The following is a 43,748-nucleotide window of genomic DNA, read 5'->3' as shown; positions in this document are numbered from 1 at the left end:
GGGCAGGGTCATGCGTTGGGGCCCTTGCGGGGCGTGGGCTGCGCGGTCTCGGGCATGGGCGGGCGCCAGCCGCGCTTGGGCGCGAGCAGCGTGCCGCGGCAGTTGGCCGCGCCGCAGTAGCAGGGGTACTCGGCCTTGAGCCTGGCCGTATAGCGCTCCTCGAGCATCAGGCCGTAGTCGTAGTTGAGTTCCTCGCCCGCGGCGATGTTGCGCAGCGCGGTGATGAAGATACGGCCTTCGCGCTCATCGGTATAGCAGTTGGGGTTGCAGCTGTGGTTGATCCAGCGCGAGGAATTGCCGCCGAAGTTGGCGTCGATCACGCGGTCTTCGTCGACGTGGAAATAGAACGTGTGGTTGGGCTGCAGCGGGTCGTGCGGGTGACGGTCCTGGGCCTGCTGCCAGGAGATGATTTCACCCGTGTATTCAATGAGGACTTCGCCCTCGGCAATATCCTGCACGGCAAAGACACCCTTGCCGTGGACGCCGGAGCGCCGGGCCTGTATGCGGCGCTGTGCCGGCGTGGACGGAGCGGGGGGCTGGGTGCGGGACATTGGAATCTCTGATACTTTGAATATGCACACATGCGCGTGCGCGTGCACGCGTAGGAATGGATTGTAGAAGCGCTCGCCGACCCTGGAGGGCGGTCGCTTGAAATGACGAGAACACACAATGACAAAAACACTGGTGATTGCCGAGAAGCCTTCCGTGGCGCAGGACATTGTTCGCGCACTGACCCCGGTCGCGGGCAAGTTTGAAAAGCACGATGACCATTTCGAGAGCGACACCTATGTGGTGACCAGCGCCGTGGGTCACCTGGTCGAAATCCAGGCCCCCGAGGAGTTCGACGTCAAGCGCGGAAAGTGGAGCTTCGCCAACCTGCCGGTGATTCCGCCATTTTTCGACCTCAAGCCCGTCGACAAGACCAAGAGCCGCCTCAACGCCGTGGTGCGCCTGGCCAAGCGCAAGGACGTGACCAAACTGATCAACGCCTGTGACGCGGGCCGCGAAGGCGAGCTGATCTTTCGCCTGATCGAGCAGTACGCGGGCGGCGCCAAGCCTTTGGCGAAGCCGGTGCAGCGCCTGTGGCTGCAGTCGATGACGCCCCAGGCGATACGCGCCGGCTTCGAGAGCCTGCGCAGCAACGAGCAGATGCAGGGCCTGGCCGACGCCGCGCGCAGCCGCTCCGAAGCCGACTGGCTGGTGGGCATCAACGGCACGCGCGCCATGACGGCGTTCAATTCGCGCGACGGCGGCTTCTTCCTGACCACCGTGGGCCGGGTGCAGACGCCCACGCTGTCGGTGGTGGTCGAGCGCGAGGAAAAGATCCGCAAGTTCGTCAGCCGCGATTACTGGGAAATCCACGGCACGTTCGGCGCCCAGGCCGGCGCGTACCTGGGCAAGTGGTTCAACCCGCAGTGGAAGAAAAACGAAGACGCTGAAATGCGCGCCGACCGCGTCTGGAGCCTGGCCGAAGCCCAGGCCATCGCGCAGGCCGCACGCGGCAAGCCCGCGGTGGTGACCGAGGAAAGCAAGCCCACGACCCAGGCTTCGCCGCTGCTGTTCGACCTGACCAGCCTGCAGCGCGAAGCCAACGGCAAGTTCGGCTTCTCGGCCAAGACCACGCTGTCGATCGCGCAAAGCCTCTACGAGCGCCACAAGGCACTGACCTACCCGCGTACCGATTCGCGCGCGCTGCCCGAAGACTATCTGCCCGTGGCCCAGCAGACCTTCGAGATGCTCGCCAAGAGCGGCATGCGCCACCTCGAGCCGTTTGCCCAGCAGGCGATCACGAACAATTACGTGCGCCCGACCAAGCGCATTTTCGACAACAGCAAGGTCTCGGATCACTTCGCCATCATTCCGACCACCCAGGCGCCCAGCGGCCTGAGCGAGGCCGAGCAAAAGCTCTATGACCTCGTGGTGCGCCGCTTCATGGCGGTGTTCTTCCCCAGCGCCGAGCACCAGGTCACGACGCGCATCAGCCGCGTCGAAAACAACCACTTCAAGACCGAAGGCAAGGTGCTGGTCAAGCCGGGCTGGCTGGCGATCTACGGCAAGGAAGCCGCGCACGAAGTCGAGGATGCGAAGGAAGGCGACAAGGGCCAGAACCTGGTGCCGGTGCAGCCCGGCGAGCAGCCGCTGGCGCAGGCTGTCGACCCCAAGGGCCTGAAGACCAAGCCGCCGGCGCGCTATTCGGAAGCGACGCTGCTGGGCGCGATGGAAAGCGCGGGCAAGCAGGTCGAGGACGAGGAACTGCGCTCGGCGATGCAGGAAAAAGGCCTGGGCACGCCTGCCACGCGCGCGGCCATCATCGAAGGCCTGCTGACCGAAAAGTACATGCTGCGCGAAGGCCGCGAGCTCATTCCCACGGCCAAGGCCTTCCAGCTGATGACGCTGCTGCGCGGCCTGGGCGTCGAGGAGCTGTCGCGCGCCGATCTGACCGGCGAGTGGGAGTACAAGCTCTCGCAGATGGAAAAGGGCCAGCTCTCGCGCGCAGCCTTCATGCAGGAAATCGCGGTCATGACCGAGCGCCTGGTCAAGAAGGCCAAGGAATACGACCGCGACACCATTCCCGGCGACTACGCGACGCTGGCCACGCCCTGTCCCAACTGTTCGGGCGTGGTCAAGGAAAACTACCGCCGCTACGCCTGCACGGGCGCCGACGGCAAGCAGGCCGGCTGCGGCTTCTCGTTCACCAAGTCGCCGGCCGGGCGCACGTTCGAATCGCACGAGGCCGAAAGCCTGCTGCGCGACCGGCGCATAGGCCCGCTCGACGGCTTTCGCTCCAAGGCCGGCTGGCCGTTCGTTGCCGAAGTCGCCATCGTGCGCGACGAGGACAACAACAACTACAAGCTCGAGTTCGATTTCGGTGACGATGCGAACTCCGAAGACTCGGGCGAGATCGTCGATTTCGCGAGCCAGCAGCCGCTGGGCCCATGCCCCAAGTGCGGCGCGCCGGTGTTCGAGCATGGCAGCAACTATGTCTGCTCGAAGGCCGTGCCCACGCTGGCCCAGGCCGCGCCCAGCTGCGACTTCAAGAGCGGCCAGATCATCCTGCAGCAGCCGATCGAGCGCGAGCAGATGGTCAAGCTGCTGTCCACGGGCAAGACCGATCTGCTCGAGAAATTCGTCTCCAACCGCACGCGCCGCGCGTTCAAGGCCTTTCTGGTCTGGGATGCGACCGAGGGCAAGGTGAATTTCGAGTTCGAGAAGCGCGATTCGAAATACCCGGCGCGCAAGACCGCGGGTGCGCCAGCGAAGAAGGCGCCAGCGGCCAAGAAGGTCGCGGCCGTGAAGAAGGCGCCCGCCGCGAAGAAGGTTGCAGCGGCCAAGACCGCCGCGGTCAAGGCACCGCGCAAGGTGGCGTCCAACCTCACTCCCAGCGCCGAGCTCGCGGCGGTGATTGGCGCCGACATGGTCGCGCGCACCGAAGTCATCAAGAAGGTCTGGGATTACGTCAAGGCCAACAACCTGCAGGACGCGACCAACAAGCGCGCGATCAACGCCGATGCCAGGCTTTTGCCGGTGTTCGGCAAGGACCAGATCACGATGTTCGAGCTTGCCGGCATTGTGGGCAAGCATCTCGCCTGACGGCGCGGGAGTCATCTAAGGTACACACGGTGGCGCGCGCAATGCGCTACGCTGTGGCCTATGGCCCTTACGAATGCTTCCCCGCTTCCGCCCGGCATGCCGGCCCGTGTGCTGCGCCTCGAAGGCAGCAGCAACTTCCGTGACCTCGGCGGCTACACCACGGCCGACGGCCGCAGCCTGCAATGGCGGCGGCTTTTCCGCTCCGACCATCTGGCCGGGCTGTCGGCCGCCGATCTGCAGGCGCTGGCCGGGCTGGGCATAGGCCATAGCGTGGACTTTCGCGGGGTCAACGAGTGCACGGCGCAAAGCTATGCCTGGCCGCAGTTTCAGCGCCACGCCTTCATGGTCGAACCCACCGTGGTGCAGCGCACCCAGGAGCTGCTTGCGGCCGGCCACCGGATGACGGCCGCCGATACCGTGGGGCTGATGAAGGACACCTACCGCAGCTTCGTGCAGCTCAATGCCGACCGCTTCGCGCGCCTGTTCCAACTGCTGCTGCAAAGCGATGCGCCGCTGGTGTTCCACTGCACGGCGGGCAAGGACCGCACGGGCTGGGCCGCGGCGCTGATCCTGCATGCACTGGGCGTTTCGCGCGAGCAGGTGATGGAAGACTATCTGCTGACCAATGCGCACTACCAGCGCCCGCCCGCCACGGTCGCCGGGCGCCTGCCCGAGGAAGTGCTGGAAGTGCTGTGGCGCGTGCAGGAACCGTTTCTCGACGCTGCGATGGACCTGGTCGACCGCGACCATGGCGGCATGGACCGGTATCTGGCCGAAGTGCTGGGCATGGACCGCGCGGCGCGCGCGCAGCTTGCCGAGCGCTACCTTGCATGAGGGGCGCACATCCCGTTACCTGCGTCTGTCGCTTCAGGCCCTAGCATCAAGGCTTGTTACACGGGAGTATTCGTCAATTACCCCGCCCTAAAGGACGGGGCTTGGAACTGAAAGGAATCAAGCCAGATTGACCAGGGAAAGCGGTACCCAACCCGCTGCGTCGATAACAGGTCGTTCAGACGCACCAGCGAATGCTTCCTCAGTTCGCTGCTCTGCAAGGTCCGGATCATGCAGGACAAAGGTAAAGGTCCGAAGGTCTGGATCGCAGCCCGCAAGGGCTGGAGCCGGTTGTCGACATTCCCGAGGGGAGCGGGTTCGTGAGAAATCACGCGCCCCGTCACCAGGCCCGTAAGGGCTGACTGCTGGAAAGACAGCCTGGCTGCACAGATTGCAGGGGTTTTGATCAGGAGTCGATGTGGCGGTTTTTGTGTTGGACATCCATGGCAAGGCTTTGATGCCGTGCACCGAAAAGCGCGCCCGGCTGTTGCTGGACCGCGGCCGGGCGCGCGTGCATCGCCTCCTGCCTATGGTCGTCCGACTGGTCGACCGTCAGGCCGGCGACTGCGAATTCCAGCCTCTGCGTCTGAAAATCGACCCGGGGAGCAAGACTACGGGGCTCGCGCTGGTCCGCGAGGTGGCGGCAGTGGACGCTTTGACTGGCGAAGTCCAGCTGGGCGTAGCCGCGCTGAACCTGTTGGAGTTGGTCCACCGCGGCCGGCAGATTTCCGAGGCCATGACGGCGCGCCGTCAGATGCGCCGTCGGCGTCGCAGCAATCTGCGCTATCGCGCTCCAAGATTTCTGAACCGGGGCGGCGACAAGACTGGCAGGCTCGCCCCATCGCTGCAGCACCGCGTGGACACGACCATGGCCTGGGTTCGGCGCATCCAGCGCTGGGCACCCGTGCGTGCCATCAGCTCGGAGCTTGTGCGCTTCGACATGCAAGCGCTGCAAAATCCTGAGATTGAAGGCATCGAATACCAGCAAGGCACGCTGTTCGGCTACGAACTGCGCGAGTACCTGCTGGAAAAATGGGGCCGCCAGTGCGCCTACTGCGGCGCCAGGAATCTGCCCCTGCAGATCGAACACATCCGGGCCAGGGCCCATGGCGGCAGCAACCGTGCCTCCAACTTGACCCTGGCCTGCGCCTGCTGCAATCAGAAAAAAGCGGCGCGCAGCGTGGAGGATTTTCTGGCCCAGGACCACAAGCGACTAAACGCCATTCTTGCGCAGGCCCAAAAGCCGCTGCGCGATGCGGCAGCCGTCAACGCCACGCGCCGGGCACTGGCAAACGCCTTGCAGGCTACGGGCCTGCCCGTGGAGCTGGCCTCGGGCGGGCGGACCAAATTCAACCGCAGTGCGCTGGGTGTGCCCAAAACCCATGCGCTGGACGCGGCCTGCGTGGGCCAGGTCCACTCCATTGAAAACTGGGATCGCCCGACCCTGGCCTTGAAGGCGATGGGCCGCGGCAGCTACCAACGCACGCGCCTGGATAAATTCGGTTTCCCCAGGGGTTACCTCATGCGCAGCAAGCGCGTCCACGACTTTGCCACGGGCGACATGGTGCGCGCGGATGTACCCAAAGGTCTCAAGGCCGGCGTGCACTGGGGCCGCGTGGCGGTTCGTGCGTCAGGCAATTTCAACATCCAATCGCACCAAGCTGGCGTTTCAGCGGTGGTGCAGGGAATCCACTACAGACACTGCCGTATCGTTCAAAGGAACGACGGGTATGGCTATTTTCTTAACCCGGCCAATCACACAAAACGTGATCAGGTAAGGCCAAAAGCATCGGATGCTTCGCATCCGGCGCTCTACCTCCCCGGCATGAATGCCGAGGTTTCACGCGCACTCTGATGAAGTATCTGTTGGTCCTGCTGGTGATCGTGATCGCCGTGGGCGTCTGGCGCAAGCGCCGCCGCGTCGAGCACCTCAAGGCGCAGCGTCCTGCCCCACGCCGCGAAAACCGGCTGCAACCGCCCCAGGACATGGTGGCCTGTGCCCACTGCGGGCTGCACCTGCCGCGCAGCGATGCCCTCGTACTGGGCGCATCGCCCCGGCCCGAGTACTACTGCAGCGCCGAGCACCGCGCGCAAGGCCCGGCCTGAACCGGCGCTGCGCCCTGGCCATGGCCCCGCCCCGCCCCTTCCTGGCCGAGCCACAGGTGCTGCGCCTGTGGAATGGCTTTCTCAATGGCCGCGTGCTCGTCGCCGTGGTGCTGCTCGCGCTGCAGGGGCTGAGCCTCACGGTGCAAAACCATATAGCACCGCTGCTCTGGGCGGTGTGCGCGGTCTATCTGGCGTTGACGGTGTTCACGCGCATTGCCGGGCGCCGCACGCCGCCGCCGCCCCAGGTCGGCTGGCACTGGCTGCCGCTGATCGGCGTCGACATCGCCGTGGTCTGCGTGCTGCAGCTGCAGCAGACCAGTCCGATGAACTACGCGCCGCTGCTGGCGCTGCCGATTCTCATGGCCTCGGCGCTGGGCACGCTGCTGCTGGCCTTCGCGACCACCGCCAGCGTCACCTTGCTGCTGCTGGGCTGGACCGGCTGGAACGGCCGCCATGGCCTGACGGACCTCACGCAGCAGTATTTCCAGACGGCACTGACCTGTGCCGGCTACTTCCTGATGGCCTACCTCACGCACCAGTTGGCGCAGCGCCTGCAGCGTGAGCAGCAGCTTGCGCTGCAAAGCCGCCAGGCGGCCCATCTGCAGGAGCAGGTCAACCACCTCATCATCCACCACCTCGACGATGGCGTGCTGGCCATCGACCGCCAGGGCCTGGTGCATACCGCCAACCCCGCAGCGCTGCTGCTGCTCGACTGCGCCGCCGGCCTGCAGCCGCCGTTTGCGCTCACGGCCAGTGCCGGCAATGCGCCGCTGGCCACGCTGGTCGAGCAGACTTTCGCCAGCGGCGCCGCGCTGACCGCGGACATGGACCTGGTGCACGCCGACCACAACCCCCTGGGCCTGCATGTGCGCACCTGGCTCACGAGCCCGCTGGACGCTGCGCCGCTGGCCGGCGAAACCCTGCCGGCGCAGTGGTGCGTGGTGTTCCTGCATGACCTGCGCGAGATGCAGGCACGGCTGCGCACCGAGAAACTCGCTGCCATGGGCCGCATGTCGGCCGCGGTCGCGCATGAAATCCGCAACCCACTGGCCGCCATCAGCCAGGCCAATGCGCTGCTCGCCGAAGACCTGAGCGACCCGGGCCAGCAGCGCCTGAGCCAGATGGTCGCCCACAATGCCCAGCGCCTGGCGCGCATCGCCGAGGAAGTGCTCGACATCGCGCGCGTGCAGCAGCAGATCCATGCGGCCGAGGCCAGCGCCCTGCCGCTGGACGACCAGGTCGAAGCCATCTGGCAGGAATGGAGTGCGCAGGGGCCCGCCATCGGGGCCCCCGCCGGCGAGGCCGCCGCGCGCCAGGGGCTGGTAGCGCTGCAGGCGGACCAGGCGCTCGTGGCCTTCGATGCCGAGCACCTGCGGCGTGTGCTCGTCAACCTGCTGGACAACGCCCAGCGTTTTCGCAGCGCCGCCGCCGACGGCCTGCAACTGCACACCGGCCATGCGGGCATGGCCCCTTTGCCTGGCATCGCCCCGCCCGTGGGCACCCAGGTCTGGCTGCAGGTCTGGAGCGACGGCGCTCCGCTCGATGCCTCGGTGCAGCGCCACCTGTTCGAGCCTTTCTTCTCGTCACAGAGCCGGTCCACCGGCCTGGGCCTCTATATATGCCGGGAGTTGTGCGAGCGCTACGGCGCGCGCCTGGGCTACCAGCGGCTGGCGCGCACCACCACGCGCGGCAGCGTCGAAGGCAATGCCTTCACGCTGGTGTTCTATCCCACCGCCGTCCTGGGTACGCCTTCGTACCGCCTTGACACCATCGTCGTCTGACACCTGAGCCCCATGCCTGACATTGCTGCTTCCATCCTGGTCATCGATGACGAGCCCGACCTGCGCACGCTCTATGAGCTGACTTTGCTGCGCGAAGGCTACCGCGTGGAAACCGCCGAGAGCGTGCAGGACGCGCGCGCGCAACTGCAGGCCCGGCGTTTCGACGCCGTGCTCACCGACATGCGCCTGCCCGACGGCCTGGGGCTGGACCTGCTGCACGAGCTGCGCGCCCAGCAGCGCCCCGAGCGCTGCGTGGTCATCACCGCCCACAGCTCGGCCGAGAACGCGGTCGAAGCGCTGCGCGCCGGCGCCTTCGACTACCTGAGCAAGCCCGTGGACCTCAAGCAGTTCCGCGCCGTCGTGGCCTCGGCCGTGCACCGGCCCGCAGCCACCGGCGCCGGCGCGCCGGCGCGCGGCGCGCGCGGCGGGCGCGAATCCGACGCCCGCCTGGCCGACCCGGCAAGCGCGCTCGCGCAGCTGGTCGGCGAGTCGCCCGCGATGCGCGCGGTCAAGCAGAACATCCTCAAGGTCGCCAAAGGCATGGCGCCGGTGCTGGTCCAGGGCGAGTCGGGCACGGGCAAGGAGCTGGTCGCGCGCGCGCTGCACGCCTGCAGCCACCGCGCCGATGGCCCGTTGATCGCGGTCAACTGCGGCGCGATTCCCGACAACCTGCTCGAGGCCGAGTTCTTCGGCGCGCGCAAGGGCTCATATACCGGCGCCACCCACGACCGCAACGGCTACTTCCAGGCCGCGCGCGGCGGCACGCTGTTCCTCGACGAAATCGGCGACCTGCCGCTGGCCATGCAGGCCAAGCTGCTGCGCGCCATCCAGGAGCGGCGCGTGCGCCCGCTGGGCTCGACCCAGGAAGAGCCGGTCGACGTGCGCATCGTCAGCGCCACCCACCGCGACCTCGCGCAGGAAGTGCCCGCGGGGCGCTTTCGCCAGGATCTGTACTACCGGCTCAACGTCATCGAGATCCGGCTGCCGCCGCTGCGCGAGCGCCGCGAAGACCTGCCCGCACTGTGCGAAGTGCTGCTCGCGCGCATCGCGGCCGAGACCGGCTGCGCCGTGCCGCAACTGCCTGCGCAGGTGCTCGAGCAGCTCGCACGGCTGCCGCTGACAGGCAACGTGCGCGAACTCGAAAACCAGCTGCACCGCGCGCTCACGCTCAGCGAAGGCCAGCAGCTGTCGCTCGATACCGCCGCGCCCGACCCGCTGGCGCCCGCGCCCGCAGCAGCGGCCAGCGCCGGCGCCCCTCCCCTGCCCCAGGACCTGCAGGCCTGGCTCGACCAGCAGGAGCGCGACATCCTGGTGCGCGCCCTGCATGAAATGGGCTTCAACCGCACCGCGACCGCGGCCAGGCTGGGCATCAGCCTGCGCCAGATCCGCTACCGCATCGCGCGCCTGAACATTACCGCTCCCCATGACAGTGACGCCACCGACAGCCCCGACGCCCTCCCCCCAGCCGATTGAGGCCGGCGATCGCTGGCAAGGCGGCTGGTACCAGCGCGCGCACCGCCTGCCCTCGCCCAACTTCGGGCCGCGGCCCGCAGGCGCGCGCATTGACCTGGTGGTGCTGCATTCGATCAGCCTGCCACCGGGCGAATACGGCACGGGCGCCGTGCAGCAGCTGTTCACCAACCAGCTCGACTGGGACGCCCACCCCTATTACCAGACCATACGCGGCATCGAGGTCTCGGCGCATTTCTTCATCACGCGCGCGGGCGTTATCTGGCAGTTCGTCGATTGCGGCCAGCGCGCCTGGCACGCGGGCGCGTCGCGCTGGCGCGGGCGCGGCAACTGCAATGACGATTCGATAGGCATAGAGCTCGAAGGCCTCGAAGGGCTAACGTTCGAGGCCGCGCAATACGCCGCGCTGGCCCGGCTGTGCGCCGACCTCGTCGCCCGCTACCCTATCCGCCATGTCGCCGGCCACGAACATATTGCGCCGGGCCGCAAGCTCGATCCCGGGCCGGGCTTCGACTGGCCGCAACTGCGCGGCGCGCTCGCGGGCAACGCGCTCGACTGGCCGCCGGGCAGCGACCAGCCCGGTTGAATCGGCCCCGTCAATCCAGGAATTCGCGATGGGCGGTGATTTCCGCCACGTTGACATTTTTTTTCAAAAAATGATCGTTCGCGCCGGATCCCCTTGCATCGCCTATGCAATGGCGCCGCAGCCCGCATGCGCATTGGTTTTGGCATTTTCCGGACACTATTGACATGGATTCAGGTCCTGGCTTTTCTGCCTTTTTGCCTGGGGATACTGCGTCGATTGGCGCCACGGATGTAGTGCTCCGCGCTACACTAAGACACTACCGGTAGTGGTCAACACCACACACAGGCCCCATATTTAGTGTTAAAAACTTGTGCACAGCATGTGCATCAGCTGTTAACAATTGCGCAGCGACGAGCTTCATGGCGGTCGCTGCGCGTGACTTAAACGCCCAAGAGGAATCCATGCAAGAAGCGTTGAACCCCGTATCCACTGCGTCCGCCGATGCAGCGACCCACTCGGCCACCGAGCAGTACCACGTGATGCGCCGCAGCGGCGATGTCGTGGACTTCACGCCGCAGAAAATCGCCATCGCCGTGACCAAGGCCTTCCTGGCCGTGCGCGGCGCCCAGGGCGCGGCCTCGTCCAGCGTGCGCGAAATGGTGGACGAGCTCACGCAAGGCGTGGTGCGTGCGCTGGTGCGCTCGCGTCCGGGTGGCGGCACGTTCCACATCGAAGATATTCAAGACCAGGTCGAACTCGGCCTGATGCGCGGCGGCCACCATGAAGTCGCCCGCGCCTATGTGCTGTACCGCGAGCGCCGCAACCAGGAACGCGCCGAGCAGAAGAAGGCCGGCCAGGCCACGGCGGCTCCCGCGCCCGTGCTGCACGTGACCGACAACGGCCAGCGCGTGCCGCTCAACCGCGAACGCCTGCTGGCGCTGATCGAAGCCGCCTGCAAGGGCCTGAACGCCGACATCCGCCCCGACCCCATCGTGCAGGAAACGCTGCGCAACCTGTACGACGGCGTGCCGATCGACGAAGTGTTCAAGGCCGCCATCCTGGCCGCGCGCACGCTGATCGAAAAGGACCCCGACTACACCTACGCCACCGCGCGCCTGCTGCTGCACACCATCGTGCGCGAAGTCATGGGCCGCGATGTCGCGCCCGCCGACATGGCCGCGGCCTATGCCGACTACTTCCCCGGCTTCGTGCAAAACGGCGTCGACAACGAACTGCTCAACCCCGAGCTGCTCAACTACGACCTGCCGCGCCTGGCCCAGGCCCTCAAGGCCGAACGCGACCAGCAGTTCGACTATCTGGGCCTGCAGACGCTGTATGACCGCTACTTCCTGCACGTCAAGAAGACGCGCATCGAGCTGCCCCAGTCGTTCTTCATGCGCGTGGCCATGGGCCTGGCGCTGGGCGAAGCCGACCGCAACGCACGCGCCATCGAGTTCTATGAGCTGCTGAGCTCGTTCGACTTCATGAGCAGCACGCCTACGCTGTTCAACAGCGGCACGCTGCGTTCGCAGCTGTCGAGCTGCTACCTGACCACGGTGCCCGACGACCTCGACGGCATCTACGAATCGATCAAGGAAAACGCGCTGCTGTCGAAGTTTGCCGGCGGCCTGGGCAACGACTGGACGCGCGTGCGCGCCCTCGGCTCGCGCATCAAGGGCACGAACGGCGAATCGCAAGGCGTGGTGCCTTTCCTCAAGGTGGTCAACGACACGGCCGTGGCCGTGAACCAGGGCGGCAAGCGCAAGGGCGCGGTCTGCACCTACCTCGAAACCTGGCACCTCGACATCGAGGAGTTCCTGGAACTGCGCAAGAACACCGGCGACGACCGCCGCCGCACGCACGACATGAACACCGCCAACTGGATCCCCGATCTGTTCATGCGCCGCGTGATCGAAAAGGGTTCGTGGACGCTGTTCTCGCCCGCCGACGTGCCCGACCTGCATGACCTGTTCGGCGCCGACTTCGAGAAGGCCTACACCGCCTACGAAACCAAGGCGGCGAGCGGCGAGCTCAAGCTGCACAAGACCCTGCCGGCCACCGACCTGTGGCGCAAGATGCTGTCGATGCTGTTCGAGACCGGCCACCCCTGGATCACGTTCAAGGATCCCTGCAACATCCGTTCGCCGCAGCAGCATGTGGGCGTGGTGCACTCGTCCAACCTGTGCACCGAAATCACGCTCAACACCAGCGACACCGAAACCGCGGTCTGCAACCTCGGCTCGGTCAACCTGGTGCGCCACATCAAGAACGGCCAGCTCGACCACGAGAAGCTGCGCCGGACCATCACCACGGCGATGCGCATGCTCGACAACGTGATCGACATCAACTACTACGCGGTGCAGAAGGCCAAGGATTCGAACCTGCGCCACCGCCCCGTGGGCCTGGGCCTGATGGGCTTCCAGGACGCGCTGTATGAAATGCGCATGCCCTACGCCTCGCTGCCGGCCGTGGAGTTCGCCGACCAGTCGATGGAAGCCATCTGCTACTACGCCTACTGGGCGTCGACCGAGCTGGCCAAGGAACGCGGCGCGTACTCGACCTTCAAGGGCTCGCTGTGGGACCAGGGCATCCTGCCGCTGGACACGCTGAACCTGCTCGAAAAGGCCCGTGGCGGCTACGTCGAAGTCGACCGCTCCATGCGCCTGGACTGGGACGGCCTGCGCGGCAAGATCGCGGCCGACGGCATGCGCAACTCCAACTGCGTGGCCATCGCTCCCACGGCGACCATCTCCAACATCGTTGGCGTGGACGCATCGATCGAGCCTTCGTTCGGCAACCTGTCGGTCAAGTCCAATCTGTCGGGTGAATTCACCATCATCAACGGCTACCTGGTGCGCGACTTGAAGCGCCTGGGCCTGTGGGATGACGTGATGGTCATGGACCTCAAGCATTTCGACGGCTCGCTGCGCCCCATAGACCGCGTGCCCCAGGAAATCAAGGACCAGTACGCGACCGCGTTCGAAGTCTCGCCCGAATGGCTGGTCGAAGCCGCGTCGCGCCGCCAGAAGTGGATAGACCAGGCGCAGAGCCTGAACATCTACATGGCCGGCGCCTCGGGCAAGAAGCTCGACGACACCTACAAGCTGGCCTGGCTGCGCGGTCTGAAGACCACCTACTACCTGCGCACCACCAGCGCCACGCAGGTCGAGAAGTCCACGGTGCAAAGCCGCACGCTCAACGCCGTGTCCTCGTCCGCTGCGCCGGCTGCACCCGTGCCCGCAGCACCCAGCGCGCTTGAAAAAGCCGCTGCCGCCGCCCTGGCCAGCACGCCCGCGACGGACATCAAGTTCTGCGCGATCGACGACCCGGGCTGCGAGGCCTGCCAGTAAGAGCTCACCACTCTGGGCCTTTGTGCCTCCCACCGGCTTCAGCCGGTGGGGTGGCAAAAAGCGCGGCTCCCGGTCGCGCACGCTTTCTGCAAAAATAAGAACGAACGCCGGCCCTCGGGATCCGCTGGCTCGCTCCACGGACCACCGCGCGCAATGCCGGCCACGCCTGGCCGGCAGCGCCTAGCCGGCCGCGCCGCCCATTGCGGCCCATTTCAGGAATACACCATGCTGACCTTCGACGACGACATCTCCCCCAACGCCCCGGCCGGCGACGAACAGGCCGTTGCGCCCACCACCTTCAAGCGCGTGAATGCCGCCGACAAGCGCATCATCAACGCCAAGACCGACGTCAACCAATTGGTGCCGTTCAAGTACAAGTGGGCCTGGGAAAAGTACCTGGCCACCTGTGCCAACCACTGGATGCCCCAGGAAGTGAACATGACGCGCGACATCGCGTTGTGGAAGGACCCCAACGGCCTGACCGAAGACGAGCGCCGCATCGTCAAGCGCAACCTGGGCTTCTTCGTCACGGCCGATTCGCTGGCCGCGAACAACATCGTGCTGGGCACCTACCGCCACATCACGGCGCCCGAATGCCGCCAGTTCCTGCTGCGCCAGGCGTTCGAGGAGGCCATCCACACCCACGCCTACCAGTACATCGTCGAGTCGCTGGGCCTGGAAGAAGGCGAGATCTTCAACGCCTACAACGAGATCAAGTCGATCCGTGACAAGGACGAGTTCCTGATCCCGTACATCGAGGCGATCATGGACCCGAACTTCCACACCGGAACGCCCGAGACCGACCAGACGCTGCTCAAGTCGCTGATCGTCTTCGCCTGCCTGATGGAGGGCCTGTTCTTCTACGTCGGCTTCACGCAGATCCTGGCGCTGGGCCGCCAGAACAAGATGACCGGTGCCGCCGAGCAGTACCAGTACATCCTGCGCGACGAGTCCATGCACTGCAACTTCGGCATCGACCTGATCAACCAGCTCAAGCTCGAAAATCCCCACCTCTGGACCAGCGAGTTCAAGGAAGAAATCAAGGCGCTGTTCACCAAGGCCGTCGAACTCGAATACGCCTATGCAGAAGACACCATGCCGCGCGGCGTGCTGGGCATGAACGCGTCGATGTTCAAGGGCTACCTGCGCTACATCGCCAATCGCCGGGCGACGCAAATTGGCCTGGAAGAGCTGTTCCCCGGTGAAGAAAATCCCTTCCCCTGGATGAGCGAGATGATCGATTTGAAGAAGGAACGTAACTTCTTTGAGACACGTGTGATCGAGTATCAGACCGGCGGCGCACTTTCCTGGGATTAATCGCTCTCCAGCAGGCACAATGGCACACATCTACCGTCCCGAGCAAATCACTTTGAATCAAGGTGCTGCGCGGGGCGATTCCGTGTTCATTGCGATGCGTCACTCCACATCGCTATGAATCGCTTCCTGCCCACGCGCAGTCGAAGTGTTTTGTGCAAATCGACCAAGGAGAAGATGATGGCAACTGCGAAAAAAACGGCCGACAAAAAGGCCTCGACTGCCACCCCGGCAGAGTCCGTGAAAAAAGCGGCAGCACCCGCCACGAAAGTGGCGGCAAAGGCCACGACCGTGACCAAGGCTGCGGCACCCAAGAAGGCTGCTGCGCCCAAGGCCGCAGCCAAGCCCGCACCTGCAAGCACCAAGCCAGCGGCGACGGCAAAGAAAGCTGCCGCACCCAAGCCCGCAGCAGCAACCAAGACCGCTGCCGCCAAGCCGGCTGCAACCTCTACCAAAGCCGCGGTGACCAAGCCGTCCACGGCTTCGGCCAAGGCTGCGGCTCCTGCGAAGAAGGCTGCTGCACCCAAGGCTGCCGCACCTGCCAAGAAGGCCGCTGCGCCCAAGGCTGCGGCTCCCGTGAAGGCTGCCGCGCCCGCCAAGAAGGCTGCTGCGCCCGCCAAGGCCGCTGCGCCCGCGAAGAAGGCAGCTGCTCCTGCCAAGGCCGCTGCCCCCGCGAAGAAGGCTGCCGCACCTGCCAAGGCCGCCGCCCCCGCGAAGAAGGCTGCTGCGCCTGCCAAGGCCGCCGCACCCGCGAAGAAGGCCGCTGCGCCTGCCAAGGCCGCCGCGCCCGCGAAGAAGGCAGCTGCGCCTGCCAAGGCCGCCGCTCCCGCGAAGAAGGCAGCTGCGCCTGCCAAGGCCGCCGCGCCCGCGAAGAAGGCCGCTGCGCCCGCCAAGGCCGCCGCTCCCGCCAAGGCTGCTGCTCCTGTGAAGGCCGCCGCACCCGCGAAGAAGGCCGCTGCCCCTGCGAAGGCTGCCGCTCCTGCCAAGAAGGCCGCTGCTCCTGCAAAGGCTGCCGCTCCTGCCAAGGCTGCTGCGCCCGCAAAGAAGGCCGCTGCACCTGCCAAGGCCGCCGCTCCCGCCAAGGCCGCCGCTCCCGCCAAGGCTGCTGCTCCTGCGAAAAAGGCTGCTGCAAAGAAGCCGGTAAAGGCCGCCGCAGCCCCTGCTGCCGTCGCCGCACCGGTGGCACAGACCGCGCTGAACCCGCAAGCCGCATGGCCCTTCCCCACGGGCACCAAACCCTGAGGCATGGCGCTCCTCGCCAAAGCCCGAAGCCGCAAGGCCTCGGGCTTTTTTTACGTCTGAATTTCTGGCGGCGATAAGCCTCGGGCGTTGCAATCGACAGCCCTCGCAACGCTTGCCAAGCCGCAACGGCGCCAGGCGTCATCCACCACCGTGAACTGCGTGGCTTCAGCCCGGCTTGCGCCAGATGCGCTGCCATAGTTCGCCCAGGGCCTCGCGCACCGGCAACTCCAAGGCCTGCTGCTCGACGTTGACCCGGCCTGCGGCCAGATCCGCGGCGCTGCCCAGCAGAAAGCGAAAGCTGTAGCGACCTTCGCTGCCCATGCGCAGATCGCTGAGGAACAGTTCGTCGCCTTCGGGCTCGAGCTTCACATAGCCCCGGGCAAAGTTCGCGAGCTGCTGCACCGCGGGCGCCTGCGGCGCGTACTGCGCCTGCAGCGCCGTGCCACGGTCATGGCGTGTCCAGACCATCTCGCGGTCCTTGTCGAACACCGAGTAGTAGCCTTCCCAGTAATGCGTGTCGCCCAGCGCCACGGCGCGCCACAGCAGCGTGTTGAACGGCGTGGCGGTCACCAGCAACTGCGGGGCTGCGATGCGCTGCGCCGCAAGCGAGGCCTGCGCGATGCCGGTCACATACTGCTGCGCGAGCACGCTCCAGGCCAGGTACAGGCTGCTGAGCAGCAGGCCGACCTGGTTGGCGCGCAGGCCCGTGAACGACTTGCGGCACAGCGCCAGGACGATGCCGACGAGCAGCGGCAGCGTATAGAGGGGGTCGATGACAAAAATACTTCCCAGCCCATAGGCCTGGGTCGAGAACGGCCGCAGCAACTGCGTGCCGTAGATGGTGAACCAGTCGAGTATCGGGTGCGTGACCAGCACCAGCGCCATCGCCAGCCACCAGCGGCGCCAGTGCGCGCTTTCACCGTGCAGCCGCGCGATGCTCCAGCCCAGCAGAATCGACAGGCCGAACAGATACAGCAGCGAGTGGCTGTTGCCGCGGTGGTTGACCATGTTGGCCAGCGCGTTGCCGTGGTCGATGAACACATCGAGGTCGGGCAGCGTTCCCGCGACAGCCCCCCACAATGCGGCCTTCCATACGGCCGTGCGCCGCCCGAGGGTGGCAATGGCCAGCGCCGAACCCAGCGCGATCTGTGAAACGGAATCCATGCTCGTCCAGGCTCAGAAAGAAAAGTCCGCCCTGGACGCGCAGCGCGCCCACGGCCACGACCGTGGCTTATTCCACAGAAAAGTCGAGCAGGTAATTCTGCGGGCCCTTGCTTGCGATCTTCAGCGCGCCCACGCGGTTGCCCAGTTCGGCGCAGCGCACCAGAGGCCAGCCCTTTTCGAGACCGAACAGCAGCGCGCCACGCCAGGCATCGCCGCAGCCCGTGGGATCGACCACCTGCTTGGGAGCGACCGGCGCGACCGGCGTCCTGCGGCCCTGCTCCCAGACTTCGCAGCCCTCGGCGCCCAGCGTCACCACCAGGCCCCGAACCCGCTGGGACAGCGTCGCGAGGTCCATGCCGGTGCGGTCGCTGAGGACCTTGGCTTCGTAGTCGTTGACCGCAATCCAGTCGGCCTGATCAATGAAGGCATTGAGCTCGTCGCCGTTGAACATCGGCAGGCCCTGGCCCGGATCGAAGACGAAAGGAATGCCCATTTCCTTGAACTGGCGCGCATGCTGGACCATTGCCTCGCGGCCATCGGGCGCGACAATGCCCACGGCCGCGGAGGTCTCGGCCGTGATCTCCAGCAGATGGGCATGCGACATCGCGCCGGGATGGAAGGCCGTGATCTGGTTGTTGTCGGTGTCGGTCATGATCATGGCCTGCGCCGTGAAGATCTCGCCGCTCTCGCCCACATGGCGCGTCGAGATGCCCAGGCCGCGCATGTGCTCCAGATAACTGCCGCCGTCGCTGCCCAGCATCGCCATCGGCAGCGGCTCGCCGCCCAGCAGCTTGAGGCTGTAGGCGATATTGCCCGCACAGCCGCCGAAGTCGCGGCGCAGCGTGGGCACCAGGAACGAGACATTGAGAATGTGCAACTGGTCGGGCAGGATCTGGTCCGCGAAACGACCCTCGAAGGTCATGATGGTGTCAAACGCGAGGGATCCACAAATGATGGCGGCCATAGTCGGTGAGTTTTCCTAGGATCAGGGATAAAAGACAAGCGCACGATAACCCGCAATGCGCGTCGGCGTGGCAGTAACGACCAGCGGAATGCGCACACTCCATTCGGCCTGTGGACCGAGCGTCGCCGGGGCCTGCAGATCGGCGCGCAGCAGCACGCGGCGCAGCACCGGTTGGTCCTGCAGGTCGGTGAGCGTGAGTTCCACGGCAGGCATGGCGAGTTCGGTGCCGGCCTGGTTTTCTATGGTCAGGCTCAAGAGGTAGCTGTCGGCCTGCGCCGTGCGCGTGAAGGCCGAGCCCGAGATCACCACCTGGCTGATGTCCTGGCGCGCCGACAGCGTACAGCCGGACAGCGCGCAAAGGCCCTGCAACGCCGGCCGCAGCGACGGCTGCCAGGCGGCCAGTGCATTGCGCTCCTGCAGCGCGACCTGCAGCGCCAGGCCCAGCAGCAGCACCGCGCTGCCCAGTCCCAGCGCCATCCGCACGCCGGGCGCGCGCCAGAATGCCTGGCGCCGCGCCGCGCGCACGAAACCGGGCTCGGCCTCGGGCAACTGGGGCAGCGCGAACGGATCGGCGGGCATGCTTGCGGCGGCGTCGGCGTCCAGCGCGGGTTCGAATTCCGTGTCCGTGTCCGCTTCGGGTTCGGATTCGGATTCGGATTCGGATTCGGATTCGGGCAAAGCATCCGGTGGCGTTTGCGGCTCGAGCTCCTGCGCCGGCTCCGTGGTTTGCGCTGAAGCCGCGAAAGCTTCCGGCTCGGGGTCGAATTCCGGCTCGGTGCGTGCCATGCGGTCCCCGTCTTCGGGCGCGGTGGCTGGTTCCGGCTCGGGCCCGCTTTCGGCCAGCGGCAAATCATCCTCGTCCTCGTCCTCGACTGCCGCAGGCAACGCATAGCCTGCGGCTGCGCCCGGCTCAGGCGGCTGCACCTGCGCCGGCGCCTCGGGCGCCGTCGCGGCCATGCCGGGCGACTCCAGCGTCAGGGTCGCGTCGAACACTTCCTCGCACTGGCCGCAGCGCACCCAGCCCTCGGAGATGCGCAACTGGTCGGCCACCACCTTGAACTTCGTTCCACAAGAAGGGCAGCGCGTGGTCTGGCTCATTGGAAGTTCCTGTCAAAAGTGGGGCGACCGCAGCGGGCTCAGCGCGCAGCGGTCATCAGGATCCAGCCGTCCTCGGCGTCCGCGACTTCGAGCTGCACCCACGGAGCATAGGCCTGTTTGAGTTCGTCGGCCTGGCGCTCGAGGATACCGGCGAGCACCAGGTTTCCGCCAGCGGCGACATGCGCGCACAGCAGGGGCGCGAGCACCTTCAGGGGCGAAGCCAGGATATTGGCCAGCACCGTGCCGTATTCGCCGCGCGCCTGGTCGGGCAGTCCCGCGGACAGTTGCACTTCGTTCGCCTGGGCATTGAGCAGCGTCGAATCGACGGCCGCGGTATCGATGTCCACCGCGTCGATGTCGACGGCGCCGAACTTGGCCGCGCCTATGGCGAGAATGCCCGAGCCGCAGCCGTAGTCAAGCACGCGGCCCAGCGATCCCGCGGGCTGGCGCGCGATCCAGCGCAGGCACATGCGGGTCGTGGGGTGGGTGCCGGTGCCGAAAGCCAGGCCCGGGTCGAGCCGGATGCTGACCCTGGCCGCCGCCGGCATGTCGTGCCAGGTCGGCACGATCCAGAACTCGGGCGTGATGTCCACGGGCGTGAACTGCGACTGCGTCAGGCGCACCCAGTCCTGCTCGGGCACGTTGTTCACGCCCAGCACCGTGCAGCCGTCGAAGAAGTCCTGCAGACTCAGCAGCTGGCGCGCTTCCTGCGCGAGTTCCTCGGTGGGAAACAGTGCGACCACACGGCTGCGCTGCCAGCCATCCTTGGGCGGCGGCATGCCCGGTTCGCCGAACAGGGCCTGCTCGGCCTCGGTCTGCGCATCGGCGTCTTCGACCGACACGCTCAGTGCGTCCAGCGCATCCAGCGCATCGCTGATGGTTTCCACCCGGTCTTCGGGGCACAACAGGCTCAGTTCAAACATGACGCCGTTCCTTGTAAAAATGAAAATGCCGGCCTCCGTCGCCAGAGGCCAGCATGTGCGGTCACAGCCCTGCGGCCTGACTCATCGCTTGGGATTGCGCAGCTGCAGCCACTCTTCCAGATAGTGGATGTTGGTGCCGCCTTCCATGAACTTGGCATCGACCATCAGATCCTTGTGCAGGGGAATGTTGGTGTTGATGCCTTCGACCACGGTTTCCAGCAGCGCCGTGCGCATGCGGGCCAGGGCCTGCTCGCGCGTGTCGCCGTGGACGATCAGCTTGCCGATCATCGAGTCGTAGTTCGGGGGCACGAAGTAGTTCGTGTAGATGTGCGAGTCCACGCGCACGCCCGGACCGCCGGGCGCATGCCAGGTGGTGATACGGCCGGGAGACGGCGTGAACTTGTACGCGTCCTCGGCGTTGATCCGGCATTCGATCGCGTGGCCGCGCAGCTCGATCTGGCGCTGCGTGAACGGCAGCTTCTCGTCGGCCGCAACCATGATCTGCGTCTTGACGATGTCTACGCCCGAAATCATTTCGGTCACGGGGTGCTCGACCTGAACGCGCGTGTTCATTTCAATGAAGTAGAACTCGCCGTTCTCGAACAGGAACTCGAACGTGCCCGCACCGCGGTAGCCGATCTTCTTGCAGGCCGCGACGCAGCGCTCGCCTATGCGTTCGATCAGCCGGCGTGGAATGCCGGGCGCGGGCGCCTCTTCGATCACCTTCTGGTGGCGGCGCTGCATGGAGCAGTCGCGCTCGCCCAGGTAGACCGCGTTCTTGAACTTGTCGGCCAGCACCTGGATTTCGATGTGGCGCGGGTTCTGCAGGTACTTTTCCATGTACACCGCGGGATTGCCGAACGCCGCGGCGGCTTCGGCCTTGGTCATCTGCACGGCATTGACCAGCGCGGCTTCGGTATGCACCACACGCATGCCGCGGCCACCGCCGCCGCCTGCGGCCTTGATGATCACGGGATAGCCCACGGCCTTGGCAATGCGACGGATCTGCACCGGATCGTCGGGCAGTTCGCCGTCGGAGCCCGGCACGCAGGGCACGCCGGCCTTGATCATGGCCTGCTTGGCCGAGACCTTGTCGCCCATGATGCGGATCGACTCGGGCGTAGGGCCGATGAACTGGAAGCCGCTTTTCTCGACGCGCTCGGCGAAGTCGGCGTTTTCGCTCAGGAAACCGTAGCCGGGATGGATGGCTTCGGCATCGGTCACTTCGGCCGCGGAAATGATGGCCGGCATGCTGAGATAGCTCAGCGGGGAAGGCGCGGGGCCTATGCAGACGGCTTCGTCGGCGAGCTTGACGTACTTGGCGTCACGGTCGGCTTCGGAATAGACCATCACGGCCTTGACACCCAGCTCGCGGCAGGCGCGCTGGATGCGCAGGGCAATCTCGCCCCGGTTGGCCACCAGAATTTTCTTAAACATGGAAGTCCTCGCAGCGCAGTGCCTGCGTATGGGCGCACGCCACAGTCATGGGCTCAGCCGGGCGACAGGCGCGGCTGCTACTTTTTGCTTTACGCAGCATCACAGGCTCGCCGTTCACTCGATCACGAACAGCGGTTGTCCGTACTCGACCGCCTGGCCGTTTTCGCCCAGGATGCGGGTGATCTTGCCCGACTTGTCGGCTTCGATCTCGTTGAGGATCTTCATGGCTTCGATGATGCAGATGGTCTCGCCTTCCTTGACCTCGGAGCCCAGCTCGACAAACGGCTTGGCACCCGGGCTCGACGAGCGGTAGAACGTGCCCACCATCGGCGACTTCACGACATGACCGGTCTCTGCGGCAACGGGAGCGGGCAGCTCGGCAGCGGGCGCTGCGGCCGGCGCGGGCGCGACGGGCGCTGCCGCGGGAGCGGCGACATACTGCTGCAGCACCTTGCCTTCGCTCTTGACGATACGCACTTTGCCTTCGGCCTCGGTGATTTCCAACTCTGACACGTTGGATTCAGAGACCAGATCGATCAAGGTCTTGAGTTTTCGCAAATCCATGGGAGCTCCAGCGACTAAAACTTAATAAGGGCGCGAATTTACTCCAATTTCGCCCTACTTCGCGTTTCGAGGCACATTTTTCACCAACATCGCAAGGGAGATTAGGGAAAAAAGGCATGCCGCAGGCTAACTTTGGGCCCATTGCGCGAGATCCTGCGCGCTCAATTCGCCTATTTTACGTTGCCGCAGCTTCCCATCGCTTCCGAGAAAGACCGTGAACGGCAGTCCCCCGTTCAGATTGCCCAGATCGCGCGTGAGCTGGCTGCCCTCCGCGGCCATGCCGACGGGAAAGGCCAGCGGCTGGCGCTGCAGGAATTTCTGCACCGGCGCCGGTTTGTCGACGGCCAAGCCTACCACCTGAATGCCATGCGTGGCCTTGCGGGCCGCAAATTCGCTCAGCAGCGGCAGTTCGCGCACGCAGGGCGGGCACCAGGTGGCCCAGAAATTCACGATCAGCGGCTGGCCGCGCCAGGCCGCCATCGGCAGGGGTGCGCCTTCGGGCGTGGTGAACTGCTGGCGCCACAGCGCCTCTTCGACGCCGGGCTGGGCCGCGCCCGGCGTAAGCCGCCACCAGGCCAGGCCGGCGCCGGCAACGGCGGCCACACCGGCCACGCCCGCGCCCAGCCACAGGCGCCGGCGCGAGGAAGGGGCTGCAGGGGAAGAATCAGCGGACTGGTTGGATAGCTTCGTCATGGGTTCCATTTTCTTCACGCAAAAGTCGGCGCACGGCATTCGCGTCGCCGCGCGGACTGCGGCCGTGGGCATCGGGGCGCAGCGCGCCGCGCAGGTCGTCGAGATCGTAGACCAGCAGGTGCACGCCGACGACCACATCGAGTTCGCGGCACATCACGCCCAGGCTCAGCGCCTCGACGTCCTCGCCATGAAAGCCCGTGACCGTGCTCGGGTCGTAATCGACATGGTGGTTGATCAGCGCGATTTCAGCCGACTTGCAATCATCGCAAAACAGCTGCAGATAGACATCGGACAGGCGCGTGGCCGTGCCGCGCCAGACCGCGCCGCCCAGGTGCGGGCGGAACTGCGCCATGCGCTCCATCCACTCGAGCGCGAGCCGGCGCAACGCGCGCAGCTCGGCCGGCTGGGTGTCGGCGCAAAACAGCGCAATGTATTCACGCACCGCATCCTCGACGCGGTCGTTGTCGGGCAACGCGGTGCGCGTGGGCAGGCCCAGTTCACGCAGCGCACGGCGCTTGGCCGCGCCCCAGTCGAGGCCGTCTTCGACTACCAGGCGCGCGGCGGTGTGGGCGATTTCATCCATGAGTGAGTCTTGCTGCATACAGCCTCCCGAAAAACGCCAAGCCGACAAACTCCCGCAGCGCGCGACCACAGGACCCTGGCGACAGAATACCGGCATGCCATCGCCCCGACATGCGAGCGGTGATTCCCTGCGCCGCAACGCCTGGCCCCGCGCGGGCCCCAGTGCCATTAAATGCCCGGCGCCGGCTTTTTTGCAAGCCCTTGTGCGCCGCGCCCGGCCAGCGCGCCGTCCGCGCCGCGCCAAACGTAGAATCCCGGGCCATGCACATACATATATTGGGGATTTGCGGCACCTTCATGGGCGGACTCGCCGCACTCGCGCGCGAAGCGGGCCACCGCGTCACCGGCTGCGATGCCGGCGTCTACCCCCCGATGAGCGACCAGCTGCGCGCGTTGGGCATCGAATTGATCGAAGGCTATGATGCCGACCAGATCAGCCTCAAGCCCGACATGTTCGTGGTCGGCAACGTCGTCAGCCGCGCCCGCCTGCCCGACGGGCGCGCGAAATACCCGCTGATGGAAGCGATTCTCGACGCCGGCATGCCCTATACCAGCGGCCCGCAATGGCTCAGCGAGCATGTGCTGCGCGGGCGCCATGTGCTGGCCGTGGCCGGCACGCACGGCAAGACCACGACCACCTCCATGCTGGCCTGGATCCTCGAATGCGCGGGGCTGCAACCCGGTTTCCTGGTCGGCGGCGTGCCGCTGGACTTTGGCGTGTCCGCGCGGCTGGGCGCGGCCACGCGCCCCATCACGGGCCCGGGGCCGGCCGGCGCCGAGCCGCTGTTCGTGATAGAAGCCGACGAATACGACACTGCGTTCTTCGACAAGCGCAGCAAGTTTGTCCACTACCGCCCGCGCACCGCCATTCTGAACAACCTCGAGTTCGACCACGCCGACATCTTCGACGACCTGGCCGCGATCGAGCGCCAGTTCCACCATCTGGTGCGCACCGTACCCTCGTCGGGGCGCATCGTGACCAACGCGCTCGAGGAAAGCCTCACGCGCGTGCTGCACCAGGGTTGCTGGAGCGACGTCTGCGACTTCGGCTCGGCCGTGAGCGACTTCAGCGCCCAGGGCGAGCCCCATGCGTTCGACGTGCTGCAGCGCGGCCGGACCGTCGCACGGCTCGAATGGGCATTGAGCGGCGTGCACAACCAGCTCAACGCGCTGGCCGCGATCGCCGCGGCCCAGCATGTGGGCGTGACGCCGGCCCAGGCCTGCGCGGCACTCGCGCGCTTTCAGAACGTCAAGCGCCGCATGGAGCTGCGCGGCACGGTGCGCGGCGTCACCGTGTTCGACGATTTCGCCCACCACCCCACGGCCATACGCACCACGCTCGACGGCCTGCGCCGCAGCGCGTCTGCAGGCCAGCGCATTCTTGCGGTGTTCGAGCCGCGCAGCAACACCATGAAGCTAGGCGCGATGAAGGCACTGCTGCCCTGGTCGCTTGAGAGCGCCGACCTGGTGTTCTGTCATACCGCCGGCCTCGACTGGGATGCGGCGGCCGCGCTCACGCCCCTGGGCGTGGGCCCGGGCAAGCGCGCGCAGACCGCGCCCGATATCGACACGCTGATCGCCCAGGTGGTTGCCGCGGCGCGGCCCGGCGACCAAGTGGTATGCATGAGCAATGGGGGGTTTGGCGGGATCCATGCCAGGTTGCTGGAGAGGCTGGGCCAGCAGGCGGGTTGAAATCAGCAGCGCAGGGCGACCGTGAAAAACCGTTCGCGGTGAGCTTGCCTGGGCGGCCCCATCGAACCATGAACGGCCTGCCCTATAGACAAGACCAATACCCGCTTATTCCTGAGGCAGGGCCGTTCACCCTTCGACAGGCTCAGGGCGAGCGGGACAACCGTTCGTGGTGAGCCTGCATCGGCGGCCCCTTCGAGCCATGAACGCCCTGCGCCATAGCGATATTCAGTACCCCACGGTCATGGACGGAATATCGATGCGCACCACGGGCCGCGCCGTGACGCCGGTTGCGGCCCGGCCAAAGGCGCGCAGCCATTCGGGGTCGGAGAGCCTGGAAGCGCCCGCGGCATGCGCCACCGTGAGCAGCTTGTCGGCCAGCAGCACCTTGCCGCTGGGGCGCAGCGGCTCGCAATCGAAGGCGATGAACTGCTCGTCCAGCCACTGGCGCGCGGCTTCGTGGCCAAGCGGCTCGACGCCACGCAGGTCGACATGGAATTCCTGTTCGGGAGCCAGGGTCACGGTCACTTCGCTGTGCATGAAAAACCTTTCGGCAGAGGGTGAGAACGGGGCGCCCATGCGCCCGGACAGCCAGCTTAAACCCAATCACCGCGCGGACGCCAGCGGGACTGCGAGCAGTCGCGGCGCGCTCTGGCTAAAATCGCCCTCCCCGCTCTCACCACAGGCCCACCGATGTCTCTTACTGCCCAGCACGCCGAAATCCAGGAGCAGCTCCAGGCGCTGCAAGCGGAAATGAGCGCCCTCGACCTGTGGTCGGCGCTGCCGCCCAGCGCCCAGGCCCTGGCGTCGACCATGCCGTTCATGTACGACACGCTGGAGTTCCACCAGTGGCTGCAATGGGTGCTGGTGCCGCGGCTCAATGCCTTGATCGACGCGCGCAGTCCGCTGCCCGGCAACTGCAACACCCATGCGCTGGGCGAGCACGAGTTCAGCCGGCTGGCGCCGCGCGACTGCAGCCGCCTGCTGGCAGTGCTGCAGCGGCTGGACCACGCGCTCAACACCGGCGCGGCCAAGCACTGAGCGCCAGGCCGGCAGCGCGCCGGCCTTGAAACCTCAAGCCAGCGCGGGAGCGGCAGCTTCGGTCGTCGTTTCCTGGCGCGCACGGCGTGCCTGCACGGCCTGCGACAGCACGGCCAGGGTCTGCAGCGAATCATCCCAGTCCAGGCAGGCATCGGTGATGCTCTGGCCGTACTTGAGCGCGGCCACATCGTCCTTGCCCGGCGTGAACTTCTGCGCGCCGCCCTGCAGATGGCTTTCTATCATCAGACCGAACACCGAGTCCGAACCACCGGCGACCTGGTCGGCGATGTCGCGCGCCACGTCCTTCTGGCGCTCGTGCTGCTTGGAGCTGTTGGCATGGCTGCAGTCGACCATCAGGGTGTCGGGCAGGCCGGCCGCGCGCAGGTCGGCGCAGGCCGAGGCCACGCTGGCCGCGTCATAGTTCGGCGTCTTGCCGCCGCGCAGGATCACATGGCAGTCCTGGTTGCCCGTGGTGTTGACGATCGCCACCTGGCCGTTCTTGTGCACGGACAGGAAGTGGTGGCCACGGCCGGCCGACTGGATCGCGTCGGTGGCGATGCGGATATTGCCGTCCGTGCCGTTCTTGAAGCCTATGGGCGCCGAGATGCCCGAAGCCAGCTCGCGGTGCACCTGGCTTTCGGTGGTGCGCGCACCGATCGCGCCCCAGCTGATCAGGTCGGCAATGTACTGGGGCGAGATCACGTCGAGGAACTCGCTGGCCGCAGGCACGCCCAGGCGGTTGATGTCGATCAGCAGCTGGCGCGCGATGCGCAGGCCTTCGTCGATGCGGTAGCTCTGGTCGAGGTAGGGGTCGTTGATCAGGCCCTTCCAGCCCACGGTGGTGCGGGGCTTCTCGAAGTACACGCGCATCACGATTTCCAGCGTGTCCTTGTACTGCTCGCGCACCACGGCCAGGCGGCGGGCGTATTCGAGCGCCGCGGCCGGATCGTGGATCGAGCAGGGGCCGATGATGATCAGCAGCCGGTCGTCTTCGCGCGCCATGATGCGGTGGATGGTATGGCGCGTATTGCCGATCAGTGCCTCCACGGGCGTCCCGCAGATCGGGAAGAAACGGATGAGATGCTCTGGAGGGGGTAACACAGTGATGTCCTTGATACGTTCGTCGTCAGTCTGGCCGGTCTTGTGGACAGAGCTGCGATACCAGGAATCGCTGGCGGATGCGGTAGGAGCGGTCATCGTTTGCTTTCGTGGAATGCGTGGAAGGCGTGGGAAATGGGGACCAAAAAAAACCGCCGGGCTTTTCAGCTTCGGCGGTTCTTAGAGAGTGTGTTTCGGGTGCTTGTGCGCTCGCCTCTCATCCGCCGGGGACCGAGAACCAAAAATAGGCAAAGTAAGCGCGAGCTGCATTCATAGGCAGAAAATGTAGCACAGTCCGGCCGACCGGCACCCTGGCCCCACGTTGCCATTGGGCAACACCCAGCTCAATAAACCTGCAATAACCCAATGAAAAACACTTCCAACGCAATTTAACTGTGCAAAACTTCATTTTTTCAGAGAAATTCAGCGTTAATTCAAAAACAAAAAAAGCGCACAAAAGGCCAAAATCCATGCTCCGCGCATGCGGTTGCGCATTGCGCAGACGAAAAAAGAGGGCCTGGGCCCTCTTCGTCTCGTGCCTGGCGCGCCAGGCGGCGGGCCTGATCAGGCGGTGCCGCCCACCGTGAGGCCGTCGATGCGCAGCGTGGGCTGGCCCACGCCCACGGGCACGCTCTGGCCTTCCTTGCCGCAGGTACCCACGCCGGGGTCCAGGCGCATGTCGTTGCCTATCATGCTGATCTTCTTGAGCGACTCGGGGCCGCTGCCGACGATGGTCGCGCCCTTGACCGGATACTGGATCCGGCCGTTCTCGACCCAGTAGGCTTCGCTCGCCGAGAACACGAACTTGCCGCTGGTGATGTCGACCTGGCCGCCACCGAAGTTGGTCGCGTACAGGCCCTTCTTGATGCTGGCGATGATTTCCGCTGGCTCGCGGTCGCCGCCGGTCATATAGGTATTGGTCATGCGCGGCATGGGAATGTGCGCATAGCTTTCGCGCCGGCCGTTGCCCGTGGGCGCAACGCCCATCAGGCGCGCATTCATCGCGTCCTGGATATAGCCTTTGAGAATGCCGTCCTCGATCAGCACGTTGCGCTGGCTGGGGCAGCCTTCGTCGTCGACGTTGAGCGAGCCGCGGCGGTCGGCGATCGTGCCGTCGTCGAGCACGTTGACGCCCTTGGCGGCGACGCGCTGGCCGATGCGGCCGCTGAACGCGCTCGAACCCTTGCGGTTGAAGTCGCCTTCGAGGCCATGGCCCACGGCTTCGTGGAACAGGATGCCGGGCCAGCCCGAACCCAGCACCACGGTCATTTCACCTGCCGGCGCGGGGCGCGACTCGAGGTTGACCAGCGCCGCGTGCACGGCTTCGTCGACATACTGGCTGATCTGCTCCTCGCTGAAATAGGCCAGGCCGAAGCGGCCGCCGCCGCCGGCCGAGCCGACTTCGCGCCGGCCCTTGTGCTCGGCGATCACCGTGACCGACAGCCGCACCAGCGGGCGCACGTCGGCCGCGAGCGTGCCGTCGGCACGCGCCACGAGCACCACATCGTATTCACTCGCCAGGCCGGCCATGACCTGCTTGACGCGCGGGTCCTTGGCGCGGCCGAGCTTCTCGACGCGGCCCAGCAACTCGACCTTGGCCGTGCTGTCGAGCGAGGCGATCGGGTCTATGCCGGGATAGAGCGAGCGGCTGCCCGCGATCTTCGGGCGCACGATTTTTGCGCGCTGGCTCTTGGCCACGCTCGAAATGCTGCGCACGGTGCGCGCGGCGTCGAGCAGCGAGGCTTCGGAAATGTCGTCGGAATAGGCAAACGCGGTTTTCTCGCCGCTCACCGCGCGCACGCCCACGCCCTGGTCGATGCTGAAGGAACCGGTCTTGACGATGCCTTCCTCGAGGCTCCAGCCTTCGGCACGGGTGTATTGGAAGTACAGGTCGGCGTCATCGACCTGGTGCGAGCGGATCTCGGCCAGGGCGCGTGCGAGGTGGGATTCATCCAGGCCGAAAGGCTCGAGCAGCAAGCTGCGGGCCGTGGCCAGGCGTTCGATGGTGGGTTCGCGGGAGATCATGTGCACATTGTAGGCACCGCTCCATGCCCTCTGCCTGCGCTGACCTGGAAATTCGCGCCGACGTCAGCCCATGCGCGACGTGGCGAGCGGCCCCCGGCCCAGCGCCGCGTCCTTCGGCAACTGGCGCTGCGAGCGCGCGACCGACATCAGCACGCCCAGCGCCAGCCCCAGCGTGACCATGGCCGTGCCGCCATAGCTGACGAACGGCAGCGGCACGCCGACCACGGGCAGGATGCCGCTGACCATGCCCATGTTGACGAACGCATAGGTGAAGAAAATCATCGCCACCGCCGCCGCCATCAGCCGCGCGAACAGCTGCTGGGCGCGCATGGCGATGACCAGGCCGCGCCACACCAGCAGCAGGAAGGCGGTGATCAGCAGCAGATTGCCGACCAGACCGAACTCCTCGGAAAAGGCCGCGAAGATGAAATCGGTGGTGCGCTCGGGAATGAACTCGAGGTGGGTCTGCGTGCCGGCCATGAAACCCTTGCCCCAGACACCGCCCGAGCCGATGGCGATCATGCCCTGCAGAATGTGAAAGCCCTTGCCCAGCGGATCGCGCGTGGGGTCGAGCAAGGTGCAGACCCGGGTCTGCTGGTATTCGTGCAGCACCGGCCAGCGCACGCCTTCGGCGCACAGCTGGGGCTCGAACCAGACGATGAGCACGATGCCGACCAGCCCGAACACCACCGGCGGCAGCACCAGCTTCCACGGCAGGCCGGCGAAGAAGATCACCGACAGGCCCGCGGCCATGACCAGCAGCGAGGTACCCAGGTCGGGCTGCTTCATGATCAGGCCCACGGGCACCAGCAGCAGCAGCATGGCCAGCACGAAATCGGTGCGCCGCAGCTGCCCTTCGCGCCGCTGGAACCACCAGGCCAGCATCAGCGGCGTGGCGATCTTGAGCAGTTCGCTGGGCTGTATCACCACCCCCACGTTGACCCAGCGCTGCGCGCCTTTCTTGGTGATGCCGAACACCGCGACGGCAATCAGCAGCGCCACGCCCAGCAGATACAGCGGCACGGCGACCTTCATGATGTGCTGCGGCGGCACCTGGGCGACGAGAAACAGCAGGCCCACGGCGATCAGCATGTTGCGGCCATGGTCGACAAAGCGCGTGCCGTGGTCGTAGCCCGAGGAATACATGGCCGTCAGGCCGATCGCGGCGAGCAGCAGCACCAGCAGCACCAAAGGGCCGTCAAAACCGCGAAACAGGGGCACGATGCGTTGAAGGATCGAAGGCTTGTCGAATTCTGCTGCAGACATATGGCGCCGATTATCCGTTGCCGGGCAAATCCATCGCCCGCCGCGGGCCAGCGCGCCACAATGGCATGTGTCGCACTGCTGCCGATCCCATGACCACCACCCACCTGCTCTATCTGCACGGCTTTCGCTCCTCGCCCCAATCGCTCAAGGCGCAGCAGATGGCCGCCCATGTCGCGGCCCACCATCCTCATGTCCACTGGTGGTGCCCGCAGCTGCCGCCTTCGCCGCGCGAGGCCGCACAACTGCTGCTGGCAGGCACGGCCGAGTGGCCGCGCGCCACGACGGCGGTGATGGGCTCGTCGCTGGGCGGCTTCTACGCGAGCTGGTTTGCGCAGCAGCGCGGTTGCCCCAGCGTGCTGCTCAATCCAGCGGTGTTCCCGGCGCGCGATCTCGAAAAGCATATCGGCGCGCAGACCGCCTGGCACGATCCCGAAGTGCAGTTCTTCTTCCGGCCCGAATACATTGCCGAGCTGCAGGCGCTGGACACGCGCGCGCTGAGCGCGGCCGGGCCCGAGCTGGCCTTCATCGCCAAGGGCGATGAAGTGCTCGACTGGCGCGAGATGGTGGCGCGCTACCCGCAGGCGCAGATCGCGCTGCTCGAGGGCGGCGAGCACGCGCTCAGCGACTTCGCCACCCACATCCCCCGCATCAGCCAGTTTCTGGCGCTGGCCTGAGGCCCACGCAGCCCGGCACAGCGCAAGGAAAAGCCCTGCAGCCACCCCGGACCTCATGGGACAATTGCAAGCATGCACGCATTGTTTGAAGAAGCCGGCAAATTCCTCGCCGGTCGCATCCTGTCTGAAACCGACACCTCCGCCCAGGTCGAACTCGATACTGGCAAGCGGGTCAAGGTCAAGGCCGCCCATATCCTGATCAAGTTCGACAAGCCGTCGCCGGCCGAACTCATGGCCCAGGCGCAAGCCCAGGCCGACGGCATGGAGCTGGACCTGGCCTGGGAATTCGCTCCCGAAGAGGAATTCGGCTTCGCCGAACTCGCCCGCGACTATTTCTCGGAAAACGCCACGCTGGCCCAGCAGGCGGGCACGCTGCTCGCGCTGTTCGACGCGCCGCACTACTTCCGCCGCGCGGGCAAGGGGCGTTTTCGCAAGGCCTCGGCCGAAATCCTGCAGCAGGCACTGGCCGCGATCGAGAAGAAAAAGCTGGTGCTGGCGCAGATCGACGAATGGGCCGCGCAGCTGGGCCAGGGCGAATGCCCGGCGCCGGTGCGCGAGCAGCTCTACAAGATCCTGTTTCGCCCCGACAAGAACGCGCCCGAATACAAGGCCGTGGTCGAAGCCAGCCGCGCCACGCATCTCGCGCCGCTCGACCTGCTGCAGCGCGCGGGCGCGATCGACTCGGCCTACGAGTTCCACTGGAAGCGCTTCCTGTTCGACAACTTCCCCAAGGGCACGGGCTTTCCCGCGCTGGCCGCGCCCCAGCCGCCGCAGGAGCTGCCGCTGGCCAATGTCCAGGCCTACTCGATCGACGATTCGGCGACGACCGAAATCGACGATGCGCTGTCGGTGCAGGGCCTGGGCACGGGCGTCGTGACGCTGGGCGTGCACATTGCCGCGCCGGGTCTGGCCATCGTGCCCGGCACGCCGCTCGACCAGCTCGGCCGCAACCGGCTGTCGACGGTCTACATGCCGGGCTACAAGATCACCATGCTGCCCGACGAGGTGGTGCAGGTCTATACGCTGGACGAAGGCCGCGCCAACCCCGCGGTCTCGCTGTACGTGCAGATCAACGAAGAGACGCTGGAATTCATCGCCAGCGAAACGCGCCTGGAGCGCGTGCCGGTGCAGACCAACTTCCGCCACGACCAGCTCGATCACATCGTGACCGAGGAATGGCTGGGCGATCCGTCGATCGAAGTCGCAGGCACGCCGGCCGCGCTGCAGGAAAAGCGCAGCGAGTTCACCTTCCTGCACCGCCTGGCCAGGCACCTCAAGGCACAGCGTGAAGTCGTGCGCGGCAAGCCCGAAACCTTCAACCGCCCGGACTACAACTTCCGCCTCACGGGCGGCGCCGGCGGCGAACCCGTGGGCAACGAGACCGTGCAGATCAGCACGCGCAAGCGCGGCGCGCCGCTGGACCTGATCGTCGCCGAAGCCGCGATCGTCGCCAACAGCACCTGGGGCAATCTGCTGGCCGAGCACGGCGTGCCCGGCATCTACCGCAGCCAGGCCAGCCTCGCGCCCGGCGTCAAGGTGCGCATGGGCACCAAGGCCTTGCCGCACGCGGGCATAGGCGTCAAGAGCTATGCCTGGGCGACCTCGCCGCTGCGCCGCTATGTCGACCTGGTCAACCAGTGGCAGATCATCGCCTGCGTGCGCCATGGCAAGACGGCGGCGCTGGCCGCGCCGTTCAAGCCCAAGGACGCCGACCTGTTCGCCATCATCAGCAGCTTCGACACCGCCTACAGCGCCTACAACGGCTACCAGGCCGGCATGGAACGCTTCTGGACGCTCAAGTACCTCGAACAGAACGGCATCACCGAAATCGAGGCCAGCGTGATCAAGGAAGGCCCGGGCGGCAGCTTCCTGGTGCGTGCCGACACCCTGCCGCTGGTGCTGCCCGTGCTCGGCGCCCAGGGCCTGCCGCGCGGCGCGCGCCTCAAGCTGCGCCTGGGCGAGATCGACGAGATCACGCTCGACGTCAACGGCACGCTGATCGAGCGCCTCGACAGCCCCGAAGCCCAGGCCACCGGTGCGGGCGAAGAGGCCGCCGAAGACGAAGACGATGCAGTCGCCGGCCCCATCGCCATCGCCGTCGACATGAACGAAGCCGACAGCGCGACGCCCCCCGCACCGTGAAAGTCGCCGCCGCGCTCCGCTCCTTGACCACCCTGCAGCTCGCGCTCGGTATCTCGCTGGCGCTGCACGCGGCCGTGCTTTCGGTGCGTTTCGTCCATCCCCAGGCCTTCGAGCGCGTGTTCCAGGACACGCCGCTCGAAGTCATCCTGGTCAATGCCAAGTCCCAGGAACGCCCGGAAAAGGCCCAGGCGATTGCCCAGGCCTCGCTCGCCGGCGGCGGCGAAGCCGCACAGGGCCGGGCGACAAGCCCCCTGCCCTATTCGGCGCTCACCGCCGTGGGCGAGGATTTCGAGGAAGCGCAGCGCAAGCTCGACGCGATGCAGGAGCAGCAGGCCGTGCTGCTGACCCAGCTGCGCCAGCGCGTGGCCACCATGGCACCGCTGGACCCGCACGAAACCGCGCCCAACCCGCAGCAGCTCAGCGAGCAGCAGCGCCGCCAGCAGCTCGTCAAGCTGCTGGCCGAAATCGAAAAGCGCATCAACGAAGAAAATGCGCGGCCCAAGAAACGCTACATCAGCCCCGCGACGCGCGAAGAGGTGTATGCGGTCTACTACGACGCGCTGCGCCGCAAGGTCGAGGACAAGGGCACGGAGAACTTCCCCGAGCAGGCCGGCAAGAAACTCTACGGCGAGCTGACCATGATCGTCACCGTCAACCACGACGGCCAGGTGCTGGACACCGAGATCGTGCAAAGTTCGGGCAACCCGCTGCTCGACAGCCGCGCCGCCGCGATTGCGCGCGCCGCCGGCCCGTTCGGGCGCTTCGGTACGTCCATGCGCGCCAAGGCCGACCAGATCGCCGTGGTGTCGCGCTTCAAATTCACCCGCGAACAGACGCTGGAGACCAGCGTGCGCTGACGCCGGGCGCGCACAGCGTTGCGCGACCGTTTTTTCCGCTTTTCACACTGCCATGCCATCCACCGTCGATCTTTACTGCGTCATGGGCAACCCCGTCGAGCACAGCCGCTCGCCCTGGATCCATGCGCGCTTTGCCGAACTGAGCGCGCAAACGCTGCACTACACGCGTGAGCTCGTCGCGCTCGACGGTTTCTCCGCGGCCGTGCAGGCCTTCGCCGCGGCCGGCGGGCGCGGCTGCAATGTCACCGTGCCGTTCAAGCTGCAGGCCGCTGAGCTCGCCGACAGCCGCAGCGAGCGCGTGCAGCTCGCGGGCGCGGCCAATACGCTGGTGCTCGAAGGCGGCCGCATCCATGCCGACAACACCGACGGCCTGGGCCTGGTGGCCGACATCACGCGCAACGCCGGCGAGACCGTCGCCGGGCGCGACCTGCTGCTGATCGGCGCGGGCGGCGCCGCGGCCGGGGCGCTGGGGCCGCTGCTGGCCGAAAAACCGCAGCGCATCGTCATCGCCAACCGCACCGTGGAAAAGGCGCAGGCGCTGGCCGAACGCCACGCGGCGCTGGCCGCGCGCCATGGCGTCGAACTGCAGGCCCAGGGCCTGGATATCGCGCAAGACTTCGATCTGGTGATCAATGCCTCGGCCAGCAGCCTGGGCGGCGCCACCGTGCCCGTGCCGGCCAGCGTGCTGCGCCCGGGCTGCCTGGCCTACGACATGATGTACGGCCCGGCCGCCCAGGGCTTTCTGGAATGGGCCGCGCAGCACGGCGCGCGCGGGCGCGACGGCCTGGGCATGCTGGTCGAACAGGCGGCGGAATCGTTTGCGCTGTGGCGCGGTGTGCGCCCGGCCGGCGCGCCGGTACTGGCCGCGCTGCGCGCCAGCCTCGGGGCCTAGCCATGCGCATGCAGCCTGTCTGGCGCTGGCTGGCCCTGCTGCTGTGCGGGGCGCTGCTGCTCGAGCTGTTCTTTGTGGGCCGCATCGCGGCCATGGCCGTGATCGACCCGTCGTCGACCAGCGTCCAGCGCTCCGAAGCCTGGCAGCAGCTGCGCAACGGCGAGATTCACCGCTGGCGCCAGCAGTGGGTACCCTACGCGCAGATTTCCGACCATCTCAAGCGCGCCGTGGTCGCGGCCGAAGATGATGGCTTTGTCGACCATAGCGGAATCGAATGGGACGCGATCGAGAAAGCCTGGGAGCGCAACCAGCGCGCCGAAGCGCGCGCGCCGGCCGCGGGCCGCGCGCCGGCCAAGATCTATGGCGGCTCGACCATCACCCAGCAACTGGCCAAGAATCTGCTGCTGTCGGGCGAGCGCCAGTTCGCGCGCAAGGGCCAGGAGCTGGTGCTCGCCAAGCTGCTCGAGCTGTTCCTGACCAAGCAGCGCATTCTCGAGATCTACCTCAACCATGTCGAATGGGGCCCGGGCATCTTTGGCGCCGAGGCCGCGGCCGGGTATTACTTCGGCAAGCCCGCCGCCCGCCTGAGCCCGGCCGAAGCCGCGCGCCTGGCGGTGATGCTGCCCCAGCCCAAGCGCTTCGCGCTCCAGCCCCAATCCACCTATCTGGCCCAGCGCGCGCGCGCCATCATGCGCCGCATGGGCCATACAGTATTACCATGACACCCCCTGAGCCGCTGTCGCGGCTTGCCCCTCTCAACCTTAGCTTACGGGGGACGACACCATCGCTGCAGGGCGGCGTCCTGAGCTGGGTCGAAGGGCTTGGTGTCCCCCTGCTGGAGCACGCCAGTCTCCAAGAACATTGGGCCAAGCAAGCGCCATGAAACACTGAGAAGAAAATTGCATGCGCATTCTTGGAATTGACCCCGGCCTGCAGACCACGGGCTTTGGCGTGGTCGACGTCGATGGCCACCGCCTGAGCTACGTGGCCAGCGGCACCATACGCACGACGGCGCTGGACCGCGGCGACCTGCCGGGCCGGCTCAAGCTGCTGTTCGACGGCATCACCGAAGTCGCGCAGCGCTACCAGCCCGACAGCTCGGCCGTCGAAATCGTGTTCGTCAACACCAATCCGCAATCCACGCTGCTGCTGGGCCAGGCGCGCGGCGCGGCGCTCGCGGCGCTGGTGACCAGCCTGCTGCCCGTGGCCGAATACACGGCCTTGCAGATGAAGAAGGCCGTCGCCGGCCATGGCCGCGCGGGCAAGGACCAGATCCAGGCCATGGTGCAGCGGCTGCTGCAACTGCCCGGCCTGCCGGGCCCGGACGCGGCCGATGCGCTGGGCATCGCCATCACCCATGCCCATGTGGGCGCGGCCATGGCGCGCATCGCCGAAGCTGCGCCGCTGCAGCGCCGCCAGCATGCGATGTACAAGGGCGGGCGATCTTACTAAGGCCCCCTCTGAGCGGCTTCGCCGCTTGGGCCGGTCTTCAGAGGATGACGCCGGGCCCAGGGCCCGGCCGGCGCGTCAACGGCTCAGTATCAACTGTGCGATTACACCCGTGGCAATGGCCACCAGCAGGTAGTCACCACCGTTTTGCACCCAGTGGTAGCCACGCGGCGGAGGCGCCAGGCGGTGGACGCGCCAGTCGTTGACCACATAGTGGCGCGTGCGGTACTGGGGCGGAATGCGCGAGCCGCGCACCCAGTTGTACTGGGGGCCCGCGCCATGGCGGCCACCATGGGCATGCGGCGGCGGGCCGGGGCGGCGCACGTCGCGGCGGTCGTAACGGTCATGGCGGTCCGGTCCGGCATGACCGTGGCCCTTGCCATGGCTTTGCGAATGGCCTGGAGGGCCACGGCGGTTGTCAGGCTGGGCCTGGGCCAGCGTGGCGCTCAGGCCCATGGTCAAGGCGACGGCAGTGGCCAGTACGGAAGTGGTCCAACGGGTCATAGTGGCGGCCCTGATGTCGGATTGGATCGATTTATTGTGTGTCATGTCACCCCTTCCTGAAGTGGTTGGTGTGACTGCATGATCGCCCATCCTCAAGGGCCCGGGTGGTCGAACGCCAGCGCTTTACACAAGTTTTGCGCAAGCCTTGCGTTGGTTCACAGGAGCAGCGAATCGATACAACTAAAGCCGCTCAAACGTTTCTCGAATGAAACATTTTCGGCCGCCATCAAGGCGTGCTCAGACAATCCTGGTGAGAATGAGTACGGCAAAGAAAGCGAACGCCGCAATCAGCATCCACTTGAGTATCAGCACGGCCCAGCGCTTGTAGCCGGGCTGGCCCGTGCCCAGGTAGAACGCAAAGCACAGCAAGGCAGCGAGCAGCAGAAAGCCGACGAGGGCGCGAAAAATCAGCATGGGGTAGACCTTATCACCAGGCGCGCACCGGTTCGGCAAAGCCCTTGGGGGCCAGGCGTTCGTTCTCGAAGGTGACGATTTCCCAGGCATCGGGCTGGTCCAGCAGCGCGCGCAGCAGCTGGTTGTTCATGCCGTGACCCGAGCGGAACGCGCTGTAGGCCGCGAGCAGCGGCTTGCCGATGACGAACAGGTCGCCGATCGCATCGAGGATCTTGTGCTTGGCGAATTCGTCGTCATAGCGCAGACCGTCGCTGTTGAGCACCTTGTAGTCGTCCATGACGATGGCGTTGTCGAGCCCGCCGCCCAGCGCCAGGCCGTTGGTGCGCAGCATTTCTACATCCTTGGTGAAGCCGAAGGTGCGCGCACGCGCGATGTCGCGCACGTAGTTGTCCTCGCCGAGATCGAACTCCACGCACTGGCCCGTCGAGTCGACCGCCGGGTGGGCGAAATCGATTTCGAAGCGCAGCTTGAAGCCGTGGTAGGGGTCGAAGCGTGCCCACTTGAGGCTCTTGCCTTCGCCTTCGCGCACTTCGACGGGCCGCTTGACGCGGATGAAGCGCTTGGGCGCGTCCTGCAGTTCTATGCCCGCGCTTTGCAGCAGGAACACGAACGACGAAGACGAGCCGTCGAGAATGGGCACCTCTTCGGCCGTGATGTCGATATACAGGTTGTCTAGCCCGAGGCCGGCGATGGCCGACATCAGGTGCTCCACGGTATGGACCTTGGCGCCCCCCACGCCTATCGTCGACGCCATGCGCGTGTCCGTGATCGCATGCGCGGAGATCGGGATATCCACGGGCTCGGGCAGGTCGACGCGCCGAAACACAATACCCGTATCGGCAGGAGCGGGCCGCAGCGTCAACTCCACGCGCTGACCGCTGTGCAGGCCCACGCCCACAGCACGGGTGATTGTCTTGAGGGTGCGTTGCTTCAACATACCTGGATTTTAAGTGGGCCAGCGATGTCCCGGCCGTGGCCGGGACACAGTCTTGGCTATGACCGCGATCAATTTCGCGATGGGCGATCAACCTTTGACACGGGTAACAGCGTATGAAACTGGCGCGCCCCAGCAAGGGGGCAGCGAGGAAGGGCCGCCCCGCACCGAGGCTGCCGTCCCCCTTCCACCGAAGGATGGAAGGGGGAAGCCGCGTAAGCGGCTCAGGGGGTGCGATATTTTTGCCGCCGGGCCGCCCCAAGGCAAAAATGCGCCCCTCCTGGAGGGGCAGCGACCCGCGCAGCGGCGGAGCGTGGGGAGCTATTTAATCCGCTTGTTTACGCAGGAAGGCGGGGATTTCCAGGTCTTCCATGCCGCCCGAAGCCAGTGCGTCCACACGCGCTGCGGCCTGGGTGCGGTTGGTGCGCCAGACGCTGGGCACGGACATGTTGCCCATGTTGCCGAAGTCGGTGCTGTGGCCCGTGCCGCCCGCGCCCTGGGCGCTGCCCATGTTGGCCGTGGGCATCTGGTAGCTCAGGTTGTCGGTGCCGGTGCGCAGACCGCCTTGCAGCACGGCCATGTTCTGGCGGCGTGCATTGGGGCGGGCCAGGCCGGTCGCGACCACCGTGACGCGGATTTCCTCGCCCAGGCTGTCGTCATAGGCAGCGCCGAAGATCACGTGCGCATCGGGCGAAGCGTAGGCATTGATGGTGTTCATGGCCAGGCGCGACTCGGACAGCTTGAGGCTGCCCTTGGACGCGGTGACCAGCACCAGCACGCCCTTGGCGCCCGACAGGTCTATGCCTTCGAGCAGCGGGCAGGCAATGGCCTGCTCCGCGGCGATGCGCGCGCGGTCGGGGCCCGCGGCCGTGGCCGTGCCCATCATCGCCTTGCCGGGCTCGCCCATCACGGTGCGCACGTCTTCGAAGTCGACGTTGACCTGGCCGTATTCGTTGATGATTTCAGCGATACCGCCGACGGCGTTCTTCAGCACGTCGTTCGCATGGGCGAAAGCTTCGTCCTGCGTGATGTCGTCGCCGAGCACGTCGAGCAGCTTTTCGTTGAGCACCACGATCAGCGAGTCGACATTGGCTTCGAGCTCGTTGAGGCCGTTGTCGGCGTTGGTCATGCGGCGCCCGCCTTCCCAGTCGAAAGGCTTGGTCACCACGCCCACCGTGAGAATGCCCATTTCCTTGGCCACGCGCGCGATCACGGGTGCGGCGCCGGTGCCGGTGCCGCCGCCCATTCCGGCGGTGATGAACAGCATGTGCGCGCCGTCGATGGCCGCGCGGATGTCTTCCACGGCGGCTTCGGCGGCTTCACGGCCCTTTTCGGGCTTGGAGCCCGCGCCCAGGCCGCTTTGGCCGAGCTGGATGGTGCGGTGGGCAGCGCTGCGGATCAATGCCTGGGCATCGGTGTTCGCGCAGACGAATTCCACGCCCTGCACATTGCGGGCAATCATGTGCTCGACGGCGTTGCTGCCGCCGCCGCCCACACCGATCACTTTGATCTGTGTGCCCTGGTTGAACTCTTCGGCTTCGATCATTTCGATGGTCATGTTGCTGCTCCTGAAACTTTGCTATTGGGGGTCACGGCCGTTAAAAGGGAAATCCTGGAATCACTGGGTATTCGGACATCCGTGGGCGGGCCGGTAATGCGCAATCGATAGGCGCTCATGGCTAGAAGTTTCCCACAATGAAGTCTTTGAAACGGCCAAAAGCAGTCTTCATCGACCCACTCTTTTGTGCCACCTTGAAACCGCGCAGGCGCGCAAGCCTGGCTTCATCGAGCAAACCCATCACCGTTGCCGACCGGGGCTGCGCCACCATGTCGGCCAAAGCGCTCGAATATTTGGGGATGCCGCGGCGCACGGGCTTGAGGAAGATGTCCTCCGCCAGCTCGACCATGCCGGGCATGACCGAGCTGCCGCCCGTGATCACGATGCCCGACGACAGCACTTCCTCGTAGCCCGATTCGCGGATGACCTGCTGCACCAGCGAGAAGATTTCCTCGACGCGCGGCTCGATCACGCCGGCCAGCGCCTGCTTGCTGATCATGCGCGGGCTGCGGTCGCCCAGGCCCGGCACTTCGACCTGGCTGTCGGGGTCGGCCAGCAACTGCTTGGCGTAGCCGCTTTCGACCTTGATGTCCTCGGCGTCCTTGGTGGGCGTGCGCAGCGCCATGGCGATATCACTGGTGATCAGGTCGCCGGCGATGGGAATCACGGCCGTGTGGCGGATCGCGCCGCCGGTGAAGATCGCGACGTCGGTCGTGCCCGCGCCGATATCGACCACGGCCACACCCAGTTCACGTTCGTCGTCGGTCAGCACCGCCTGGCTCGAGGCCAGCGGGTTGAGCAGCAGCTGCTCGACTTCGAGGCCGCAGCGGCGCACGCACTTGATGATGTTCTCGGCCGCGCTCTGCGCGCCCGTGACGATGTGGATCTTGGCTTCGAGGCGTATGCCGCTCATGCCGATAGGCTCCTTCACGTCCTGGCCGTCGATCACGAATTCCTGCGGCTCGACCAGCAGCAGGCGCTGGTCCGAGGAAATGTTGATCGCCTTCGCGGTTTCGACCACGCGCGCGACATCGGTGGGCGTGACTTCCTTGTCCTTGACGGCCACCATGCCGCTGGAATTGAGCCCGCGGATATGGCTGCCGGTGATGCCGGTGCACACGCGCTGGATCTTGCAGTCGGCCATCAGCTCGGCCTCCTTGAGCGCGAGCTGGATGCTCTGCACCGTGGCGTCGATGTTCACCACCACGCCGCGCTTGAGCCCGTTGCTCGGGGCCACGCCCAGGCCCGCGAGCTTGAGTTCGCCGTTGGGCAGCACTTCGGCCACCACGGCCATGACCTTGGCGGTGCCAATGTCCAGCCCGACGACCACATCTTTGTATTCTCTTGCCATATCAGAGTCCGCCCTCAGTTGGTCCCGTCTTGTCGTTCTGTTGCATATGCCTTCATCCTTAGCGCCGGACCGCAGCCGGCTTGGGCTGGGGTTTGGGACGGGGAGGAGGCAGCTTGCCCTGTACTGTGCTCACGCCATGCAGCCGCAGCGCATAGCCGTCTTCATAACGCAAATCCACCGACTCGAGTGCATCGGCCTTGCGCTGGTACTGCGCCGTCACGGTGGCCAGCGTGCGCGCGAAACGCTGCACACGCTGCAACACCTGTTCGACCGTGCCGCCGCCGAGCTCGACCTGGGCGTCATTGGCCAGGCGCGCTTTCCAGCTGCCGCGCTCGTTGAGCGTGAGCTCGTCGATTTCCAGCGACAGCGGCGCGAGCGCGGGCGCGAGCATGCGGTAGACCTGCAGCACCTGCTGCGAGGTGCCCGCCGGCCCCTGCAGCCGCGGAATGCCTTCGCGCTCGACTTCGCCGATATTCGCCTCGAACACTTCGCCGAAGCTGTTGACCATTTCCGCGCCCGTGTCCGGGCCCCAGAACGCTTCGGCCACATGCTCGTGCAGCTCGACGCGCAGGCTGTTCGGGTATTCGCGGCGCACCTGGGCCTCGCGCACCCAGGGCACCTGTTCGAACGTCGCGCGCGCCGCGCCCAGGTCGATGGTGAAGAAATTGCCCGTCAGGCTCGGCGCCACATTGGCGCGCAGCGTCACCGCGTTGTTGTGCACCAGCTCGCCCTCGACAACGATGCGGCTGATCGAAAATGCGGGATGGCGCACCACCCACCAGCTCGCCGCCGCCAGCAACAGCGCGGCGCAGCCCAGGAACAGGACCGTGGCGGTCACGTTCATGAGCTTGACGTCGAGCGGAGCGGGCAGCGTGCGCTTCATGGTCGGCCAGCGCCTCCATCCAGAGCGGCACTGGCCAGTATGCGCAGGCACAGGTCTTCGTAGCTGATGCCGCTGGCGCGTGCCGCCATCGGCACCAGCGAATGGCTGGTCATGCCGGGCGAAGTGTTGATCTCGAGCAGGAACGGCTGGCGATCGCTGGCGCGGATCATGATGTCGGCGCGCGCCCAGCCGCGGCAGCCCAGCGTGCGGAAGGCTTTCTCGACCAGGCGCTGGATCTCATGCTCCTCGGCCTGGGGCAGGCCGCTGGGGCAGTGGTACTGCGTGGTGTCGGTGAAATACTTGTTCTGGTAGTCGTAGTTGCCTTCGGGCGCGACGATGCGGATCACGGGCAGCGCCTGGGCGCGGCCCGCCTGGACCTGGCCCGCGCCTTCGAGCACCGGGCAGGTGGTCTCGTCGCCATCGATGAACTGCTCGCACAGCACTTCGGGGTCGTACTGCGAAGCCAGCGCATAGGCCTGGGCGCACTCCTCGACGCTCATCACCTTCGTCAGGCCAATGGTCGAGCCTTCGCGTGCGGGCTTGACGATCATCGGCGCGCCCAGCACGGCCAGCGCCTGGCTGGTTTCCTCGGCGCTGGCGACCAGACGCCAGTCGGGCGTGGGCAGACCTTCGAAGCGCCAGATGCGCTTGGTCATGATCTTGTCCATGGCAATGCTCGAAGCCATCACGCCCGGGCCGGTGTAGGGGATGTCGAGGAGTTCCAGCGCGCCCTGCACCGTGCCGTCCTCGCCGTAGCGGCCGTGCAGCGCGATGAAGCAGCGCGCAAAGCCTTCGGCCTTGAGCGCCGACAGGTCGCGCTCGGCGGGATCGAAGGCATGCGCGTCGACGCCGCGCGCGCGCAGCGCGGCCAGCACGCCGCCGCCCGACATCAGCGAGACCTCGCGCTCGGCCGAGCGCCCGCCCATCAGCACCGCGACCTTGCCCAGTGCGCCCACATCGATATCCATATTCGCTTTCGCGTCCAATCCGCTCATATCCCGACTTTCTCTTCGACTGGCTGTTCACTCTGGTCCGTCATCCGCACGACCTTGGCCGGCACGGCGCCTATCGAGCCCGCGCCCATGCACAGCACGACATCACCGGCGCGCGCGTTGTCGACGATCGCCTGGGGCAGATCGGCGACGTTCTCGACGAACACCGGCTCGACGCGCCCGGCCACGCGCAGCGCGCGCGCCAGCGAGCGGCCGTCGGCGGCCACGATGGGCGCTTCACCGGCCGCATAGACTTCGGTCAGCAGCACCAGGTCGGCGCCGCCTATGACCTTGACGAAATCCTCGAAGCAGTCGCGCGTGCGGCTGTAGCGGTGGGGCTGGA

The 43,748-nt window shown here is 66.3% G+C and carries 42 protein-coding genes (1 of these 42 running past the window's edge); 19 read left to right on the top strand and 23 right to left on the bottom strand.

All coding sequences use genetic code 11. The features are described 5' to 3' along the window. Positions 1-8: 8 nt before the first annotated feature. Positions 9-551, bottom strand: a complete 543-nt coding sequence (locus tag GVL12_RS09870; protein ID WP_159913353.1) for an SET domain-containing protein — start codon at positions 549-551, stop codon at positions 9-11. A gap of 118 nt (positions 552-669) precedes the next feature. On the opposite strand from GVL12_RS09870, the gene GVL12_RS09865 reads away from it, so the two are divergent. From GVL12_RS09865 to GVL12_RS09825, 10 genes are all read left to right on the top strand, one after another. Then, the gene (locus GVL12_RS09865) at positions 670-3,591 is read left to right on the top strand and encodes a DNA topoisomerase III (RefSeq protein ID WP_159913351.1); all 2,922 of its coding nucleotides are present in this window, start codon (positions 670-672) and stop codon (positions 3,589-3,591) included. Positions 3,592-3,687: 96 nt separating this feature from the next. Continuing rightward, a complete protein-coding gene (locus tag GVL12_RS09860) occupies positions 3,688-4,425 on the top strand; it encodes a tyrosine-protein phosphatase (protein ID WP_200843640.1) in 738 nt (245 codons plus the stop codon). Positions 4,426-4,840: 415 nt separating this feature from the next. Beyond that, positions 4,841-6,277, top strand: a complete 1,437-nt coding sequence (gene iscB, locus GVL12_RS09855) for an RNA-guided endonuclease IscB (protein ID WP_159913347.1) — start codon at positions 4,841-4,843, stop codon at positions 6,275-6,277. Further along, complete coding sequence (locus tag GVL12_RS09850; protein WP_159913345.1) at positions 6,277-6,528, top strand: PP0621 family protein; 252 nt, start codon at positions 6,277-6,279, stop codon at positions 6,526-6,528. The genes iscB and GVL12_RS09850 overlap by 1 nt, the downstream gene beginning before the upstream one ends. A gap of 20 nt (positions 6,529-6,548) precedes the next feature. Continuing rightward, a complete protein-coding gene (locus GVL12_RS09845) occupies positions 6,549-8,309 on the top strand; it encodes an ATP-binding protein (RefSeq protein ID WP_159913343.1) in 1,761 nt (586 codons plus the stop codon). Positions 8,310-8,321: 12 nt separating this feature from the next. Next, entirely contained in the window at positions 8,322-9,782 is a 1,461-nt protein-coding gene (locus GVL12_RS09840) for a sigma-54 dependent transcriptional regulator (RefSeq protein WP_159913341.1), read from the top strand. After that, the gene (gene ampD, locus GVL12_RS09835; protein WP_159913339.1) at positions 9,733-10,365 is read left to right on the top strand and encodes a 1,6-anhydro-N-acetylmuramyl-L-alanine amidase AmpD; all 633 of its coding nucleotides are present in this window, start codon (positions 9,733-9,735) and stop codon (positions 10,363-10,365) included. The genes GVL12_RS09840 and ampD overlap by 50 nt, the downstream gene beginning before the upstream one ends. 28 nt (positions 10,366-10,393) lie before the next feature. Next, complete coding sequence (locus GVL12_RS26875) at positions 10,394-10,528, top strand: hypothetical protein (RefSeq protein ID WP_306770589.1); 135 nt, start codon at positions 10,394-10,396, stop codon at positions 10,526-10,528. 238 nt (positions 10,529-10,766) lie between these two features. Beyond that, entirely contained in the window at positions 10,767-13,655 is a 2,889-nt protein-coding gene (locus GVL12_RS09830; protein WP_159913337.1) for a ribonucleoside-diphosphate reductase subunit alpha, read from the top strand. Positions 13,656-13,880: 225 nt separating this feature from the next. Next, entirely contained in the window at positions 13,881-14,972 is a 1,092-nt protein-coding gene (locus tag GVL12_RS09825) for a ribonucleotide-diphosphate reductase subunit beta (protein WP_159913335.1), read from the top strand. 86 nt (positions 14,973-15,058) lie between these two features. Here GVL12_RS09825 and GVL12_RS26280 read toward each other — a convergent pair whose 3' ends face one another. Beyond that, positions 15,059-15,460, bottom strand: a complete 402-nt coding sequence (locus GVL12_RS26280) for a hypothetical protein (protein WP_200843637.1) — start codon at positions 15,458-15,460, stop codon at positions 15,059-15,061. Here GVL12_RS26280 and GVL12_RS09820 point away from each other — a divergent pair. Next, positions 15,432-16,211: a hypothetical protein gene (locus tag GVL12_RS09820; protein ID WP_200843636.1), complete on the top strand. Its 780-nt coding sequence runs from the start codon at positions 15,432-15,434 to the stop codon at positions 16,209-16,211. The two genes, GVL12_RS26280 and GVL12_RS09820, sit on opposite strands and share 29 nt — an antisense overlap. 165 nt (positions 16,212-16,376) lie before the next feature. Here GVL12_RS09820 and GVL12_RS09815 read toward each other — a convergent pair whose 3' ends face one another. The 8 genes from GVL12_RS09815 to GVL12_RS09780 form a co-directional block, all read right to left on the bottom strand. Beyond that, positions 16,377-17,375: a metal-dependent hydrolase gene (locus tag GVL12_RS09815; protein WP_159913331.1), complete on the bottom strand. Its 999-nt coding sequence runs from the start codon at positions 17,373-17,375 to the stop codon at positions 16,377-16,379. A 67-nt stretch (positions 17,376-17,442) separates the two neighbouring features. Beyond that, complete coding sequence (locus GVL12_RS09810) at positions 17,443-18,297, bottom strand: carbohydrate kinase family protein (protein WP_200843635.1); 855 nt, start codon at positions 18,295-18,297, stop codon at positions 17,443-17,445. Between the two features lie 63 nt (positions 18,298-18,360). Further along, positions 18,361-19,437, bottom strand: coding sequence for a zinc-ribbon and DUF3426 domain-containing protein (locus tag GVL12_RS09805; protein ID WP_159913365.1), 1,077 nt, complete (start codon positions 19,435-19,437; stop codon positions 18,361-18,363). Positions 19,438-19,475: 38 nt separating this feature from the next. Then, entirely contained in the window at positions 19,476-20,360 is an 885-nt protein-coding gene (prmA, locus tag GVL12_RS09800; protein ID WP_159913327.1) for a 50S ribosomal protein L11 methyltransferase, read from the bottom strand. Between the two features lie 81 nt (positions 20,361-20,441). After that, the gene (accC, locus tag GVL12_RS09795) at positions 20,442-21,797 is read right to left on the bottom strand and encodes an acetyl-CoA carboxylase biotin carboxylase subunit (protein WP_159913325.1); all 1,356 of its coding nucleotides are present in this window, start codon (positions 21,795-21,797) and stop codon (positions 20,442-20,444) included. 114 nt (positions 21,798-21,911) lie between these two features. Next, on the bottom strand, positions 21,912-22,361 hold the full coding sequence (accB, locus tag GVL12_RS09790; protein ID WP_159913323.1) for an acetyl-CoA carboxylase biotin carboxyl carrier protein: 450 nt from the start codon (positions 22,359-22,361) through the stop codon (positions 21,912-21,914). Positions 22,362-22,487: 126 nt separating this feature from the next. Continuing rightward, positions 22,488-23,054, bottom strand: a complete 567-nt coding sequence (locus tag GVL12_RS09785) for a TlpA disulfide reductase family protein (protein ID WP_159913321.1) — start codon at positions 23,052-23,054, stop codon at positions 22,488-22,490. After that, the gene (locus tag GVL12_RS09780; protein WP_200843634.1) at positions 23,026-23,637 is read right to left on the bottom strand and encodes a hypothetical protein; all 612 of its coding nucleotides are present in this window, start codon (positions 23,635-23,637) and stop codon (positions 23,026-23,028) included. Before GVL12_RS09780 ends, GVL12_RS09785 begins: the two co-directional genes overlap by 29 nt. A gap of 260 nt (positions 23,638-23,897) precedes the next feature. On the opposite strand from GVL12_RS09780, the gene mpl reads away from it, so the two are divergent. Continuing rightward, positions 23,898-25,328, top strand: a complete 1,431-nt coding sequence (mpl, locus tag GVL12_RS09775) for a UDP-N-acetylmuramate:L-alanyl-gamma-D-glutamyl-meso-diaminopimelate ligase (RefSeq protein WP_159913317.1) — start codon at positions 23,898-23,900, stop codon at positions 25,326-25,328. Positions 25,329-25,553: 225 nt separating this feature from the next. Here mpl and GVL12_RS09770 read toward each other — a convergent pair whose 3' ends face one another. Next, the gene (locus GVL12_RS09770; protein WP_159913315.1) at positions 25,554-25,865 is read right to left on the bottom strand and encodes a hypothetical protein; all 312 of its coding nucleotides are present in this window, start codon (positions 25,863-25,865) and stop codon (positions 25,554-25,556) included. A 153-nt stretch (positions 25,866-26,018) separates the two neighbouring features. Here GVL12_RS09770 and GVL12_RS09765 point away from each other — a divergent pair, with 153 nt between their 5' ends. Beyond that, complete coding sequence (locus GVL12_RS09765; protein ID WP_159913313.1) at positions 26,019-26,366, top strand: YqcC family protein; 348 nt, start codon at positions 26,019-26,021, stop codon at positions 26,364-26,366. Positions 26,367-26,399: 33 nt separating this feature from the next. Here the strand turns inward: GVL12_RS09765 and GVL12_RS09760 are convergent, their stop codons facing one another. From GVL12_RS09760 to rodA, 4 genes are all read right to left on the bottom strand, one after another. Next, entirely contained in the window at positions 26,400-27,563 is a 1,164-nt protein-coding gene (locus GVL12_RS09760) for a 3-deoxy-7-phosphoheptulonate synthase (RefSeq protein WP_159913311.1), read from the bottom strand. Between the two features lie 118 nt (positions 27,564-27,681). Further along, entirely contained in the window at positions 27,682-27,936 is a 255-nt protein-coding gene (locus GVL12_RS09755; protein WP_159913309.1) for a hypothetical protein, read from the bottom strand. Positions 27,937-28,028: 92 nt separating this feature from the next. Continuing rightward, a complete protein-coding gene (gene tldD / locus GVL12_RS09750; RefSeq protein WP_159913307.1) occupies positions 28,029-29,489 on the bottom strand; it encodes a metalloprotease TldD in 1,461 nt (486 codons plus the stop codon). Positions 29,490-29,552: 63 nt separating this feature from the next. Beyond that, the gene (rodA, locus tag GVL12_RS09745) at positions 29,553-30,755 is read right to left on the bottom strand and encodes a rod shape-determining protein RodA (protein ID WP_159913305.1); all 1,203 of its coding nucleotides are present in this window, start codon (positions 30,753-30,755) and stop codon (positions 29,553-29,555) included. Between the two features lie 89 nt (positions 30,756-30,844). On the opposite strand from rodA, the gene GVL12_RS09740 reads away from it, so the two are divergent. From GVL12_RS09740 to ruvC, 6 genes are all read left to right on the top strand, one after another. Then, on the top strand, positions 30,845-31,429 hold the full coding sequence (locus GVL12_RS09740; RefSeq protein ID WP_159913303.1) for a YqiA/YcfP family alpha/beta fold hydrolase: 585 nt from the start codon (positions 30,845-30,847) through the stop codon (positions 31,427-31,429). A gap of 72 nt (positions 31,430-31,501) precedes the next feature. Further along, positions 31,502-33,571, top strand: a complete 2,070-nt coding sequence (locus GVL12_RS09735; protein ID WP_159913301.1) for a ribonuclease catalytic domain-containing protein — start codon at positions 31,502-31,504, stop codon at positions 33,569-33,571. Positions 33,572-33,594: 23 nt separating this feature from the next. Then, entirely contained in the window at positions 33,595-34,428 is an 834-nt protein-coding gene (locus GVL12_RS09730) for an energy transducer TonB (RefSeq protein WP_235033841.1), read from the top strand. Positions 34,429-34,480: 52 nt separating this feature from the next. After that, positions 34,481-35,320, top strand: a complete 840-nt coding sequence (gene aroE, locus GVL12_RS09725; RefSeq protein WP_159913297.1) for a shikimate dehydrogenase — start codon at positions 34,481-34,483, stop codon at positions 35,318-35,320. A gap of 2 nt (positions 35,321-35,322) precedes the next feature. Continuing rightward, a complete protein-coding gene (gene mtgA / locus GVL12_RS09720) occupies positions 35,323-36,042 on the top strand; it encodes a monofunctional biosynthetic peptidoglycan transglycosylase (RefSeq protein ID WP_200843633.1) in 720 nt (239 codons plus the stop codon). 181 nt (positions 36,043-36,223) lie between these two features. Further along, positions 36,224-36,772, top strand: coding sequence for a crossover junction endodeoxyribonuclease RuvC (gene ruvC / locus GVL12_RS09715; protein ID WP_159913295.1), 549 nt, complete (start codon positions 36,224-36,226; stop codon positions 36,770-36,772). Between the two features lie 75 nt (positions 36,773-36,847). Here ruvC and GVL12_RS09710 read toward each other — a convergent pair whose 3' ends face one another. The 8 genes from GVL12_RS09710 to murC form a co-directional block, all read right to left on the bottom strand. Beyond that, positions 36,848-37,273: an RcnB family protein gene (locus GVL12_RS09710; protein ID WP_159913293.1), complete on the bottom strand. Its 426-nt coding sequence runs from the start codon at positions 37,271-37,273 to the stop codon at positions 36,848-36,850. A gap of 237 nt (positions 37,274-37,510) precedes the next feature. Further along, positions 37,511-37,687 carry a hypothetical protein gene (locus tag GVL12_RS26275; protein ID WP_200843632.1) on the bottom strand — a complete coding sequence of 59 codons (177 nt, stop codon included), beginning with the start codon at positions 37,685-37,687 and terminating at the stop codon, positions 37,511-37,513. 13 nt (positions 37,688-37,700) lie between these two features. Beyond that, a complete protein-coding gene (lpxC, locus tag GVL12_RS09705) occupies positions 37,701-38,624 on the bottom strand; it encodes a UDP-3-O-acyl-N-acetylglucosamine deacetylase (protein WP_159913291.1) in 924 nt (307 codons plus the stop codon). Between the two features lie 322 nt (positions 38,625-38,946). Further along, positions 38,947-40,167, bottom strand: coding sequence for a cell division protein FtsZ (ftsZ, locus tag GVL12_RS09700; protein ID WP_200843647.1), 1,221 nt, complete (start codon positions 40,165-40,167; stop codon positions 38,947-38,949). Between the two features lie 133 nt (positions 40,168-40,300). Then, positions 40,301-41,530 (bottom strand): cell division protein FtsA, encoded by a 1,230-nt coding sequence (gene ftsA, locus GVL12_RS09695; RefSeq protein ID WP_159913287.1) that lies wholly within the window; start codon positions 41,528-41,530, stop codon positions 40,301-40,303. A gap of 58 nt (positions 41,531-41,588) precedes the next feature. Then, on the bottom strand, positions 41,589-42,413 hold the full coding sequence (locus GVL12_RS09690; RefSeq protein ID WP_159913285.1) for a cell division protein FtsQ/DivIB: 825 nt from the start codon (positions 42,411-42,413) through the stop codon (positions 41,589-41,591). Then, positions 42,410-43,381, bottom strand: a complete 972-nt coding sequence (locus GVL12_RS09685; protein WP_200843646.1) for a D-alanine--D-alanine ligase — start codon at positions 43,379-43,381, stop codon at positions 42,410-42,412. The genes GVL12_RS09690 and GVL12_RS09685 overlap by 4 nt, the downstream gene beginning before the upstream one ends. A gap of 23 nt (positions 43,382-43,404) precedes the next feature. Continuing rightward, positions 43,405-43,748, bottom strand: the 3' portion of a protein-coding gene (gene murC / locus GVL12_RS09680; protein WP_159913281.1) for a UDP-N-acetylmuramate--L-alanine ligase. 1,099 nt of this gene lie beyond the right edge of the window; 344 of the gene's 1,443 nt are visible here — the last part of the coding sequence; its start codon lies beyond the right edge, outside the window; the stop codon is at positions 43,405-43,407.

Origin of the sequence: Pantoea sp. 18069 (assembly GCF_902706035.1) — a bacterium.
Classification (GTDB): Bacteria; Pseudomonadota; Gammaproteobacteria; order Burkholderiales; family Burkholderiaceae_C; genus Comamonas.
This window is presented reverse-complemented; position numbering and strand designations above follow the sequence as displayed.

Excerpts from the sequence above, each read along its gene's own strand:
- GVL12_RS09870 (WP_159913353.1), bottom strand. The coding sequence starts at position 551 with ATGTCCCGCACCCAGCCCCCCGCTCCGTCCACGCCGGCACAGCGCCGC.
- GVL12_RS09865 (WP_159913351.1), top strand. The coding sequence starts at position 670 with ATGACAAAAACACTGGTGATTGCCGAGAAGCCTTCCGTGGCGCAGGAC.
- GVL12_RS09860 (WP_200843640.1), top strand. The coding sequence starts at position 3,688 with ATGCCGGCCCGTGTGCTGCGCCTCGAAGGCAGCAGCAACTTCCGTGAC.
- GVL12_RS09850 (WP_159913345.1), top strand. The coding sequence starts at position 6,277 with ATGAAGTATCTGTTGGTCCTGCTGGTGATCGTGATCGCCGTGGGCGTC.
- GVL12_RS09845 (WP_159913343.1), top strand. The coding sequence starts at position 6,549 with ATGGCCCCGCCCCGCCCCTTCCTGGCCGAGCCACAGGTGCTGCGCCTG.
- GVL12_RS09840 (WP_159913341.1), top strand. The coding sequence starts at position 8,322 with ATGCCTGACATTGCTGCTTCCATCCTGGTCATCGATGACGAGCCCGAC.
- ampD (WP_159913339.1), top strand. The coding sequence starts at position 9,733 with ATGACAGTGACGCCACCGACAGCCCCGACGCCCTCCCCCCAGCCGATT.
- GVL12_RS26875 (WP_306770589.1), top strand. The coding sequence starts at position 10,394 with ATGGGCGGTGATTTCCGCCACGTTGACATTTTTTTTCAAAAAATGATC.
- GVL12_RS09830 (WP_159913337.1), top strand. The coding sequence starts at position 10,767 with ATGCAAGAAGCGTTGAACCCCGTATCCACTGCGTCCGCCGATGCAGCG.
- GVL12_RS09825 (WP_159913335.1), top strand. The coding sequence starts at position 13,881 with ATGCTGACCTTCGACGACGACATCTCCCCCAACGCCCCGGCCGGCGAC.
- GVL12_RS09815 (WP_159913331.1), bottom strand. The coding sequence starts at position 17,375 with ATGGATTCCGTTTCACAGATCGCGCTGGGTTCGGCGCTGGCCATTGCC.
- GVL12_RS09810 (WP_200843635.1), bottom strand. The coding sequence starts at position 18,297 with ATGACCTTCGAGGGTCGTTTCGCGGACCAGATCCTGCCCGACCAGTTG.
- GVL12_RS09805 (WP_159913365.1), bottom strand. The coding sequence starts at position 19,437 with ATGAGCCAGACCACGCGCTGCCCTTCTTGTGGAACGAAGTTCAAGGTG.
- prmA (WP_159913327.1), bottom strand. The coding sequence starts at position 20,360 with ATGTTTGAACTGAGCCTGTTGTGCCCCGAAGACCGGGTGGAAACCATC.
- accC (WP_159913325.1), bottom strand. The coding sequence starts at position 21,797 with ATGTTTAAGAAAATTCTGGTGGCCAACCGGGGCGAGATTGCCCTGCGC.
- accB (WP_159913323.1), bottom strand. The coding sequence starts at position 22,361 with ATGGATTTGCGAAAACTCAAGACCTTGATCGATCTGGTCTCTGAATCC.
- GVL12_RS09785 (WP_159913321.1), bottom strand. The coding sequence starts at position 23,054 with ATGACGAAGCTATCCAACCAGTCCGCTGATTCTTCCCCTGCAGCCCCT.
- GVL12_RS09780 (WP_200843634.1), bottom strand. The coding sequence starts at position 23,637 with ATGGATGAAATCGCCCACACCGCCGCGCGCCTGGTAGTCGAAGACGGC.
- mpl (WP_159913317.1), top strand. The coding sequence starts at position 23,898 with ATGCACATACATATATTGGGGATTTGCGGCACCTTCATGGGCGGACTC.
- GVL12_RS09770 (WP_159913315.1), bottom strand. The coding sequence starts at position 25,865 with ATGCACAGCGAAGTGACCGTGACCCTGGCTCCCGAACAGGAATTCCAT.
- GVL12_RS09765 (WP_159913313.1), top strand. The coding sequence starts at position 26,019 with ATGTCTCTTACTGCCCAGCACGCCGAAATCCAGGAGCAGCTCCAGGCG.
- GVL12_RS09760 (WP_159913311.1), bottom strand. The coding sequence starts at position 27,563 with ATGACCGCTCCTACCGCATCCGCCAGCGATTCCTGGTATCGCAGCTCT.
- GVL12_RS09755 (WP_159913309.1), bottom strand. The coding sequence starts at position 27,936 with ATGGATTTTGGCCTTTTGTGCGCTTTTTTTGTTTTTGAATTAACGCTG.
- tldD (WP_159913307.1), bottom strand. The coding sequence starts at position 29,489 with ATGATCTCCCGCGAACCCACCATCGAACGCCTGGCCACGGCCCGCAGC.
- rodA (WP_159913305.1), bottom strand. The coding sequence starts at position 30,755 with ATGTCTGCAGCAGAATTCGACAAGCCTTCGATCCTTCAACGCATCGTG.
- GVL12_RS09740 (WP_159913303.1), top strand. The coding sequence starts at position 30,845 with ATGACCACCACCCACCTGCTCTATCTGCACGGCTTTCGCTCCTCGCCC.
- GVL12_RS09735 (WP_159913301.1), top strand. The coding sequence starts at position 31,502 with ATGCACGCATTGTTTGAAGAAGCCGGCAAATTCCTCGCCGGTCGCATC.
- aroE (WP_159913297.1), top strand. The coding sequence starts at position 34,481 with ATGCCATCCACCGTCGATCTTTACTGCGTCATGGGCAACCCCGTCGAG.
- mtgA (WP_200843633.1), top strand. The coding sequence starts at position 35,323 with ATGCGCATGCAGCCTGTCTGGCGCTGGCTGGCCCTGCTGCTGTGCGGG.
- ruvC (WP_159913295.1), top strand. The coding sequence starts at position 36,224 with ATGCGCATTCTTGGAATTGACCCCGGCCTGCAGACCACGGGCTTTGGC.
- GVL12_RS09710 (WP_159913293.1), bottom strand. The coding sequence starts at position 37,273 with ATGACCCGTTGGACCACTTCCGTACTGGCCACTGCCGTCGCCTTGACC.
- GVL12_RS26275 (WP_200843632.1), bottom strand. The coding sequence starts at position 37,687 with ATGCTGATTTTTCGCGCCCTCGTCGGCTTTCTGCTGCTCGCTGCCTTG.
- lpxC (WP_159913291.1), bottom strand. The coding sequence starts at position 38,624 with ATGTTGAAGCAACGCACCCTCAAGACAATCACCCGTGCTGTGGGCGTG.
- ftsZ (WP_200843647.1), bottom strand. The coding sequence starts at position 40,167 with ATGATCGAAGCCGAAGAGTTCAACCAGGGCACACAGATCAAAGTGATC.
- ftsA (WP_159913287.1), bottom strand. The coding sequence starts at position 41,530 with ATGGCAAGAGAATACAAAGATGTGGTCGTCGGGCTGGACATTGGCACC.
- GVL12_RS09690 (WP_159913285.1), bottom strand. The coding sequence starts at position 42,413 with ATGAAGCGCACGCTGCCCGCTCCGCTCGACGTCAAGCTCATGAACGTG.
- GVL12_RS09685 (WP_200843646.1), bottom strand. The coding sequence starts at position 43,381 with ATGGATATCGATGTGGGCGCACTGGGCAAGGTCGCGGTGCTGATGGGC.